General features: G+C 65.4%; 59 protein-coding genes and 3 pseudogenes (2 of these 62 only partly in view). 23 read left to right on the plus strand and 39 right to left on the minus strand.

Translation table 11 applies throughout. The features are described from left to right. The 3 genes in view from fabI to IQ35_RS10810 are tightly spaced (at most 15 nt apart) and all read right to left on the minus strand, a layout consistent with a single transcriptional unit that may run on beyond the window. A protein-coding gene (gene fabI, locus IQ35_RS10800) for an enoyl-ACP reductase FabI (RefSeq protein ID WP_021245060.1) crosses the window boundary here: on the minus strand, nt 1–553 show its 5' portion. The gene continues 254 nt to the left of window position 1, outside the view; only the first 553 of its 807 coding nucleotides appear in the window; it begins with the start codon at nt 551–553; the stop codon falls past the left edge of the window. A 2-nt stretch (nt 554–555) separates the two neighbouring features. Next, the gene (locus tag IQ35_RS10805; protein ID WP_145073459.1) at nt 556–1518 is read right to left on the minus strand and encodes a YihY/virulence factor BrkB family protein; all 963 of its coding nucleotides are present in this window, start codon (nt 1516–1518) and stop codon (nt 556–558) included. Between the two features lie 15 nt (nt 1519–1533). Then, a complete protein-coding gene (locus tag IQ35_RS10810) occupies nt 1534–2457 on the minus strand; it encodes a DnaJ C-terminal domain-containing protein (protein WP_145073462.1) in 924 nt (307 codons plus the stop codon). 132 nt (nt 2458–2589) lie between these two features. On the opposite strand from IQ35_RS10810, the gene pdxH reads away from it, so the two are divergent. Next, the gene (gene pdxH / locus IQ35_RS10815; RefSeq protein ID WP_145073465.1) at nt 2590–3165 is read left to right on the plus strand and encodes a pyridoxamine 5'-phosphate oxidase; all 576 of its coding nucleotides are present in this window, start codon (nt 2590–2592) and stop codon (nt 3163–3165) included. A gap of 6 nt (nt 3166–3171) precedes the next feature. On the opposite strand, the gene queF is transcribed toward pdxH, so the two are convergent. Continuing rightward, nucleotides 3172–3630 carry a preQ(1) synthase gene (queF, locus tag IQ35_RS10820; RefSeq protein WP_021245056.1) on the minus strand — a complete coding sequence of 153 codons (459 nt, stop codon included), beginning with the start codon at nt 3628–3630 and terminating at the stop codon, nt 3172–3174. Between the two features lie 105 nt (nt 3631–3735). Between queF and IQ35_RS10825 the strand changes: the two genes are divergently transcribed. From IQ35_RS10825 to IQ35_RS10845, 5 genes are all read left to right on the plus strand, one after another. Then, nucleotides 3736–4968 (plus strand): hypothetical protein, encoded by a 1233-nt coding sequence (locus IQ35_RS10825; protein WP_242003325.1) that lies wholly within the window; start codon nt 3736–3738, stop codon nt 4966–4968. Between the two features lie 67 nt (nt 4969–5035). Next, nucleotides 5036–5881, plus strand: coding sequence for a sulfurtransferase (locus tag IQ35_RS10830; protein ID WP_031291101.1), 846 nt, complete (start codon nt 5036–5038; stop codon nt 5879–5881). Continuing rightward, the gene (gene metC, locus IQ35_RS10835) at nt 5836–7089 is read left to right on the plus strand and encodes a cystathionine beta-lyase (protein WP_145073472.1); all 1254 of its coding nucleotides are present in this window, start codon (nt 5836–5838) and stop codon (nt 7087–7089) included. The genes IQ35_RS10830 and metC overlap by 46 nt, the downstream gene beginning before the upstream one ends. After that, on the plus strand, nt 7086–8345 hold the full coding sequence (locus IQ35_RS10840; RefSeq protein ID WP_145073475.1) for a mechanosensitive ion channel family protein: 1260 nt from the start codon (nt 7086–7088) through the stop codon (nt 8343–8345). Before metC ends, IQ35_RS10840 begins: the two co-directional genes overlap by 4 nt. 244 nt (nt 8346–8589) lie before the next feature. Further along, nucleotides 8590–9339 (plus strand): TorF family putative porin, encoded by a 750-nt coding sequence (locus IQ35_RS10845; protein ID WP_021245052.1) that lies wholly within the window; start codon nt 8590–8592, stop codon nt 9337–9339. A gap of 160 nt (nt 9340–9499) precedes the next feature. Here IQ35_RS10845 and IQ35_RS10850 read toward each other — a convergent pair whose 3' ends face one another. Both IQ35_RS10850 and dnaN read right to left on the minus strand, forming a co-directional pair. Next, nucleotides 9500–12103, minus strand: coding sequence for an EAL domain-containing protein (locus IQ35_RS10850; protein WP_242003327.1), 2604 nt, complete (start codon nt 12101–12103; stop codon nt 9500–9502). A 296-nt stretch (nt 12104–12399) separates the two neighbouring features. Next, the gene (gene dnaN, locus IQ35_RS10855; RefSeq protein ID WP_021245050.1) at nt 12400–13512 is read right to left on the minus strand and encodes a DNA polymerase III subunit beta; all 1113 of its coding nucleotides are present in this window, start codon (nt 13510–13512) and stop codon (nt 12400–12402) included. 171 nt (nt 13513–13683) lie between these two features. Between dnaN and IQ35_RS10860 the strand changes: the two genes are divergently transcribed. The 4 genes from IQ35_RS10860 to IQ35_RS10875 all read left to right on the plus strand — a co-directional run bounded on the left by IQ35_RS10860 (nt 13684) and on the right by IQ35_RS10875 (nt 17506). Next, a complete protein-coding gene (locus IQ35_RS10860) occupies nt 13684–14175 on the plus strand; it encodes a hypothetical protein (RefSeq protein WP_145073478.1) in 492 nt (163 codons plus the stop codon). A gap of 50 nt (nt 14176–14225) precedes the next feature. Then, nucleotides 14226–15497: a dual-specificity RNA methyltransferase RlmN gene (gene rlmN, locus IQ35_RS10865; RefSeq protein ID WP_145073481.1), complete on the plus strand. Its 1272-nt coding sequence runs from the start codon at nt 14226–14228 to the stop codon at nt 15495–15497. Between the two features lie 82 nt (nt 15498–15579). After that, complete coding sequence (gene lgt, locus IQ35_RS10870; protein WP_145073485.1) at nt 15580–16446, plus strand: prolipoprotein diacylglyceryl transferase; 867 nt, start codon at nt 15580–15582, stop codon at nt 16444–16446. Then, a complete protein-coding gene (locus tag IQ35_RS10875; protein ID WP_145073488.1) occupies nt 16436–17506 on the plus strand; it encodes a class I SAM-dependent methyltransferase in 1071 nt (356 codons plus the stop codon). Before lgt ends, IQ35_RS10875 begins: the two co-directional genes overlap by 11 nt. A gap of 224 nt (nt 17507–17730) precedes the next feature. Here the strand turns inward: IQ35_RS10875 and gmk are convergent, their stop codons facing one another. Then, nucleotides 17731–18396: a guanylate kinase gene (gene gmk / locus IQ35_RS10880; protein ID WP_021245045.1), complete on the minus strand. Its 666-nt coding sequence runs from the start codon at nt 18394–18396 to the stop codon at nt 17731–17733. 57 nt (nt 18397–18453) lie between these two features. Between gmk and IQ35_RS10885 the strand changes: the two genes are divergently transcribed. Next, nucleotides 18454–19026 (plus strand): DUF2585 domain-containing protein, encoded by a 573-nt coding sequence (locus IQ35_RS10885; protein WP_145073491.1) that lies wholly within the window; start codon nt 18454–18456, stop codon nt 19024–19026. Here IQ35_RS10885 and IQ35_RS10890 read toward each other — a convergent pair. From IQ35_RS10890 to ygfZ, 9 genes and pseudogenes are all read right to left on the minus strand, one after another. Then, nucleotides 19023–20069 (minus strand): acyltransferase family protein, encoded by a 1047-nt coding sequence (locus IQ35_RS10890; RefSeq protein WP_158636660.1) that lies wholly within the window; start codon nt 20067–20069, stop codon nt 19023–19025. The genes IQ35_RS10885 and IQ35_RS10890 overlap by 4 nt on opposite strands. A gap of 124 nt (nt 20070–20193) precedes the next feature. After that, nucleotides 20194–20550, minus strand: coding sequence for a hypothetical protein (locus tag IQ35_RS10895; protein WP_021245042.1), 357 nt, complete (start codon nt 20548–20550; stop codon nt 20194–20196). A 49-nt stretch (nt 20551–20599) separates the two neighbouring features. Next, nucleotides 20600–21985: a class II fumarate hydratase gene (gene fumC / locus IQ35_RS10900; RefSeq protein WP_145073494.1), complete on the minus strand. Its 1386-nt coding sequence runs from the start codon at nt 21983–21985 to the stop codon at nt 20600–20602. A 154-nt stretch (nt 21986–22139) separates the two neighbouring features. Then, nucleotides 22140–23009, minus strand: coding sequence for a class I SAM-dependent methyltransferase (locus IQ35_RS10905; protein ID WP_031291093.1), 870 nt, complete (start codon nt 23007–23009; stop codon nt 22140–22142). 7 nt (nt 23010–23016) lie between these two features. Continuing rightward, nucleotides 23017–24417 carry a threonine synthase gene (thrC, locus tag IQ35_RS10910; protein ID WP_021245039.1) on the minus strand — a complete coding sequence of 467 codons (1401 nt, stop codon included), beginning with the start codon at nt 24415–24417 and terminating at the stop codon, nt 23017–23019. Nucleotides 24418–24461: 44 nt separating this feature from the next. Beyond that, the gene (locus IQ35_RS10915) at nt 24462–25094 is read right to left on the minus strand and encodes an SURF1 family protein (RefSeq protein ID WP_021245038.1); all 633 of its coding nucleotides are present in this window, start codon (nt 25092–25094) and stop codon (nt 24462–24464) included. A 50-nt stretch (nt 25095–25144) separates the two neighbouring features. Further along, nucleotides 25145–25339, minus strand: a pseudogene (locus tag IQ35_RS10920) (DUF983 domain-containing protein); the annotation flags it as partial. Nucleotides 25340–25479: 140 nt separating this feature from the next. Further along, nucleotides 25480–26226 (minus strand): glutaminyl-peptide cyclotransferase, encoded by a 747-nt coding sequence (locus IQ35_RS10925; protein WP_145073500.1) that lies wholly within the window; start codon nt 26224–26226, stop codon nt 25480–25482. Continuing rightward, nucleotides 26223–26960, minus strand: coding sequence for a CAF17-like 4Fe-4S cluster assembly/insertion protein YgfZ (ygfZ, locus tag IQ35_RS10930; protein WP_145073504.1), 738 nt, complete (start codon nt 26958–26960; stop codon nt 26223–26225). Before ygfZ ends, IQ35_RS10925 begins: the two co-directional genes overlap by 4 nt. 48 nt (nt 26961–27008) lie before the next feature. Between ygfZ and IQ35_RS10935 the strand changes: the two genes are divergently transcribed. Further along, nucleotides 27009–28340, plus strand: a complete 1332-nt coding sequence (locus tag IQ35_RS10935) for a dihydroorotase (protein WP_145073507.1) — start codon at nt 27009–27011, stop codon at nt 28338–28340. Here IQ35_RS10935 and rarD read toward each other — a convergent pair. After that, nucleotides 28337–29218, minus strand: coding sequence for an EamA family transporter RarD (rarD, locus tag IQ35_RS10940; RefSeq protein ID WP_145073691.1), 882 nt, complete (start codon nt 29216–29218; stop codon nt 28337–28339). The two genes, IQ35_RS10935 and rarD, sit on opposite strands and share 4 nt — an antisense overlap. 26 nt (nt 29219–29244) lie before the next feature. Next, a complete protein-coding gene (locus tag IQ35_RS10945) occupies nt 29245–29466 on the minus strand; it encodes a hypothetical protein (protein ID WP_031291090.1) in 222 nt (73 codons plus the stop codon). Between the two features lie 160 nt (nt 29467–29626). Between IQ35_RS10945 and IQ35_RS10950 the strand changes: the two genes are divergently transcribed. The 7 genes from IQ35_RS10950 (at nt 29627) to IQ35_RS10980 (ending at nt 34694) form a co-directional block, all read left to right on the plus strand. Then, nucleotides 29627–30373: a hypothetical protein gene (locus IQ35_RS10950; RefSeq protein ID WP_145073510.1), complete on the plus strand. Its 747-nt coding sequence runs from the start codon at nt 29627–29629 to the stop codon at nt 30371–30373. A gap of 138 nt (nt 30374–30511) precedes the next feature. Beyond that, on the plus strand, nt 30512–30895 hold the full coding sequence (gene crcB / locus IQ35_RS10955; RefSeq protein ID WP_145073513.1) for a fluoride efflux transporter CrcB: 384 nt from the start codon (nt 30512–30514) through the stop codon (nt 30893–30895). Beyond that, on the plus strand, nt 30892–32238 hold the full coding sequence (locus IQ35_RS10960) for an RluA family pseudouridine synthase (RefSeq protein ID WP_145073516.1): 1347 nt from the start codon (nt 30892–30894) through the stop codon (nt 32236–32238). Before crcB ends, IQ35_RS10960 begins: the two co-directional genes overlap by 4 nt. Continuing rightward, on the plus strand, nt 32235–32897 hold the full coding sequence (locus IQ35_RS10965; protein ID WP_021245028.1) for an HAD-IA family hydrolase: 663 nt from the start codon (nt 32235–32237) through the stop codon (nt 32895–32897). The genes IQ35_RS10960 and IQ35_RS10965 overlap by 4 nt, the downstream gene beginning before the upstream one ends. After that, nucleotides 32890–33153: a hypothetical protein gene (locus tag IQ35_RS10970; protein ID WP_021245027.1), complete on the plus strand. Its 264-nt coding sequence runs from the start codon at nt 32890–32892 to the stop codon at nt 33151–33153. The genes IQ35_RS10965 and IQ35_RS10970 overlap by 8 nt, the downstream gene beginning before the upstream one ends. Next, on the plus strand, nt 33150–33845 hold the full coding sequence (locus IQ35_RS10975; RefSeq protein WP_145073519.1) for an ATP12 family chaperone protein: 696 nt from the start codon (nt 33150–33152) through the stop codon (nt 33843–33845). The genes IQ35_RS10970 and IQ35_RS10975 overlap by 4 nt, the downstream gene beginning before the upstream one ends. A 96-nt stretch (nt 33846–33941) precedes the next feature. Next, nucleotides 33942–34694 carry a hypothetical protein gene (locus tag IQ35_RS10980; protein WP_031291089.1) on the plus strand — a complete coding sequence of 251 codons (753 nt, stop codon included), beginning with the start codon at nt 33942–33944 and terminating at the stop codon, nt 34692–34694. A 48-nt stretch (nt 34695–34742) separates the two neighbouring features. Here the strand turns inward: IQ35_RS10980 and IQ35_RS10985 are convergent, their stop codons facing one another. The 7 genes and pseudogenes from IQ35_RS10985 to IQ35_RS11015 all read right to left on the minus strand — a co-directional run bounded on the left by IQ35_RS10985 (nt 34743) and on the right by IQ35_RS11015 (nt 41997). Then, nucleotides 34743–35426 (minus strand): murein L,D-transpeptidase catalytic domain family protein, encoded by a 684-nt coding sequence (locus IQ35_RS10985; protein WP_145073522.1) that lies wholly within the window; start codon nt 35424–35426, stop codon nt 34743–34745. Between the two features lie 52 nt (nt 35427–35478). Continuing rightward, nucleotides 35479–35790, minus strand: coding sequence for a hypothetical protein (locus IQ35_RS10990; RefSeq protein ID WP_021245023.1), 312 nt, complete (start codon nt 35788–35790; stop codon nt 35479–35481). 4 nt (nt 35791–35794) lie between these two features. Next, a complete protein-coding gene (locus IQ35_RS10995) occupies nt 35795–37276 on the minus strand; it encodes a L,D-transpeptidase family protein (RefSeq protein ID WP_031291086.1) in 1482 nt (493 codons plus the stop codon). 137 nt (nt 37277–37413) lie between these two features. Continuing rightward, on the minus strand, nt 37414–37986 hold the full coding sequence (locus IQ35_RS11000) for a hypothetical protein (RefSeq protein ID WP_031291085.1): 573 nt from the start codon (nt 37984–37986) through the stop codon (nt 37414–37416). A gap of 475 nt (nt 37987–38461) precedes the next feature. Continuing rightward, nucleotides 38462–38749, minus strand: coding sequence for a hypothetical protein (locus IQ35_RS11005; RefSeq protein ID WP_145073525.1), 288 nt, complete (start codon nt 38747–38749; stop codon nt 38462–38464). A gap of 113 nt (nt 38750–38862) precedes the next feature. Then, nucleotides 38863–40266: pseudogene (locus tag IQ35_RS11010) on the minus strand (acetyl-CoA carboxylase biotin carboxylase subunit); the annotation flags it as partial. A 108-nt stretch (nt 40267–40374) separates the two neighbouring features. Continuing rightward, the gene (locus IQ35_RS11015; RefSeq protein ID WP_145073531.1) at nt 40375–41997 is read right to left on the minus strand and encodes an acyl-CoA carboxylase subunit beta; all 1623 of its coding nucleotides are present in this window, start codon (nt 41995–41997) and stop codon (nt 40375–40377) included. Nucleotides 41998–42168: 171 nt separating this feature from the next. On the opposite strand from IQ35_RS11015, the gene IQ35_RS11020 reads away from it, so the two are divergent. After that, nucleotides 42169–42393, plus strand: coding sequence for an acyl-CoA carboxylase biotin carboxyl carrier protein subunit (locus tag IQ35_RS11020; RefSeq protein WP_145073534.1), 225 nt, complete (start codon nt 42169–42171; stop codon nt 42391–42393). A gap of 10 nt (nt 42394–42403) precedes the next feature. Here the strand turns inward: IQ35_RS11020 and IQ35_RS21990 are convergent, their stop codons facing one another. The 8 genes and pseudogenes from IQ35_RS21990 to hisB all read right to left on the minus strand — a co-directional run bounded on the left by IQ35_RS21990 (nt 42404) and on the right by hisB (nt 47340). Next, nucleotides 42404–42928 (minus strand): IclR family transcriptional regulator domain-containing protein, encoded by a 525-nt coding sequence (locus IQ35_RS21990; protein WP_059140364.1) that lies wholly within the window; start codon nt 42926–42928, stop codon nt 42404–42406. 59 nt (nt 42929–42987) lie between these two features. After that, nucleotides 42988–43206, minus strand: a pseudogene (locus IQ35_RS21995) (helix-turn-helix domain-containing protein); the annotation flags it as partial. A 553-nt stretch (nt 43207–43759) separates the two neighbouring features. After that, complete coding sequence (locus IQ35_RS11040; protein ID WP_145073537.1) at nt 43760–44083, minus strand: phosphoribosyl-ATP diphosphatase; 324 nt, start codon at nt 44081–44083, stop codon at nt 43760–43762. Nucleotides 44084–44141: 58 nt separating this feature from the next. Then, nucleotides 44142–44411 (minus strand): PEP-CTERM sorting domain-containing protein, encoded by a 270-nt coding sequence (locus IQ35_RS11045; protein ID WP_145073694.1) that lies wholly within the window; start codon nt 44409–44411, stop codon nt 44142–44144. 153 nt (nt 44412–44564) lie between these two features. Beyond that, complete coding sequence (hisF, locus tag IQ35_RS11050; protein WP_021245011.1) at nt 44565–45329, minus strand: imidazole glycerol phosphate synthase subunit HisF; 765 nt, start codon at nt 45327–45329, stop codon at nt 44565–44567. Nucleotides 45330–45378: 49 nt separating this feature from the next. Next, nucleotides 45379–46116: a 1-(5-phosphoribosyl)-5-[(5-phosphoribosylamino)methylideneamino]imidazole-4-carboxamide isomerase gene (gene hisA / locus IQ35_RS11055; protein ID WP_021245010.1), complete on the minus strand. Its 738-nt coding sequence runs from the start codon at nt 46114–46116 to the stop codon at nt 45379–45381. A gap of 22 nt (nt 46117–46138) precedes the next feature. Beyond that, nucleotides 46139–46756 carry an imidazole glycerol phosphate synthase subunit HisH gene (gene hisH, locus IQ35_RS11060; protein ID WP_021245009.1) on the minus strand — a complete coding sequence of 206 codons (618 nt, stop codon included), beginning with the start codon at nt 46754–46756 and terminating at the stop codon, nt 46139–46141. Next, a complete protein-coding gene (gene hisB / locus IQ35_RS11065) occupies nt 46753–47340 on the minus strand; it encodes an imidazoleglycerol-phosphate dehydratase HisB (protein ID WP_031291080.1) in 588 nt (195 codons plus the stop codon). The genes hisH and hisB overlap by 4 nt, the downstream gene beginning before the upstream one ends. A gap of 109 nt (nt 47341–47449) precedes the next feature. Here hisB and IQ35_RS11070 point away from each other — a divergent pair, with 109 nt between their 5' ends. Further along, nucleotides 47450–47926, plus strand: a complete 477-nt coding sequence (locus IQ35_RS11070) for an SspB family protein (RefSeq protein ID WP_145073539.1) — start codon at nt 47450–47452, stop codon at nt 47924–47926. A gap of 255 nt (nt 47927–48181) precedes the next feature. Here IQ35_RS11070 and IQ35_RS11075 read toward each other — a convergent pair whose 3' ends face one another. The 6 genes from IQ35_RS11075 to coxB form a co-directional block, all read right to left on the minus strand. Further along, nucleotides 48182–49012 carry a cytochrome c oxidase subunit 3 gene (locus IQ35_RS11075; RefSeq protein ID WP_021245006.1) on the minus strand — a complete coding sequence of 277 codons (831 nt, stop codon included), beginning with the start codon at nt 49010–49012 and terminating at the stop codon, nt 48182–48184. A 37-nt stretch (nt 49013–49049) separates the two neighbouring features. After that, nucleotides 49050–49625, minus strand: a complete 576-nt coding sequence (locus IQ35_RS11080; RefSeq protein ID WP_021245005.1) for a cytochrome c oxidase assembly protein — start codon at nt 49623–49625, stop codon at nt 49050–49052. Beyond that, the gene (locus IQ35_RS21745; protein ID WP_021245004.1) at nt 49625–49756 is read right to left on the minus strand and encodes a hypothetical protein; all 132 of its coding nucleotides are present in this window, start codon (nt 49754–49756) and stop codon (nt 49625–49627) included. Before IQ35_RS21745 ends, IQ35_RS11080 begins: the two co-directional genes overlap by 1 nt. Next, nucleotides 49753–50673, minus strand: a complete 921-nt coding sequence (locus tag IQ35_RS11085; RefSeq protein ID WP_021245003.1) for a heme o synthase — start codon at nt 50671–50673, stop codon at nt 49753–49755. Before IQ35_RS11085 ends, IQ35_RS21745 begins: the two co-directional genes overlap by 4 nt. A 116-nt stretch (nt 50674–50789) precedes the next feature. Next, nucleotides 50790–52469, minus strand: coding sequence for a cytochrome c oxidase subunit I (gene ctaD, locus IQ35_RS11090; protein WP_021245002.1), 1680 nt, complete (start codon nt 52467–52469; stop codon nt 50790–50792). Nucleotides 52470–52487: 18 nt separating this feature from the next. Further along, a complete protein-coding gene (gene coxB, locus IQ35_RS11095; RefSeq protein ID WP_021245001.1) occupies nt 52488–53489 on the minus strand; it encodes a cytochrome c oxidase subunit II in 1002 nt (333 codons plus the stop codon). 281 nt (nt 53490–53770) lie between these two features. Between coxB and pyrE the strand changes: the two genes are divergently transcribed. Next, on the plus strand, nt 53771–54352 hold the full coding sequence (gene pyrE / locus IQ35_RS11100; RefSeq protein WP_021245000.1) for an orotate phosphoribosyltransferase: 582 nt from the start codon (nt 53771–53773) through the stop codon (nt 54350–54352). A gap of 3 nt (nt 54353–54355) precedes the next feature. Beyond that, nucleotides 54356–54795, plus strand: partial view of a pyridoxine 5'-phosphate synthase gene (locus IQ35_RS11105; RefSeq protein WP_021244999.1) — the 5' portion only. 298 nt of this gene lie beyond the right edge of the window; the window shows 440 of its 738 coding nt (coding positions 1–440); its start codon is at nt 54356–54358; its stop codon lies off the right edge, out of view.

A 54795-nucleotide genomic window follows, 5' to 3' on the forward strand; every position in this document is an offset into this window, starting at 1 on the left:
TGACACGGATGTTCTCTGGGCCAAGGTCCATCGCCAGATATTTGACGCTGGTTTCCAGCGCCGCCTTCGCCACGCCCATCACATTATAATGAGGAATGACCTTTTCCGCGCCATAATAGCTCAGCGTCAACAGGCTGCCGCCCTGCGCCATCAGGGCGCGGGCGCGTTTCGCCACCGCGACGAAGCTGTAGGCGGAAATATTCATCGTCATCAGGAAGTTTTCGAGGCTGGTGTCGACATATTTGCCGCGCAACTCGTTCTTGTCCGAAAAGCCGATGGCGTGGACGACGAAGTCGAGCTTGCCCCAGCGCGCGCGAATCTCGTCAAAGGCGATGTCGAGCCTTTCCATGTCCGACACGTCGCATTCAATCAGGAAATCCGATCCCAATTCCTCAGCCAGCGGTTTCACCCGCTTGGCCAGCGCCTCGCCCTGGTAGGAGAAAGCCAGTTCCGCCCCTTGCGCCCGTAGCGCCTTGGAAATGCCCCAGGCCAGCGACTTGTCGTTCGCAAGGCCCATGATGAGGCCACGCTTTCCTGCCATCAAGCCGTTCATTATTATGTCCCGTTCCCTTTTATGTCCGGCGCCGGCTCCCCCTCTTCCTCCTCAGGAAATTCCGCGAGCGCCGCATTGAGTTCCGCGCCAATTACCACGCCAAGCCCGACGAGGAAGAAAAAAATGAGGGCAATCATCACACCGGCCAGACTGCCATAGGTGCGGTCATAACCGCCGAGCAGCGACAAGGTGGGCGGCAGCAGCAGCGTCACCCCATACCACCAGAGCGTCGTCGCGACCGCGCCGGGCCATTTGGGGAAGCGCGGGTCCTTGTAGAGGCTGGGCGTCAGCGACCAGTAGAGGGACCAGAGCGCGACGCCCAGGATCGCGGCGGGCACCAGCTTGGTGAGGGTCACGATGCGGATGGCGTCGTCGGCGAAGGGGAACAGCCGGTTCAGAAACTCTTCCACGCCGATGATGACGACCTGAAGCGAGAAGGCGAACATCACCGCGAACACGCTGACCATGGTGATGCCGATCGCGGTCAGGCGGTAATGCCAGAAGGACCGGGTGCTTTTCGTGCCATAGGCGCGGCGCAATATATCGCGGATCGTTTCGATGAGACTGCCGACGGTCCACAGGCCCACCAGCCCGCCGAACCAGAGCAGCGGCCCGGTGCGCGCGGTCAGCACGTCGTTGATCGGCTGGCGGATCACATCGGCGACGCCGCGCGGCAGATTGTCGAGGAAAGCGCCCACCGCCGCCAGCCCGTCCTGCGACCGGCCGAAGATGCTGGCGACCGCCGCCGCCACGATGAAGAAGGGGAACAGCGTCATCAGCGAGAGATAGGCAAGGTTCCCGGCATGGATGAAGCCGTCGCTATAGGTGCCGACGGCCACGCGCTTCATGACTTCGAAGGCGTGGCTGCCGGGACGGACCCGGTCGATCTGGCGGTTGAGGCGGCTGCGCGCCTGATGCGCGACGTGGCGGCGCGATTCAGGGGAAAGGGGCGAAGGCTGCGGCATTCGCCCTATAACCCCTCAAACGCCCAGATGGGACCGGATGGCGCGGCTGTCCTGCCAACCATCGATAAACACCTTGAGCGCCGCATCGTCGGCGGGCACGTCGATCTGGAGCGTGACGAGCTGGTCGCCGCGCTGGCCGCCCTTCGCGGTGAAACCCTTGCCGCGCAGGCGCAGCGTCTTGCCGGAGGTGGACCCGGCGGGGACGCCGAGCATCACCGGGCCGTCGACGGTCGGCACCTTGACCTTGCCGCCCTTTACCGCTTCGTCGAGGGTGACGGGGAGGTCGAGGAGGACATTGTCGCCGTCCCGCTTGAAGAAGGGATGCGGCTTGACGTCGATGGTGACGATGGCGTCACCCGCGCCGCCGGGGCCGGGCTGGCCCTTGCCGGAAAGACGCATCTGCGTGCCGCTCTCGACCCCGGCGGGAAGCTTGAGGTCGATGGTCTTGCCGTCCTGAAGCGTGATCCGCTGGGGTGCGAGCGTGGCGGCGTCGACGAAGGACACCGCCAGACGATAGGCGGCATTGGCGCCCTTTTGCGGAGGCGCATTGCGGCCGAAGCCGCCGCCACGCCGGCCCCCGCCACTGAATAGTCCTTCGAAAATATCCCCGAAATCCGCGCTGCCGCCGTTAAATTCGAAGCCGCCCGCCTGGCCCCCGCCCGGATGCCCGCGAAAGCCGCCGCCTCCACCGCCGCCAAAGCCGAAGGGCGCAGTCGGATTGCCGTCTGCGTCGATCTCCCCCCGGTCGAAGCGGGCGCGCTTGTCCTTGTCGGACAGCAGGTCATAGGCATTGGTGACGGAGGAGAATTTCTCCGCCGCCCTGGGATTGTCCTTGTTCCGGTCGGGATGCAGTTCCTTGGCGAGCTTGCGATAGGCGGACTTGATTTCCGCCTCGCTCGCGCCGCGTGCGACGCCCAATGTGGAATAGGGATCGGCCATCTACGCTGTGTTACCTTTATCTTTAACGGTGGAAAGCGAATTTGCCCATCTATGTGGAGAAAAGCGCCGCCGCGTTCAAGTTGCGGCTGGCCTGTATCGACAGCCGAAGCGCTTCTTCCTAAGGTCGGGGGCATGACAGACCCCTTTGCCCTGTTCGATGAGTGGTATGCGCAAGCGCGCCAGAGCGAGATCAACGACAGCAACGCCATGGCGCTGGCCACCGCCGACGAGCGTGGGCGGCCTTCGGCGCGGATGGTGCTGCTCAAAGGGCATGGGCCGGACGGATTCGTCTTCTACACAAATTTCGAGGGGCGCAAGGCGGGCGAGCTGCTGGACAATCCCCATGCCGCGCTGCTGTTCCATTGGAAGTCGCTGCGGCGGCAGGTCCGGATCGAGGGGCCGGTGGGGCGCGTGGACGAGGCCGCCGCTGACGCCTATTTCGCGACGCGCAGCCGCGACAGCCAGCTTGGCGCATGGGCGTCCGACCAGTCGCAGCCGCTGCCTTCGCGAGAGGTGTTCATGGCCCGCTATGAGGAAATGCGCGCCCGGTTCGAGGGCGGGCTGGTGCCGCGCCCGCCGCACTGGTCGGGCTTTCGCGTGAAGCCGCAGCGAATCGAGTTCTGGCAGGATCGCGAGCACCGGCTGCACGAACGCCGCCTGTTCACACGGCATGGTGATGAATGGCATGAGGGGATGCTGTATCCTTAGCGGGCTTCAACCCCGCCCGCGATAGCCCGGCACGTCCTGCGGCGGGAGCCACATTCCTGCGGGCGGCTCGCCCGATTGCCAGAACACGTCGATGGGGATGCCTCCGCGCGGATACCAGTAGCCGCCGATGCGGAGCCAGAGCGGCTTCATTTCGGTGAACAGCCGCTCGCCAATACCGACGGTGCAATCCTCATGGAAGGCGGCATGGTTGCGGAAGGCGCCGAGGAAGAGCTTCAATGACTTCGATTCGACGATGGTGGCGGCGGGCGCGTAATCGATCACCAGATGGGCGAAATCGGGTTGCCCCGTCACCGGGCAAAGCGAGGTAAATTCCGGCGCGGTGAAGCGCACCAGATAAGGTTTTCCGGGGCGCGGATTGGGGACATAGTCGAGGACGGCCTCTTCCGGGCGCTGGGGCAGCGCGCTGGTCCGGCCGAGGTGGATCGGGTGGGGCGTGTCGGTCATGGCGGCCCATCTACGCGATTGCACGCATAAAGTCATGGGGGACGATCCGTTCATCTACTGTTCAGGTGGTGCATTGCCTTGGCTGCGCCCATGGGGCCTTGTCGCTTGATCCTTTCCTTGGTGCCGCTGCTGCTGGCGACGAGCGCGCTTGCCCAGCAGGGCGAGGGCAGCGGACCGGTCATGAACCTGCCGCGCGGCAACACGCAAAGCGTGCCGCCCGATAACCGGCAGGGTCCGGAACTGGACGTGTTCCGCGATTCGGCGACGCCGGCGGTCATACCGCCCCCTGCCGTGGTCCTGCCGCCGGTGGTGACGCCGACCGCGCCGCCGCCTGTCGTCCCTCAGCCGACGACGCAGACGCCCGCGCCGCGCGCGCCCGAGGCCCGGACAGAGCGGAACGCGCCACGCCGCGAACCGCGTGAAGCCGACAGGTCCGCGCCTGACCAGACTGAACGCACAACCAGCGAGGTCCCCTCGACCGCCACGCCGGAATCGCAGGCCGTGCCTGCTTCCGCGCCGGATGAAGCCGCCAACGCCGCGCCTGTGCCTGCCGAACCGGCTCCGGCGGCGGAGGCTTCGAGCGAAGGCCTGCCCTGGCTCTGGATCGCTGGCGGGATCGTGCTGCTCGCTGCGGCCTTCTTTCTTGGGCGCAGACGGAACGAATCCAACGAGGACGAGGCTGTGCCGGAGCCTGTGGAGCCGGTCGCGGCCGAGTCTGTTGCCGAGGAAACGGCCCCTCCCCCTTCGCCCGCGCCCGTCGCGCCTCCACCGCCTCCGCTCACGCCCGCCCCCCAAGCGGTTGCCGACACGATAACGGACCGCGCCCGGATCGACCTTTCGCTGGAGGTGACGGGGGCGCGCAATTCGCTGATGGGGCTGACGGTCGGTTATGCGCTGACGCTCACCAATCGGGGCGAGCGGACCGCGCAGGATGTGCTGGTGCGCGGGTTGATCGGCAATGCGGGCGGGGATCAGCAGACGCTGCTCCAGCCGTTCGTGAGCGGCCAGACCGGCCTGCCGCTCCATTCCGCCGTGGCGATCGCGCCGGGGGCCAGCCAGCGCCTGACCGGCGAACTGCGGCTGACGGCGGACCAGATCGTGCCGGTGCCGATGGGCGAGCGGCTGCTGCTGATCCCGCTCGCGGCCTTTGACGCGCAATATCGCTGGGGCGAGGACAGCGCCGATCCGGCGGGCACGGGCCGCGCCGGGGGCGCCTTCATCATCGGGCAGGAGCAGGAGCCGCGCGCCGAGCGGCTGTCGCCCTTCCGCCTCGACCTTGGCCCGCGCCAGTACCGGCGGCCAGGCGCGCGCGTCGCGCGGCAGTTCGGGCGAAACTGACGGCCCCCTTTGCAGCGCCGTCCGCCCACCCTATCAAGGGTGGCGACAGCAGCGCATGGGATGGATGATGGACATATTGATGTCGACCGAATGGCTGGCCGGGGAACTGGGCAAGGATGATCTGCGGATCGTCGACGCCAGCCTGTTCCTGCCCGGTGCGCCGCGCGATCCCCGCGCCGAGTTCGAGCAGGCGCATATTCCGGGTGCCGCCTTTCTGGACCTGCCGACGTTGGCCGATCCCAATGATCCGCGACCCGGCATGTTGCCGACCGACGCCTTCATGACGGAGCGGTGCCGGGCGCTGGGGATAAGCACCGACAGCCGCATCATCGTCTATGACAACAGCCCCACGCACAGCGCAGCGCGGGGATGGTGGATGATGCGGCTTTATGGCGTGGGCAAGGGGGCCGCTATCCTCGACGGCGGCCTGCCTAAATGGGTGGCGGAGGGGCGTCCGACGGAAAGCGGCGCGGTGTCGCCTCCGACGGGCGATGCGGTGGCGCGGCGGGCTGCCGGGCAGGTGCGGACGATGGACGATCTGATCGCCAATGTGGAAAGCCGCGCCGAAGCGGTGATCGACGCGCGCGGGGCTGCGCGCTTTACCGGCGAAGAGAAGGAACCGCGCCCCGGCATGGCGTCGGGACATATTCCGGGGTCGCGCAACCTGCCTTCCTCCGCCCTGTTCAACGCCGACAACAGCATGAAGTCGGGCGAGGAATTGCGGCAATTGTTCGCGCAGGCGGGCCTCGATTTTGGACGTCCGGTCATCACCACATGCGGCAGCGGCGTGACGGCGGCGATCCTGCTGGCGGGGCTGGAACTGATCGGGAAAACGGACGTGACGCTGTATGATGGGAGTTGGTCCGAATGGGGATTCGACCCCGCCACGCCCAAGGCGACGGGCGCGGCATGAGCGGGAAGGATGAACGCAAGCCGCTGACGAAGCTGGCGCAGGCGGGACGTAAGGCCGAATGGACCGGAATGCCCGGGCAGCCGGGCGGCATCGTCAGCCCGCCGGTGTGGCGCGCGTCTACGATCCTGTATGACGATGTGGCGCATCTGCGCCGCGCCGCTGGGTCCAGCACGCATGAGCGGCTGTTCTACGGGCGCAAGGGGACGCCGACCGCATGGAGCCTGGCCGATGCGTTGACGGAGATGGAGCCGGGCGCGGCGGGGACGATGCTCTTTCCCTCCGGCGTGGCAGCCATCGCCTGCGCGCTGATGGCGGTGCTGCGGCCGGGCGACCAGTTGTTGATGACCGACAGCGCCTATGATCCGACGCGCGCTTTCTGCGAACAGGTGCTGAGGCCCTTTGGCGTCGAGACGGTCTATTATGACCCGACTATCGGCGCGGGGATCGCTGGCCTGCTGACGGAACGGACGCGCGCCATCTTCCTCGAAAGTCCCGGCAGCCTGACCTTCGAAGTGCAGGACGTGCCCGCCATCGTGGCGGTCGCGAAGGAGAAGGGCATCGTCACGCTCATCGACAATACATGGGCGACGCCGCTGTTCTTCCCGGCGCTGGGGCATGGGGTGGATGTCTCCATCCTCGCCTGCACCAAATATATCGTCGGGCATAGCGACGTGATGATCGGCTCCGTCACCGCCCATGAGGCGTGGTTTCCCAAGGTCCGGCAGACGGCCTATCTGTTCGGGCAGATGACCAGTCCCGACGACGCATGGCTGACTTCGCGCGGCCTCAGGACGCTGGGCGTGCGGCTGAAGCAGCATCAGGAGAGCGCGCTGGCCATCGCGCTTTGGCTGAAGGAGCAGCCCGATGTGGCACGGGTGCTGCATCCCGCCCTACCCGATTGTCCGGGGCATGATCTGTGGGCGCGGGATTTTTCCGGCTGCTCCGGCCTGTTCAGCTTCATCCTGAAAGGCGGCGATGAGAAGGCGCGCGCCGCGCTGATCGACGGGCTTGCGCATTTCGGCATCGGCTATAGCTGGGGCGGGTTCGAAAGCCTTGCCCTGCCGGTCGATCCGGCCCGTTACCGCAGCGCGACGACATGGGAGGCCGAAGGGCCAGCCGTGCGCCTGCATATCGGATTGGAAGATCCCGCCGACCTGATCGCGGACCTCGATGCGGGCCTTGCCCGGTTCCGCGCGGCGCGGGGATGACGCCGGATTTTTCTTCCCTGTTGGCGCTAGTGCCGGGCGATGCGGAGATCGTCCAGCCGCTGATCGCGTTGGGCATCGCGTTGCTGCTGCATCTGGCGGCGACGGCGGCGGCGCGCGTCGTCGCGCCGCGCCTGCGGGAAAAGGCGGCGATATTGAGCGAGGCGCTGGCCGGGCGGCTGCGCGCCATGCTGCGCTATGCCCTGTCGGCCCTGTTCATCGGTTTCGCGACCGCGCTCTGGCCAGTGGACACCGCGCCGCATCTGGTGCTGGGGATCGCGCTCGGCCTGTCGGTCGCGCTGCTGGCGGCCCATTGCCTGCGCGCGCTGGCGATACCGGTCTGGGCGGTCGCGCCGTTGGCGCTGCTGCTGTTCCTGACCACGGTGTCGGGCACCAATGGCGGGTTGACGCCGGTGGGCACGATGCTGGACGCGATCGGCATCGGCCTTGGCAAGCGGCGGGTCACGCTGCTCGGCCTTATCACCATGGCGGCGATCTGCGTCGCATTGTTCGCCATGGTGCGGCTGGCCAACCGGCTGATCGGGGGCAGCATCGCCCGGGCGGACGGCTTCGATCCCACGCAAAAGCTGCTGGCGCAGAAGCTCGCCGCCATCGCCGTGGTGATCGCGGCCTTCTTCATCGGCGTCGACCTGCTGGGGATCGACCTGACCGCCTTTGCCGTCTTTTCCGGCGCGCTGGGCCTGGCGGTCGGCTTCGGCCTGCAAAAGACCTTCGGCAATCTGATCGCGGGCATCATCCTGCTGATGGACCGCTCCATCAAACCGGGCGACGTGATCGTGGTGGGCGACAGCTTCGGATGGGTGAACAAGATCGGCGTGCGCGCCGTCAGCGTCATCACTCGCGACGGCAAGGAGCATCTGATCCCCAACGAGAACCTGATGACGCAGGAGGTGGAGAACTGGTCCTATTCCGACCGCAATGTCCGCGTCCGCATTACCCTGGGCGTGGGCTTCGACAGCGACCTGCCGCTGGCGCAACAGTTGATGCTACGCGCCGCGCAGGAAAGCCACCGCGTGCTCGACATGCCCAGCCCCACCGTGCGCCTGACCGGCTTTGGTGAGAATCGCGTGGAGCATGAGATATTGGTGTGGATCAGCGACCCGGAGGAAGGCGTGGGCAATGTGCGGTCGGACGTGCTCAATCGCCTGTGGCTGCTGTTCCGGGACCATGGCATCACCATTCCCTATCCGCAGCGCGTCATCCACGCGATCCGTGAAGACGCATCGCTCGCGCAATAAAATAACGAGGTTCTGACTAAAATCGGGTCGGAAGAGGTGCTTCCGAAAGGCCGCCCATGCGCTTGTTGCAGAACAGCAACATTTCGTCGGCAAATGACATGATCCAGCAATAAATCCTTGTGCAGCGCAGCAAGGAAGCGCATCCATTGGAGGTCAAGGCACCCGGCCCGCCCCGTTGCGGGAGAAAGAGGCAGGGACCTTCGCGCAGGTGGGACGATCGCATAACCATCAAAGGGGTTTTATCATGCGTAAGTCCATTCTTGGCCTGTCGGCCATTGCTCTTGCCGCGCTTTCTGCGCCCGCTTTCGCTCAGGACGAGCCGACGCCGGAACTGACCGTCAACGGCAGCGCGGCGGTGGTGACCGATTACCGCTTCCGCGGCGTATCCCAGACCGACAAGCGTTTCGCCATTCAGGGCGGCATCACCGTCACCCATGAATCGGGCTTCTATGTGTCGACCTGGGGTTCCTCCATCGACGATTATGTCGCCAATGGCAGCGACCAGGAAATCGACCTGATCGCGGGCTATTCCAAGACGGTGGGCGCGGCGACCTTCGATCTGGGCGTGCTCTATTATTACTATCCCGGTTCGGGCGGCATCAACAGCGACTTCGTCGAGCCCTATGCGTCGGTGAAGGGCACGTTCGGCCCCGCCACCGCGAAGCTGACCGTCAACTATGCGCCCAAGACCAAGGCGTTGACGCTGGACGGCGTGCACAAGGAAGACAATCTCTATGTCGCGGGCGACCTGTCGGCCAGCATCCCCAACAGCCCGGTGGGCGTTTCGGCGCATCTAGGCCATAGCTGGGGACCGAGCTACCTGATCATCGGCAGCGGCAAGGAATACACCGACTGGAGCGTGGGCGCGACCTACACCTGGGACCACCTGACCTTCGGCGTCAGCTATGTCGACACGGACAAGTCGGCTTATTCGCCGGGCGGCCGCAACATCAGCAAGGCGGGCGTCGTGGGATCGGTCACCGCATCCTTTTGATCTGCATCCAAAAGGGGGAAGAGGCCGCGACCCATGGGTTGCGGCCTCCTTTCATGGCGAACGGCTTGTAAATATGGATGGCGGTTTTTGGGTGGATTCCCGCCACTCATCCGGGGATTTCCGTCCTGGCCGAAAGTCCTCGAAGCGGTATCTCGCGCGATCAGGAGGCCAGCAATCTGGGCGCGGCGGTCTTGAGGCGGCTGAGGTCGAGCGCCTCGCTGAATTCCACGCCCATGCGGTCTTCCTTCGACCAGCGCGCGACGGCATCGATGAAGTAATTGTCGGCCAACTCGATGATGAAGGCCGTTCCTTCCGGCACGTTCCACAATCCTTCGACAAGGGCGCCGGTGGCGGAAATGTTGCGGATGCGCGCGGAATATATGTCGCCGTCATTGTGCACGGCGACCGTCCGCAGCATGGACTTGCGCTCAGGGCGGCTCGATTTGAAGCCTTCGACCGTGGCGAGGGTGCCCGCGTTCAACTGGCGTTCGAGCACCTCGGCCGCGCCGATGGGCCGTCCATAGACATAGCCCTGCACATGGCTGCACCCCAGTTGGCGGATCAGCTCCAGCTCGTCATGGGTTTCCGCGCCCTCCGCCGTGGTGTCCATGCCCAGCGCCTCTGCCAGGCTGACGATAGCCTTGATGATCGCGCTGTTGCGGTTGCCCTTGATCGCCGCGCCCCGCACGAAGCTCTGGTCGATCTTGATCTTGTCGAACGGCGCTTTCTTCAGATAGCCGAGCGAGGAATAGCCCGTCCCGAAATCATCCAGCGCCAAACGCACGCCCAGCGCCTTCAGCCGCGCGAACATCGCATCGGTGTCGGCATTGTCGCTCAGGAACACGCTTTCGGTTATCTCCAGTTCCAGCCGTCCGGGCGCCAGTTGCGACGTCGCCAGCGCGTTCATGACGGTGGAGGGGAAACCCGGATTGGCGAACTGGATCGGCGAGACATTGACCGCCACGCGCGTCGTTTCCACCCATTGCGCCGCATCCCGGCAGGCGGTGCGGATCACCCAGTCCCCGATCTGCGCGATCAGGCCCGTATCCTCGGCAATGGGGATGAAGATGTCGGGCGCGATCATGCCCCGCCGGGGGTGCTGCCAGCGGAGCAGCGCCTCATAGCCTGTGATCTGTTCGGTGACGGACGAGACCACGGGCTGATAAACCAGGTGCAGCGCGTCGGACGCCAGCGCGTCGCGCAGGTCTTCCTCCAGCTGGCGGCGGTCCTCCGCGTCGGCGTGCATGTCGGAAGAATAGAAACGGTAGACGCCCCTGCCGTCGCCCTTCGCCGCGTAAAGCGCCAGATCGGCGTTGCGGATCAGGGCGTCGGTGGTCACGCCGTCCTGCGGACAACTGGAAATGCCGATCGAAACGCCGATCACGACCGACGTATCCTCGATCCTGTAGGGCTGGGAGACCGTGCTGATGATGGCCTGCGCCAGATTGCCCAGCGCCGCCCTGTTCTGACGCCCGACCAGAAGGATCTTGAACTCGTCGCCGCCCTGCCGGCCGACCAGGCCCTGATTGCCGACCACCCGCTGCAAGCGGTCGCTGACCTGCCGCAAGAGCGTGTCGCCGGCCGGATGGCCCAACGTATCGTTGACGCTCTTGAAGCGGTCCAGATCCAGCATCATCAGCGTGCATTCGCCGGTCTGGCCCAGGGCGCTCTTGATGGCGTGCTCCAGCGCGTGCATCATCTGAACCCGGTTGGCGAGGCCGGTCAGCGAATCGAACTGGGCCAGACGCGCCACTTCCGCCTGGCTGCGCTTCATTTCCGTGAGATCGGTGCCGCTGCCGCGAAAGCCTTGGAACTGCCCATATTCGTTGAAGACGGGCTGGCCGGAAATCGACCACCAGCGTTCCTCCCCGATCATCGCGGCCTGAACGGCGATATCGGCAAAACCCGAACGCGCCGACAGGTGAAAGCCCAGAGTGCGCTCGCCGTCGCCATGGGACCGATTGCCGGGACTGACAAGATCGGTGAATGGCCGTCCCATGAGCTTTTCGACCGGCTTGCCCAATGTCGCCGCCAATGTCGCGGAAAGATAGACCAGCAGGCCCTGCCGATCGGTTTCCCAGAACCAGCCGCGGCCCGATCGCTCATATTCATGCAGCAGCCGGTCCGAGCGCTGCGCTCTCAATTCCTGCCTGTATCGCACCATGGCCTGATCGCGGTCCACCCGCGCCTGCCGCACCGTGGCGATCAGCATGATCGATACGCAGGTCACCGCCAGTCCGGCCTGCGCCCATTCCCCCTGCCGCGCCGCCGAAACCATCAGCAGGCCCAGAAGATAGGACAGGCCAAGCAGCCTGCGATCGCCGAAGATGCAAACCGCCAGCAGCGCCACGGCGAATTGGGGAATGATGAAATGCGACGCGAAGGCGATGGCATTGCACCAGAGGCTGAACGTCAGTCCGGACAGGAAGGCCATGGACAGCATCAGCCACATCTGCGCATGGGGCATCAGCGCGCGGAACGCGGCCCGACGCGGTGCGATCATGATGGCGCCGTCCGCCAGCAGCATCGCCGCCAGCAGAACCGCCTGCCAGACGCCGTCCACATGGTGGAAAGCCGCGCCGAACAGGGCCAGGATACAGATTTTCGCCAGCAGGACGAGCGGCCACAAGGCAGCGATAAGTGTGAACGCCCGCGACACCCAGGTCGCCGAAACATCACCCCCGCTTTCGGCCAGCCCCAGGGACGCCATCAACCCCGGAAGGGGCGCGGCGGTCTCCGGAAAAGCTGGGCGCACGGGATTCATGCCCCGTGCCTATCCCAAAATCCTTGAGAGAAACTTACCTAAGAGGATGATGCCGCTTGCCAATCCACACCGGATGGCGGGTTTGCGTGGTTGGCGGACGTAGCGCAGACCCTCTTTCTTCTGTCATCCCGGCGAAAGCCGGATATCCCTTAGGCTTGGTTGCGCCCTCGGAAAGAGAAATCCAGCTTTCGCTGGGGTGACGGATTTGGGGAAATGTCCGCTCCTCGCCGCAAAACTTCGCATGACGGCGGTTTGCAAACCCTCGAAAGGTCTGCAAGCGAACGAGGCGAACTCCGTCAGACCCGCATCGGCATCAGCACGTAGAGCGCCGGGCTGCGGTCATTCTCCCGGATCAGGGTGGGCGCGGCCGCGTCGGCCAGATGCAGTTCCACAAGCTCGCTGTCGATCTGTCCCAATATGTCGAGCAGATAGCGGGCGTTGAAGCCGATGTCGAAGCCTTCGCCCTGGAACGCGCCGGGCACTTCTTCGGCCGCCGTGCCGTTTTCCGGGCTGGTCACCGACAGGGTGATCTTGTCGCGGTCCAGCGACATCTTGACCGCGCGCGTCTTTTCCGTGGCGATGGTCGCGACGCGGTCCACACCCTCCTCGAAGCTGCGCGGGTCGATCTTGAGCAGCTTGTCGTTCCCGGTGGGGATGACGCGGCTGTAATCGGGGAAGGTGCCGTCGATCAGCTTGCTGGTCAGGATCGCGCTGCCAAGACCGAAGCGGATCTTGCCGGCGGACAGCGAGACTTCGACCGAACCCTCGACCTCGTCCAGCAGTTTACGCAGTTCCGCGATGCATTTGCGCGGCACGATAATGCCGGGCATCCCGTCCGCCCCGTCGGGCCGGGGCACCGTGACGCGGGCGAGGCGATGGCCGTCGGTCGCCGCTGCCTTGAGCACCGGCTGGCCCTCGTCCGACACATGGAAATAGATGCCGTTCAGATAATAGCGCGTCTCTTCCGTCGAGATCGCGAAGCGCGTCTTGTCGATGATCTGCTTCAATGTTTCGGCGGGCAGTTCGAAGCTGGTCGGCAGGTCGCCTTCCGCGATCACCGGGAAGTCGTCGCGCGGCAGGGTCGACAGGTTGAACCGCGCCCGTCCCGCCTGAATCAACATCTTGCCCTCCGCCGCATGGAGCAGCACCTGGCTGCCTTCGGGCAGCTTGCGGGCGATGTCGAACAGGGTATGCGCCGAAATGGTGGTGGCGCCCGCTTGCTCGACCTGCGCGGAAATGCTTTCCACGACCTGAAGGTCGAGGTCGGTCGCCATCAGTTTGATTGCGCCGTCCGCCGACGCTTCGATCAGCACGTTCGACAGGATCGGTATGGTATTGCGCCGCTCTACCACCGACTGGACGTGGCTCAGACTTTTCAGGAGCGTTGCGCGTTCGATGGTGGCCTTCATGTCCCTGTTCTGTCCGTTTCTTTTTGAGCCGATAGCCCGGATTCGGTCGAATCCGGGCGACAATGATGGATGATCCTTCATAACCGCTGTGACGGCGGCGGCAAGCACTCGCTCATGCTTTCCTGCAAAGCCGGGCTTGCAAAAGGAATCGGCTTGGGCTTTCCCGGTGGGATGAGACGTTTCCTCGTCCTGATCCCCGCCCTGATGCTGGCCGCCGCGTCGGCGCAGGCGCGCGATTCGCTGGGGATATTCGAGGGCTGGGGCGCTTTTCGCGATCCGGCGGCGCCGCGCTGCTATGCCATTGCGCAACCCGTCAACCTTCGTTCCGGCGCGGCGCCCGGCGGCTTCGCATCGGTGGGGAACTGGCCGCGCCAGAAGCTGCGGGGACAGGTGCATTTCCGCCTGAGCCGGATGCGCGGCGGCAAGGCGCCGGTAATCCTGAGCATCGGCGACCGGCGCTTTCCCCTTGTCGCGGGACAGGTCGACGCCTGGGCGGCCGATGCGCGCGGCGACGTCGCCATCGTCGCGGCGATGCGGTCGGCCACCAGCATGAGCGTGCAGTCCGCCGACAGGCGCGGGCGGGCTTTTGCCGACACCTATGCCCTGCGCGGTGCGGCGACGGCGATCGACGCGGCGGCTCTGGGATGCGCAAAACTGCGCTGATATAGGGCCCGCCCTTTCAAAATCCGCGCAAGTCGACTATGTGCGCGCTCATGCAGACAGCCGCCAACCCGCTCATGCCGATTCCCGGCGCTATCGACCCTGTGCCCGTGCCGCGCGCCGTGACCCCGCGCGAGGATGGCCGCGTCGACCTGCTCGGCCTTGCGCGCGATCAGATCCGCGCCGTGCTCGAAAGCGCCGGGCTGGAGCCGAAGCAGGCGAAGCTGCGCGCCAAGCAGCTTTTCCACTGGCTCTATCATCGCGGCGAGACCGATTTCGAGAAGATGACCGACCTCGCCAAGCCGTTGCGCGGCTGGATGGCGGAACGCTTCATCGTCGGCCGCCCGCAGGTGGTGGAGGCGCAGGTGTCGAGCGACGGCACGCGCAAATGGCTGCTCCGTTCCGACGACGGGCAGGATTATGAGATGGTGTTTATCCCGGACGCGGACCGGGGGACGCTCTGCGTGTCGAGTCAGGTCGGCTGCACGCTCAACTGCCGCTTCTGCCACACCGGCACGATGCGCCTCGTCCGCAATCTGACGCCCGGCGAGATCGTGGGGCAGGTGATGCTGGCCCGCGACGCGCTGGGCGAATGGCCCAAGGGGAATATGGGCGGCTCGATGGCCTCGACCATCGAGGACGAGGATGACGACGCGCCGCAATATACGGCCGACGGGCGGATGCTGACCAACATCGTGATGATGGGCATGGGGGAGCCGCTCTATAATTTCGACCATGTGCGCGATGCGTTGAAGGTCGTGATGGACGGCGACGGGCTGGCCCTGTCGAAGCGGCGGGTCACGCTCTCGACGTCCGGCGTGGTGCCGATGATGGCGCGGGCAGGCGAGGAGATCGGCGTCAATCTCGCCGTCTCGCTCCATGCCGTGACCAAGGATGTGCGCGACGAGCTGGTGCCGCTCAACCGGAAATATGGGATTGAGGAACTGTTGCAGGCCTGCGCCGATTATCCCGGCGCGAACAATGCGCGGCGCATCACCTTCGAATATGTGATGATCAAGAACAAGAATGACAGCGACGCGGATGCGCATGAGCTTGTCCGCCTGCTCCGCCAGTTCAGGCTGCCCGCGAAGGTGAACCTGATCCCCTTCAATCCATGGCCCGGCACCGACTATGAATGTTCAACGCCGGAGCGGATCAGGCGTTTTTCCGACATCGTGTTCGAGGGCGGGATTTCCGCGCCCGTGCGCACGCCGCGCGGGCGCGACATCATGGCGGCCTGCGGGCAGCTCAAATCCGCATCGGAGAAGAAGAGCCGTGCCGAACTGGACCGGCTGGCGGCGGAGAAACAGGCCGCGCTGGGGTGATGGCCCTGAGCGCGCGTGCCCCCTTGGTCTTGGGCGGCGCTTGCTCTATGGCAGCGGCATATTTCCCAAGGGGAACCGCATCTTGATCCTGGACCTTGCCGCTACCGCCGCCCACGCCATCCGTTTCGAAGATCTGGGCCTCAGCCCGGTGGCGCTGGACCTGGGCTTCTTCACGCTGAAATGGTACAGCCTCGCCTATCTGGCGGGCATATTGATCGGCTACTGGTATCTGCTGAAACTGGTGGCGCAGCCCGGATCGCCCATGGCACGCCGCCATGCCGACGACATGATCTTCTATGCGACGCTGGGCATCATCATCGGCGGGCGGCTGGCCTATGTGGTCTTCTACCAGCCCGAAATCCTGCGGCACCCGCTCGACATCCTCAAGCTGTGGAACGGCGGCATGTCCTTCCATGGCGGGGTGATCGGCGTGTCGCTCGGCATCCTCTACCTCGCGCGCAAGGAGGGGCTGAGCTGGCTGCGGGTGCATGATTATGTCGCCTGCTGCGTGCCTTTCGGCCTGTTCTTCGGGCGGCTCGCCAATTTCGTGAACGGGGAGCTTTGGGGCAAGGAAACCGATGTGCCCTGGGCCATGATCTTCCCGACCGGAGGCCCCTTCCCCCGGCATCCGAGCCAGCTTTACGAGGCGATACTGGAAGGCGTCGTTCTGTTCTGCATCCTTGCCTTCGCCTTCTGGCGGACCAAGGCGCGCTACAAGCCCGGGATGCTGGTGGGCCTGTTCCTCTTCTTCTACGGCCTGTTCCGTTTCGGCGTGGAGTTCTTCCGCGAAGCCGACGCGCAGTTGATGGACTTCGCCGCGCGCACCGGCCTGCACATGGGCCAGTGGCTGTGCGTGCCGATGATCCTGGGCGGCCTCTACCTGATCGTCACCGCCAAGGGACGGCGCGTGCGCGTCGAACCGATCGCGGGCAGCGCGAGTGTCAATTGACGGCCTGCCGCTGCGCGAAAGGCTCGCCCGGCAGATCGAGGCGGGCGGGCCGATTTCCGTCGCGCATTTCATGGGCGAGGCGAACCAGCATTATTACGCCACCCGCGATCCGCTGGGCATGGACGGCGATTTCACCACCGCCCCGGAAATCAGCCAGATGTTCGGCGAACTCATCGGCCTGTGCCTTGCGGATGTGTGGATGCGGTCGGGGCGGCGGCCCGGCGCACTTTATGCGGAACTGGGGCCGGGGCGCGGGACGCTGGCGGCCGACGCCCTGCGCGCGATGGAGAGCGCCGCCTTCGCCCCGCGCGTGCATTTCGTGGAAACCAGCCCGGTGCTGCGCGAGCGGCAAAGGGCGCTGCTGCCCCATATCGTCCATCATGACGGCATAGAGCAACTGCCGGAAACGGGACCGTTGCTGGTCGTCGCCAATGAGTTTTTCGACGCCCTGCCCGTCCGCCAGTGCATCCGCGTGCAGGACGAATGGCGCGAGCGCGTGGTGCTGGCGAACCGTAGCGAGGAAGGCATCCGCTTCATTCCCGCCGTCGGCTATCGCCGCATCGAATCGGGTCTGCCCGCCATCGCCGCCATGGCGGACGACGGGCATATCATCGAAACGCCGCTGGCCGGAGCGGAGGCCGCCTATGCCCTCGCCCACCGTATCGCGAAGCAGGGAGGCGCGGCGATCGTCGTCGACTATGGCTATGAAGGACCGGCCATCGGCGACACGTTGCAGGCGGTCCGCGATCACCAGTTCGCCGATCCCTTCGCCGATCCGGGCGAGGTGGACCTGACCGCCCATGTGGATTTCACCATGATCGGCAATATGGCGCGGCAGGCAGGGCTGCGCGTGCTGGGACCGGTGGGTCAGGGCGCGTTTCTGGGCGAGCTGGGCATCGACGCTCGCGCTGCGCAACTGGCGCAGGCCAGCCCGGAGCGAGCCGAGGAAGTGGAAGCCGCCCGACTGCGGCTGACATCGCCCGATGCCATGGGCACGCTGTTCAAGGCGATGGCATGGGTCCATCCCGCGTGGGCCGACCCTGCGGGGTTCGGGGTTTAGGACCGATCGACATTCAGCAGAAGCGGCAGGCGATCCGTTTTCACGCGGAGGCTCGAGACGCAGAACTCAACGATGCGCAGCCCGCCCCCGCGCGCGGAGGATCGGCCAGCAAGGCAAGAAACGCCTTTCAGCGCACCCTTGTCCTCCGCGTCTCCGCATGAATCGGTCAGATCAGTCGGCCGCGCAGGATGATCCCTTGAATGTCGATCCGTCCTAGAGCGCGCTCAGTCGTCCTGATGATAGCGGCTCAAACGGCGGATGAAGCCGATCAGGCCCGTCTGTCGGCTGCGCTTCATGCGCTCGGCGTGGAGGATGGTCTGGACTCGCTGGAAACATTCCTCCGCATCGACATTGCAGAGCACATAGTCATAGCCGTCCCAATGCGCGATCTCTCCCGCCGCGCGGGCCATGCGGGCGTCGATCACTTCATCGCTGTCGGTAGCGCGGCCGCGCAGGCGGCGCTCCAACTCCTCCATCGAGGGGGGCAGGATGAAGATGCGCACCACGTCGCCGCCCGCGATCTGGTGCAATTGCTGCGCGCCCTGCCAGTCGATGTCGAACAACACGTCGCGCCCGTTCTTGAGCATCGCTTCGACGGGCGCGCGGGGCGTGCCGTAACGCTGGCCGAAAACATGCGCCCATTCGAGGAATTCATGATCCGCCGTCATGCGGCGGAATTCCTCCAGATCGACGAAATGATAATCCTTGCCATCCACTTCGCCCGGCCGCATCGGGCGGGTCGTGGCGGACACCGACATGGCAAGGTCCGGCTCTGCTGCCAACAATTTGCGCGCAATGGTGGACTTGCCCGCGCCCGAGGGCGAGGAGAGCACGAAAAGAACGCCGCGGCGCTTGAAATCGGGCGTTTCGGTCGGAATGCTGTCGGCCATGGCCGCTAGTGCCGCCAGAAGCGGCGATTTGCAAGAGGGCAAGAAGGGGACGACGCAGTGTCGAAGCGCAAACGGAACCGGAATCGCCGGGGCTATATCCTTGCCGGGCTGATCGCGCTGGCGGCCTGCGCGATGCTGTTCCTGATGGGACGGCCGCCGATCTGCACCTGCGGCACGGTGGAATATTGGCATGGCGCGATCGACAGCGGCAACAGCCAGCACCTCTCCGACTGGTATAGCCTCAGCCATATCATCCACGGATTTCTGTTCTATCTGGCGGCATGGGCGGTGATGCGGCGGCAGCCCAGAGGGATGCGCCTCGCGGCGGCGGTGGCGGTCGAATCGCTGTGGGAGATACTGGAAAATTCGCCCATCATCATCGACCGATACCGCACGGCGACCATTGCGCTCGGCTATTCGGGCGACAGCATCGTCAATTCGATGAGCGACATCGGCATGATGGCGCTGGGCTTTGCCTTTGCCGCGCGGGCGCCGCTGTGGCTGACGGTGCTGGGGGGCATCGGGCTGGAGTTGCTGGCGCTGTGGGCGATCCGCGATAACCTCACGCTCAACATATTGATGCTGACATGGCCGGTCGAGGCGGTGAAGGCCTGGCAATCGACATTCTAGACGAAAGCCAGCCGCTTCTCGACAGCCTGCAACGCGCCGATCACGCGCCGGGGCGGCTGCGGCCCCACGAACAGCAGATCGACAATCCGGCTCGCGCGCGCGGCGAGAACAAGCAGCAGACCGGCCAGCAACGCCGCCGGGAAGGCGACCATGGTCGCGACCTCCGCCGCTTCGATGCCCAGAGCGCGGCAAAAGCCCATAATGAGATATATAACCGGAAAGTGGGAGACGTAGAAGATCAGCGAATGCTGCCCCATGAAGATCAGCGGGGCGCACCAGCGGGCGGCCTGTATCCAGAAGGCGGTCGCGCTGACCGCGACGATGAAGCAGAGCGCGGGCGCGGCATAAAGCGGGCCGTAGTGAAGCTCATAGATCACGGCAGCCGCCGACGCGCCGACGATGACGATCCACCCCAGCAGTGCCGCGCGCGACCGCACCACGCGCATCCACAGCGCCCAATGGCCGCCCGCCCATGATCCAAGGAAGAAGAAGGCCATCAGGTAGAAGAGCCGCTCGCCATTCTTGCTGCCGTCGGGCGCGAGGATCGCGATGCCAAAGGCGGCCGCCGCGACCAGCAGCGGCGACAGGCGGCGCAGCGGAACGGCGGCGAGATAGTAAAAGAGGATGAAGGTCAGGAACCAGAGATAGGACTGGCCGGAGAGATATTTGAGCAACTGCATCGGCCCGTCCACCGGCGGCCCGACGATCAGCGAATAGAGGAGCGACCAGACCAGCAGCGGCCAGAAGATCCGCCGCCCCTTGCCCAGCAGATAGAGCACGATCCCCTTGCCGAACGAACCTGCCAGCAGCAGGCCGGACAGGAACACCAAAGTCGGCATCCGGTAGAGCACGAACAACTGGTTGAAATCGCGCATCCATGGCGGGACCGCATAGCTGTGCCGTTCCAGGATGGTGACGGAATGGAAGGCGATCACCAGCAGGATCGCCAACCCCCGCAGCAGGTCCATCCATAATTGCCGTTCCCGCCGGGGCTGACCGGCGGGAAGGACCGGGCTTTGCGCCGGGGCGTGAGGATCGGTCATCAGGCTCTCCGCTGGCAGACGCATCATGCTGCGCCGCGCAAAACCCTATGGCCTGTGCAGAAAGGAGAACAGCCGCCATCCGTCACGCCGCACCGAAAGCGGCACGGGTCGCCGCAGCGCGGGATCAGATCTTGGCTTTCCGGTATCGGGCTTCGTCGATGAGAATAGGTTCGGCGCTGTCGTCGGGCAGCGCCTTGACCGCGCGTTTGCGGTCCGCCTCCCGCTTGGCTTCATAGAGGCGGCCGGCCAGATAGGCGCCGGTCACGAACATCGCGCCCGCGGGATAGCGCAGGATCAGCCGCTTGGCGCCCATCCCCGCGAGCAGTCCGAACACACCCTTCTTGCCGGTTTCGGCGGCGACGCGGGTTCCCACCACCACGGCTCCGACACGCGCCGCCTTTCGCAGCAGGCCGAGCTTGCGGGGGGGCTTGGCCGATGCGGGGGGCACGGCCGGTTTGGCGGGGGCGGCTTTCCTCTTCATACCGCATCAATGTATCGGATCGCCGTCCGTTCCACCATGTCGTTCTGAATCAGACCATATTTTCAGGGCGCACGAGCCGGTCGAAGGTCGCTTCATCCACCAGCCCCAGCGCAAGGCCCGCTTCCTTGAGGGTCAGTCCTTGCGCATGGGCGTGCTTGGCGATCTTCGCGGCGTTGTCATAGCCGATCTCCGGCGCGAGCGCCGTCACCAGCATCAGCGAGCGGTCGACCAGTTCGGCGATGCGCTTCTCATTCGCCTCCAGCCCCTCGACGCAGCGCTCGGCAAAGCTGTCCATGCCGATAGCGAGCAGATGGATCGACCGCAGCACCGCCGCGCCGATCAGCGGCTTGAAGACGTTGAGTTCCAGATGCCCTTGCAGGCCGCCGATCGTCACCGCCTGATGATTGCCGATCACCTGCGCGGCCACCATGGTCAGCATCTCGCACTGGGTCGGGTTGACCTTGCCCGGCATGATCGAGCTGCCCGGCTCGTTGGCGGGCAGGTCCAGTTCGCCAAGGCCCGAACGCGGGCCGCTGCCCAGCAGGCGGATGTCATTGGCGATCTTCGTCACCGCGACGGCGATGCTGTTGAGACGGCCGGAAAAGTCGACCAGCGTATCGTGGCTCGCCAGCGCCTCGAACTTGTTGGGCGCGGTTTCGAAGGGAAGGCCGGTGAGCGCCGCGATCTGTGCCGCCACATCCTCCGCGAATCCGGGGGGCGTGTTGAGGCCGGTGCCGACCGCCGTGCCGCCCTGCGCCAGCTTGGCGAGGCCATGTTCGACCAGCGGCATGGTGCGGGTGCGGGCAAGGCGGAGCTGGGCAACATAGCCGGAAAATTCCTGCCCCAGCGTCAGCGGCGTCGCATCCTGCAAATGGGTGCGGCCGATCTTGACGATGCCGCTCCACGCCTCCGCCCTGGCCAGCAGCGCGCCCTCCAGCCGTTCGAGCGCGGGGAGGAGCGCGCGGGTCGCGGCCAGCGCGGCGGCGATGTGCATCGCGGTGGGGAAGCTGTCGTTGGACGACTGGCTCATGTTTACATGGTCGTTGGGGTGGACCGGCGACTTGCCGCCGCGCGCGCCGGTCAGGATTTCGTTGGCGCGGCCCGCGATCACTTCGTTGACGTTCATGTTGGATTGGGTGCCGCTGCCCGTCTGCCAGATGACGAGCGGAAACTGGTCGTCGTGCCGGCCCGCGACGACTTCGGCGGCGGCGGTTTCTATGGCGTCGGCGAGTTTGGCGTCGAGGCCATGCCTGCGGTTCACGCGCGCGGCCGCCTGCTTCACGATGGCGAGCGCATGGATGAGGCCGATGGGCATCCGCTCGGTATCGCCGAAGGGGAAATTCTCGATGCTCCGCTGGGTCTGCGCCCCCCAATAGGCGGCGGCGGGCACGTCGATGGCGCCGATCGAGTCGGTTTCGGTACGGGTATCAGCCATGCTTCGCCTTCCAAATGAGAACAAATCGCAATAATGCAAGGGATGTAGGGCGGGAGCGGGAAAAGCCAAGAGCGATTTTTGACTGACCCGGCGGGATCGGGTGGATTCCCGCCCTTCCCTCTCCGCTCTCCCATAAAGCGGGGCGCGTCGGACGTCAGCGTTTCCAGCGCGCCCATATGGCGGTGGGCAGCAGCAGGCCGCGCGCTTCCTCGCGCACGGCCAGTTCGCCCGCCTCGACCGTGCCGGGCAGGTCGGCGAAAGCCTGATTCAGCAGTTCCCCGATCGCCAGCGCCGACATCCGCACCGCATAGACGGTCAGGAACAGGAAGCGGCTGTCCGCGTCCAGCAACTGCCGGCAATGGGCGATCAGGCCCGGCAGGTCTTCCTCCAGCCGCCACACCTCGCCATCCGGTCCGCGCCCATATTTGGGAGGATCGAGCAATATGCCGTCATAGCGCCGGTCGCGCCGCACCTCGCGCGCCACGAACTTGGCGGCGTCGTCCACGATCCAGCGGACCGGCTTGTCCTCCAGCCCCGACAGCGCCGCATTGGCCCGCGCCTGCGCCACGGATTTCCTGGAGGCGTCGACATGCACCATCTTCGCGCCCGCCGCCGCCATCGCCAGCGTGCCCACGCCGGTATAGCCGAACAGGTTCATGACATCGGCTTGCCGCTTGTCCGCCGTCCGCTCGCGCATCCAGTCCCACACCGGCGCCATGTCGGGAAAGAAACCCAGATGGCGGAAGGGCGTGCAACTGGACTGGAACGTCACCTCGTTCCAGGTGAGCGGCCATCCTTCGGCAGGCACGGGCTGCTCATAATACCAGCGCCCGCCGCCCTCCTCATCGGAACCGGGGACGAACTCTCCATCGGCGCGCCAGTCCCCGGTCGCGGGCGCCCACATCGCCTGCGGCTCCGGCCGGATGAAGCGGAAACGGCCATAGCGCTCCAGCTTGCGGCCATGACCCGAATCGATGAGGCCATAATCGGCCCAGGGTTCGCCGACGAGAGTGTGGAGCTTCATGCCCGCATTATGCCCGCGGCGTCGCGCGCTCCGCGACATAGGCGGTGACGGCCTCGAACGTGCCGGGCAGCTTGGCATAGCTTTCCTCCCGCGCGAACAGGTCGCCCACGCGCGGCGGCAGCGGCGGGCGGGTGCCGGTCGCGCGCTCCACCGCGTCGCGGAACTTGGCGGCGTGCGCCGTCGCCAGCGTCACCACCGGAACCGACGGATCGACGTCCATCGCCCGCGCCGCCGCAAGGCCGATGGCGCTGTGCGGATCGATGATCTGGCCCGCCGCGTCATAGGCCCAGCGCATCGCCATGGTCATGCCGTCCGCATCGACGCGGGTGGAAGCGAACAGCTTCGACGCGCCGTCGCGCTGGGCGTTGGTGAGGCGCATGGCCTTGCTCGCTTCGAAGCCGTGCATCTGCTGCGCCAACGCCTTGCCGTCGCGCCCGCCTGCGTCGAACAGCAGCCGTTCGAAGTTCGAGCTGACCTGGATGTCCATGCTGGGCGTCGCGGTCGGCACCACCTGCCCCTGGCTGTAGTCGCCTTCGGACAGGGCGCGGTGCAGGATGTCGTTGACGTTGGTCGCGACCATCAGCCTGGCGACCGGCAGACCCATCTGCGCGGCGACATAGCCCGCGAACACATCGCCGAAATTGCCGGTGGGGACAGAGAAGGCGACCGGCCGTTCCGGCGCGCCCAGACGGACGGCGGCGTAGAAATAATAGACGACCTGCGCCATCAGCCGCGCCCAGTTGATGCTGTTGACGGCGGACAGGTTGAACCGGCGCGAGAAGTCCGCGTCGTTGAACATCGCCTTCACCAGCGCCTGCGCGTCGTCGAAGCTGCCGTCGATGGCGATGTTGTAGACATTGGGCGCGCGCACCGTCGTCATCTGCCGCCGCTGCACGTCGGACACGCGGCCTTCGGGATGCAGCATGAAGATGTCGACCTTCGCCCGGCCCGCCACCGCGTCGATCGCGGCCGATCCGGTGTCGCCGGACGTCGCGCCGACAATGGTGAGGTGATCCTCACGGCGCGACAGGAAGCGTTCGAACAGTTCCCCCAGCAATTGCAGCGCCACGTCCTTAAACGCCAGCGTCGGGCCGTGGAACAGTTCCAGCAGCCAGTGGCGATGGTCGAGCTGGACCAGAGGCGTCACCGCATCGTGGCTGAATCGGCCATAAGCGGCTTCGCACAGTTCGCGCAGTTCCTCTTCACCCAGCGATCCGGTCACGAAGGGGGCCATGACGCGCACGGCGGTTTCCACATAGGACAGGCCGGCGAGGGCGCGAATGTCGTCGGGCGAGAAGCTGGGCCAGCTTTCCGGGACATAAAGCCCCCCGTCGGACGCCAGCCCAGCCAGCGTCACATCTTCAAAACCCAGCGCAGGCGCGCTCCCTCTGGTGCTCACATATTGCATGATGGGAAAGCGCGGTAACGGCGCGCGGCCTTCCGGGCAAGCTTTTAGCGCGATCCGGCCTTCCGGCGGAGCGCGAGGATATAGATCAGCACCGCCACGGCGGCGAAGAGGAACCATTGCACGGCATAGGCCAGATGGTTGTTGGGCACGTCCTCCACGCTGGGCGGCGCGAGGGGCTTGAGGCCCGCGGGAGCCTGCCGCGCGATCAGCATGGGGCGAAGCGGCATCGCCCGCCCGCCCAGCCGCGACAGGAACGAGCGATGGTCCGGCTCTTGCGAAACCCATCCGGCCACCTGCCCGCCGGCCCATTGCGGCCGGGCGTCGGGCCGTTGCCCCACGCCCAGTGCGACCAGCACGCCCGGCCCTTCGGCCCCGGTGGCGCAGTGGGCGATATGGCGGTAGCCCATGGACCCGTCCGCCGCCCGGCCCGCCTCGACCTGCCACTGCACGACCCGCAGGCAATGAACGGAGGATGGGCGGAAGAGGATTTCAGGATCGACCGGAGGCATGACGGGAAAGGTCACGGCGGCCCGGCCCGGATTGGCCGCCGCCAGCGCCAGCATCGCTTCCTTCTCGCCGCGCCGCTGCAACTGCCAGATGCCAAGGGCGATCATCGCCAGCACGGCTCCGGCGACGATGACGGTGGCGATCAGCGGCAAGGGGCGGCGGGCGGTCATGAGCCGGTTTTATCCGCGATGCGGCCTTCGCGCGCCCTGTTGCGATATTCGAGGGTCAGGAAAGCCGCCGGTCCGTCGCCGACGTTGAACTGTTCATAATCAAGCCCGCATGGGCGGCAGGACGGCGCGAAACGCACCGGCCCCGCGAAGAGCGCGGGCGCGGAGCAGCGCGGGCACATGCCCTTCACCGCCGCGCGGAGGAGGGGGACCGCCGCGGAAGAGGCCGGATCATCCTGCGTCGCCATCGCTTCCTCCCATACTGCCCAAGCCCCGAAAGAAGGCGACTATGTAGCCTGCAAATGCCGATCATGCGACGGTTGTTTTCGGGCAGGAGGGGACATCCTGGGAAGAGAGATGGCGAAGCAAGTCATGCGCTTCGCTTCGCCTATCTCTCCACGCGGATCTCGAACAGCTTGGGCCAGTTCTTCCCCGTGACGAACAGCCGGTCGCCCGCCGCGTCATAGGCGATGCCGTTCGCCACGGCTTCGCTGTCGCGCACGCCCGCGTCTTTCAGCAGCGGCGCGATGTCGATCCAGTCGATGACGCCGCCGGTGCGCGGGTCGATGCGGGCGATTCGGGTGTCGTACCAGATGTTCGCCCAGACCTCTCCCCTCACCCATTCCAGTTCGTTGAGCCGGTCGACCGGGCGGCCGTTCCAGGTGACGGTGATGCGGCGCTCTTCCGTCAGCGTGTCGGGATCGAGGAAGCGAAGCTGCGCGCTGCCGTCGCTCATGATAAGGCTGCGTCCGTCCTGCGTCAGGCCCCAGCCCTCGCCCTTGTAGCGGAAGGTCGAGACGGGAGAGAAATCCCCCAGCTTCCACACGAAGCCGCGCTCATGCTGCCATGTCAGGCTGACGATCCGGTCCTTCCAGTGGGCGATGCCCTCCCCGAAATAGGGGCGGGCAAGGGTGCGGCGCTGGAGAACCCTGCCGTCCTTCAGGCGGACCTTGCGGATTTCCGACCGGCCCGCGAGTCCCGTGCTTTCGTAGAGCGCGCCGTCATGGAAGAACAGGCCCTCGGTGAAGGCGGCGGGGTCATGGGGATAGCTTTTGACAAGCTCCCATGGCGTGTCGGCCCGCGCTGGCGCGATCAGGAACAGCGCGCCGATGAGCGCGAGCGGGAGGCGCTTCATCCGGCGGCCCGCTCTCCGATGGCGGCGGCGAGCCAGCCGGGCAGCGCGGCGGGGTCCAGACCCTCCACCCGGCGCAACTCGATGGAAAGGCCCAGGTCCGGCAGGGCGGCGCGCTGGCGCTTTTCGTCGGCCTCCCCCAGCGGCACGGCGATGAGGCGGCGGCTCACCTTGTTGCGGTAATGCATCCGCGCGGTGTTTTCCTGCCCGACATAGCAGCCCTTGTCATAGTCGACGCCGTGCAGTTCCTCCGCATTGGTTTCGAGCCAGAGCGTCTGGTCCTGCCCCAGTTCCGCCGCGCCCTCGAACACGCCCAATGACAGCCGATGGGCGCGGAAGGCGGGGGAGGCGTCGCCTTCCTCCGGCGCGGCCAGCCAGCGATGGCCGAGCGCGGGCAGGCGCGGATCGAGCGGCCTGTCGGCGGCATCGAGCGACCAATGCACGGCAAGGCCCTCCTCCCGCGCGATCGTCACCTTGCGGCGCAGGCGGTAGAGGGTGAGGCGTTTCGCCAGCGCGTCGGCCTGGCTTCCTTCGCAGTCGATCAGCACATCATCGCCGTCCGCCCACAGGATGAAGTCGAACAGCGCCTTTCCCTGCGGCGTCAGCAGGCCGGTCCAGCGCGGCTCGCCCTCTTTCAAGCCCGGCACGTCGCGCGTCAGCAGGCCCTGGAGGAAGGAGCGGGCGTCCTCGCCCGAAATTCTCAAGATCGCGCGGTCGCGAAGGGTGGTGCCGGTCATCGGCTTTAGGTAGGACAGGCGCGTCCCATATCCAAGCGGTGAACCATCATGGCCCAGACTTTCGACCTGATCCTCAAGAACGGCACCGTGCACACGCCGGGCGGCGCGGAAAGCGTGGATGTGGGCGTGCGGGGCGGGCGGATCGCCGCCATCGGCACAGGGCTGGGCGACGCGGGCGAGGTGATCGACTGCGCGGGCCTGGACGTGCTGCCCGGCTGCATCGACAGCCAGGTGCATTTCCGCGAGCCGGGCCTCGAATATAAGGAAGACCTCGAATCGGGCAGCCGCGCGGCGGTGCTGGGCGGCGTCACGGCCGTGTTCGAAATGCCCAACACCAATCCCAATACCGACAGCGCCGAACGCGTCCATGACAAGCTGTCCCGCGCGCACCATCGCATGTGGTGCGATCATGCCTTCTATGTCGGCGCGACGGCGGACAATGCCGAGCAACTCGGGGAACTGGAGCGTATCCCCGGCACGGCGGGGGTGAAGATCTTCATGGGCGCATCGACCGGCAGCCTGCTGGTGGACGACGACGATGCGCTTTCCCGCGTGCTGGCGAGCGGCTGGCGGCGCGTCGCCATCCATGCCGAGGACGAGGCGCGGATGAATGCGCGTAAGGATCTGCGCGTGGAGGGCGATCCGTCCTCCCACCCCGTCTGGCGCGACGATGAAAGCGCGATGATCGCCACGAAGCGCATCATCGCCCTTGCCCGCAAGGCGCGGCGGCGCATCCACATATTGCATGTGACGACGCCCGCCGAACTGGAATATATCGGCCAGAACAAGGACATCGCGACCTGCGAGGTGACGCCGCAGCATCTGACATTGGCGGCGGAGGATGCCTATCCGCGCCTTGGCACCCATGCCCAGATGAACCCGCCGATCCGGTCCGGCGCGCACCGCGAGGGTCTCTGGCGCTGGCTCAATCAGGGCGTGCCCGATGTGCTGGGCAGCGACCATGCGCCCCATACCATTGAGGAAAAAGCGAAGGTCTATCCCGCCTCGCCCAGCGGGATGCCGGGGGTGCAGACGCTCGTGCCGCTGCTGCTCAACCATGTGGCGGAGGGGCGGCTCACGCTGCGTCGCTTCATCGAACTCACTTCTTCCGGACCGCAGCGCGTGTTCGGGCTGGTGGGCAAGGGCCGGATCGCGCTCGGCTATGACGCCGACTTCACCGTGGTCGACCTCAAGAAACGGTGGACGGTCGGGAGCGACTGGCTCGCCTCACGCTGCGGCTGGTCGCCTTTCGAGGGCATGGACCTCACCGGCAAGGCGGTCGGGACGATCATTCGCGGCCATCGCGTGATGTGGGAAGACGCCCTCGCCAACGAAGCCGTGGGCGAGCCGGTGCGTTTCGAAGCGACGGAATTTTCCTAAGCCGTCGCCGGCCGATTGCGGCGGGCGGCGGCCATGCTGTCGCTGGCGAACAGGATGAGGCCCAGCCAGATCAGCGCGAAGCTCACCATCTGGCCATGGCTCAGCGTCTCGCCGAACAGCAGCACGCCGCACAGGAACTGCAATAAAGGCGCGACGAATTGCAGCAGGCCCAGCGTCGCCATCGGCAGGCGATGCGCGGCCACGGCGAACAGCACCAGCGGCACCGTCGTCATCGCGCCGCTCACCACCAGCATGACGGTGGTAAAGCTGTCCTGACCGAACGCCAGCCCACCATGCCCCGCCAGCCAGCCGAGATAGGCGAGCGCAACGGGCGTCAGGATCAGCGTTTCCGCGCCAAGGCCCGCCATCGGCGCAACCGGCGTGAGCTTGCGGACCAGCCCATAAAAGGCGAAGGAAAGCGCCAGCATGACACTGATCCACAGGGTCGTCAGCGCCGCCGCCGCCATGATCGCGACGCCGATGGCGGCCACGCCGATCGCCAGCGTCTGCCCGCGTCGCAGCCTTTCCTTGAGCACCAGCACGCCCAGCGCGACATTGACCAGCGGGTTGAGGAAATAGCCCAGGCTCGCGGCGACCACATGATCGTCGTTGACCGCCCAGATATAGGTCGTCCAGTTGATCGCGATGAAGAGCGAACTGGCCGTGAGCGGCAGCAGCAGGCGCGGCGTCGAAAGCGCCGCCCACAGCGGACCGAGCGCCCGGCGTGCCGCCAGCAATATCAGAATCAGGACCAGCGACCAGATGACCCGCTGCGCCACCAGTTCGAACGGGCCGACATGGTGGAGCAGCTTGAAGAAGATGGGGAGCAGGCCCCACAGGCCGTAGGCCGCCAGCGCGGCCAGAAAGCCGCTGCGCATCTCATCCGCCGGCTGCCGGCTGGCGCTCAAAGCAGCCCGCCGCCCACGAACAGCCTGAGCGCGCCGAAGGCCGCGACGATCAGGCAGAAATTGCGTCCGCCATTTTTGGACGAGACCATGCCGACGAACGCGCCGACCAGCGCCATCGGCACCAATATCCAGTTGAGCGCGCCCAGCAGGGGCAGCACGGCGGGGATCATCAGGATCAGGGTGACAAGGCCGATCAGGGCAGACAGAATGTTGAGCATGGCGGTCAAATGGCCCTTCCGCCGCATCAGGGCAAGCATCCCGGGGATGCCATTGCGCACGAACTGGCCTGACAGGCTCAAAAATTTCCACGATTCACCAAAAGTCCTAACGGAAAATTAACTTCCGTTCTTCATGCCTTGTTTACGAAGGAGTGAAGCTATGGCGTTTTCCCGGTCTTTCTGCGCGGCGGCTGTTCTGATGACCTTGCCGCTGGCTGCCTGCGGCAAGGATGACAAGGACGCCAATCTCGCCGCGCTCGATGCGCAGCTCACGAATAATATGGTCGATCCGGCGCTCAAAAGCGCGCTGGCCGACCAGATCGTCGTCGATCCCAAGCTCACCGGCCAGTCCAACCGCAACGCCGTGCGCCCCGCCGACAGGCCCGCCAACGCCGCGCTGCCGGTGTTGACGGGCGACGCGGCCAAGGCGCTGGCGGAAGCGGTCAAGCGCGCCGGCGGCAGATTGCTTGCCGCGCCCGCTCCGGCGCAGGGCGGGCAGATGGAATCGGCCGTGACGCTGGGCGCGCTCGCCCGCGAACAGGCGCAGCGGACCGGCGGCAGGAATTGCAGCAAGCAGCTCGTCTACGGCAACCAATGGTCGCAGCGCCTGCCCGATCCCTTCACCCTCTATCCCGGCGCGCAACTGCTGGAAGCGGCGGGGGCGGAGAAGGACGGCTGCACCCTGCGCGCCGCCAGCTTCACCACGCCGGTGCCGAAAAAGAGCGTGATCGACTATTATTTCACGCAGGCCCGCCGCGCCGGTTTCGATGCCGAACATCGCATCATCGACGGCGACAATGTGCTGGGCGGCACGCGCAAGGATGACGGCGCGGCCTATTTCCTGCTGTTCACCGACGCGCCGGGCGGCAGGACCAATGTCGACATCATCGCCGATAACGGCCGCTGAATCGAACCGATTTCGCGCATAGCCGCCGCCTCTTTTAGGAAAATCGTGCTCCCGCGCAGGCAGGAGCATGACGCCTTCCAGCCAAACGTCCGCATAGCGCCATTTCCTTTGCCGCGTTTTGGCTTTAGGGCGGGCGGCATGAACAATCTGCTTCTCGTCATGGGCGGCGGCGCGGTCGGGTCCGCGCTGCGTTACCTGCTGGGGCGGCTGGCCGGGCACATGCTGCCGGGCGCGGCCTGGCCCTGGGGGACATTCGCCGCGAACCTGTTGGGCGGCCTTGCCATGGGCCTGCTGGCGGGATGGCTGGCGCGGTTCAGCACCGTGTCGGGCGAGCCGGTCCGGCTGCTGCTGGGCGTGGGCCTGCTGGGCGGTTTCACGACCTTTTCCTCCTTCAGCCTCGAAACCATGCTGATGATCGAGCGCGGGCAGATGGCGATGGCGCTGGGCTATGCGCTGTTTTCGGTGGTCTGCGCCGTGGGCGCGCTGGCCGGCGGCCTCATGTTCATGCGGAGCGTCGCATGAAGGGGCGCCCTCCCGGCAAGCCGTCCGGCCCTTCGCGTGGGCGCAATCCCGGCGGCACGGGTAAATCGGGCGCAACGGGCCGTGCGCGCGGCGGGGCCAAGGCGGCGCAGGCGCGCAAGTCCGATGGCGTAAAGCCGGCATCCCGGTCTCAGGCCAAGCCGCAATCGAAAACCGCGCCCGCTATAGCCAAGGCCCCCGCAAAGGCCGTGCCGGGCAAGGGCGTGACGCTCGACGTGCGGCAATATCGGGTGAGCGCGGACGATGACGGCATCCGCCTCGACCGCTGGTTCCAGCGGCATCTGCCCGATGTCGGCTTCAACATCGTGTCGCGCTGGTCGCGCACCGGCCAGCTTCGCGTCGACGGCGCGCGCGCCGCGCCGGGCGACCGCATCGCCGAAGGGCAAATGATCCGCGTGCCGCCCGCCGAACCGAAAGCAGCGCCGGCGGACAAGCCGAAACGCGCCCGCGTCATCGACCTGACGCCCGACGAGATCGCCTTCGCGCAGGACATGGTCATCCATCGCGACGGGCAGGCCATCGTCATCAACAAGCCGCCGGGCCTCGCCACGCAGGGCGGGACCAGGACGGACGATCATGTCGACAAGCTGCTCGACGGGCTGACGTTCGAACTGGAGACACGGCCCAAGCTGGTGCACCGGCTGGACAAGGACACGTCCGGCGCTTTGCTGATCGCCCGCACGTCGCGCTCCGCCGCCTATTTTGCCAAGGCGTTTTCCAGCCGCACCGCGCGCAAGGTCTATTGGGCCATCGTCATGGGCGTTCCCTCCATCGAGGACGGCATGGTCGAACTGCCGCTCGCCAAGCAGCCGGGCACGGGCGGCGAGAAGATGCATGTGGACGAGGCGGAGGGGCTGCCCTCCCGCTCGCGCTACCGCGTGATCGAGCGCGCGGGCAACCGCGCCGCCTGGATCGAGCTGCAACCCTATACCGGCCGCACGCACCAGCTTCGCGTGCATATGGCGGCCATCGGCCATCCGATCGTCGGCGACGGCAAATATGGCGGCAAGGACGCGTTCCTGTCCGGCTCGATCAGCCGCAAGATGCACCTCCATGCCCGCCGCATCCGGGTGGATCATCCCGATGGCGGACGGATCGACGTGAAGGCGGACCTGCCGGACCACTTCGCCGCCAGCCTCGTTTCGCTGGGTTTCGACCTGTCGGCGGGCGACCTGCCGCTGGACGATGAGATCGAACGCACGGTGACGCGCGAGGATGAGAAGAAGTTCGCCCGCCAGCACGCCAAGCAGGTGCGCAAGGAGCGTCGCGGCGAGCGGCGCTCGCGCGGCGGCGCGGATGCGAAAGCGCCCGGGCGGCGCAAATGAGCAACCGGCTGGCGGTCTTCGATTGCGACGGCACGCTGGTCGACAGCCAGCACAGCATCTGCGCGGCGATGACCCGCGCCTTCGAGGAGCAGAAGCTGCCCGCGCCCGACCGGCTGGCGATCCTGTCGGTGGTGGGGCTTTCCCTGCCCCATGCCATGGCGCGGCTGCTGCCCGACGCGGAGCCGGATTTCCACGACCATCTGTCCGAACGCTACAAGCTGGCCTTCCAGCAGATGCGCCGGGACAAGGCGGTGTCGGAGCCGCTCTATCCCGGCATCGCCGACCTCATCGGGCGGCTGGACGGCGACGGCTGGCTGCTGGGCGTGGCGACGGGGAAGTCGGATCGCGGCCTGGCCCTGTGCCTCGCGAACCACGGCATCGCCGCGCATTTCGTGACGCTTCAGACCGCCGACCGCCACCCGTCAAAGCCCCATCCCTCCATGCTGCTGACCGCCATGGCCGAAGCGGGCGCGGTCCCTGAAAACACCGTGATGATCGGCGACACGGTGTTCGACATCGACATGGGGCTTGCGGCGGGCGTCCGGTCCATCGGCGTCGGCTGGGGCTATCATGCGCCCGCCGAACTGGTCGCGGCGGGCGCTGTGGCCGTGGCGATGGACAGCGGCGAATTGCACGGCCATATCGGCGCGCATGGATGAAGTAACGCCCCCGCCTCCGCCCCCGGTCGATCCCGAGAAGGTCGCGCGCCAGCGATTTTTCGCCATCGGCCTTTTCCGCCTGTCCGGCGCGTTCATCGTGATGTTCGGCCTGCTGATCCTGATGCAGCGCTTTTCCTGGGTGCAGGGCGGCAAGGCCAAGGCGATGGGGTCGATCCTCGTCCTCGTCGGCCTCGTCCAATATATGATCGTCCCGCGCCTGCTGCTCAGCCTCTTTCGTCAGAAGCCGCCGGAATGAAGCGTTTCTACAAGGACGCCGCGGTGGCGGCCGGCGATGGGGGCTATGGCATCCAGCTGGACGGCAAGCCCGTTCGGACTCCCGCGCGCGCCTTGCTGGCCCTGCCGAACGTCGCGCTGGCGCAAGCCGTGGCGGCGGAATGGCGCGCGCAGGGCGACAGCCTCGATCCGCGTTCCATGCCCTTCACCGGCCTTGCCAACGCGGCCATCGACCGGATCGCGCCCGATCGCGAAGCCTTCGCGGCGGGGATCGCGCGCTATGCCGAAACGGACCTGCTCTGCTATCGTGCCGATGGTCCGGAGGCGCTGGCCGCGCGGCAGGCGGCGGCGTGGGACCGGCTGCTGGACTGGGCGCGGGCGCGCTATGACGTGACCTTCCGCGTGACGCAGGGCGTCCTCCACGTCGCCCAGCCGTCCGAGACCCTGGAGCGGCTGGGGGCGGCTGTCGCGGCCTTCGATCCCTTCACGCTCGCCGGGCTTTCCACTTTGGTGACGCTCAGCGGATCGCTGGTCTGCGGTCTGGCGGTGGTGGAAGGCGGCCATGTGCCGGACGCGGTATGGGCCGCCGCGGAGATCGACGAAAGCTGGCAGACCGAGCAGTGGGGCGAGGACGCCGAAGCCGCTGCCCGCGCCGCCCGCCGCCGCGAGGAGTTTGCCACGAACTGCGCCTTTTGCGCGTTGACACGATCCTGACGGGCTGGGAACCGGCCGCCCATTTCGTTCATTATCCCTGTTGAAGGCGTTTGTTGCGCCGACCCGGAACAATTGAACGAAAATGGAGAGTTGGTTTTGTCCCGTGCTGTTTATGTCGCCCTGACGACCCTTGCCGCGCCGTTGGCGCTGGCCGCGCCCGCACAGGCGCAGGATGCTCCCGCTCCGGCTCAGCAAGCCGCCCCTGCGGAAACCGCCCCCGCTGCGGGCCAGATGACGCCGGAGCAGATCGCCGCCTTCAACCAGGCCGTCACCGACTTCACGGCGGGCCAGCAGGCGCAGCAGGCGGGCGACAATGCGGCCGCGGCCGCGAAATATGAAGCCGCCCTGCCCGCGATCCGCACGGCCGTCCAGGCGCAGCCCGACAAGATCGACAATGTGAATTTCCTCGCCAACGCGCTCTATGCCGATGCCGCCGCGCAGGGCGCGCAAGGCCGGATGGACAAGGTGATCGCCCTTTACGGCGAATCGCTGCCCCATTGGCGCAAGCTCGTCGAAGCCAAGCCCGCCGACGCGGCCAGCCGCAATATCCTGGCGGGCATCCTGATCCAGCTCGGCAATCAGAAGCTGGCGGCCAAGGACATGACGGGCGCCGATCCCTATTACAAGGAAGCGCTCACCCTGGCCCGCAAGTCCGTGGCGGAAAATGCGGCGGACAAGACCAACAAGAACATCCTGCTGTCCGCCCTGATCGGCGCGAGCCAGACCGCCAATGACGAGGCTCTCCGCAAGGAAGCGCTGGACATGGGCAAGGCGATGATGGCGGACGGCACGATCGACGCCATCAACAAGCCGTCGATCGAGGCGATGACCGGCCAGAAAGCGGGCTGATCCGTTTTCCGTCCGGGCGTTGAGGCGTCCGGACGGACGGAGCTTTCCTCAAGCCCCCGCCACCGTGATCTTGTCGGCATAGACCATGCGGCCCGGCCCCAGCAGGCCGATCAACTGCGGCAGCATGTGCCGCGCGACCGCCAGGCAGCCCTCGCTCCGCCCGCATTTGCCCCAGGCGGCGATATGGTCCTCGCTCACATAATCCGCGCCATGGACGACGATGGCGCGATTTTCGGCGTTGTTGTTGGTCGGGTCGAGGCCGATGAGGCGCATCGCCTGTCCATGCTGGCCGAAATAGATATCTCCCGTCCGATAGGCGCCCGACGAACTGGCCAGCGAATTGGGTTCGTTGGAAAAGCTGTGGAGCCACCCCGAATGGCCGGGGTCCGAACCGCGGCCATGCGCGACCAGATAGGAACTGGACTGCCCGCCGATCAGGTCGACCACATGCAGGCGCAAATCGCGCGAGGGCGCGTTGAAATCGGCAATGGCGATTCGGTCGCGCAGGGTGAAGGCATGGGCGTGGCTGTCCAGCGCGGCCTTCGCCTTTTCCAGCAGGCGCGCATAGGGCTTGCCCGCGAAGGAAACGACGCGCGGCGCGGCGGGAACCGGCGCTGGCGGCGGGTTTTTGGGAAGAAGCCCTTCCGGCGCGGCGGCTTTGCCGATGCTGTCGGAAAGAAACGATAAGGCCAGTCCGCTCAAAGCGAACTTTGTAAAACTGCGGCGATCCATGGAATTGATATAGCAGAGCGGCGGCCCCGGTCCAAGACCGCCGTGATGCAGCCTATCCGCCCGCGTTGCTCGCTTCGTCCGCATGACGGTCCGCGTCGGCCTGGGATGGCAGGCGGGACGTCATGCCGGTGGCGGCGGCATCGTCCAGCATCTGCTGGTCTTCGGACACCGCGGGCGGCGGCGCGGCCGGGGCTGTATTGGTGACGTTCTGGCTCGGCTCGGGCACGGTATCCGGTTCGTCGATGATGACATTCTCGACCGGCGGCTCGACCAGATTGTTGGCCGCGGGCGCCTCCTCCTGCTTCTTGCCGCAGGCGGAGAGGGCGAGCGCGCCGGCGAGGGCGATGAGGGCGATCTTGCGCATGGGGTCAATCCTTGGATGCGATGGCGGTCGAATGGTCGGCGGTGGGATCGACGCGGCGGCTGGACGCCTCGATCTTCTGGGCGAGCAGCTTGTCCCAGCCATAGGGGTCGGACCGGAAGTTCATCACCCCGTCGCTCCCCGCAAAAGCGGTCCAGTAGAGCAGGTAGACGGCCACTTCCTGCGGCAGGGACACGCGCTGCGTCTTGCCTTCGTCGATCAGCGTCTGGATCTGCCCCGCCAGCTTCGGATCGCCCGTCACCATCATCTCGGCAAGCGGCACCGGCTTTTCCAGGCGGATGCAGCCATGGCTGGCGAGCCGGTCATAGCTCTGGAACTTCGCCCGCGCGGGCGTGTCGTGCAGATAGACCGCGAAGGGATTGTTGAAATCGAACTTCAACCGGCCCAGCGCGCTGTTGGGTCCTGCGGGCTGGACGATGCGCTGCCCCCCCTCCGGCGTGCCGATGATCTTGTATCCCTGCCGCAGCAGCGTGGCGCGGCCCTTGGGAAACAGCTCCTTCCTGGCGATGGAGGCGGGGACGTTCCACGGCGGGTTGACGACGATGGAATGGATGCTGGACGACAGCATCGGCGTCTGGTTGTCCGGACTGCCGGTGACGGCGCGCATGGATTTCACCGGCTGGTCGCCTTCGAACATGGTGAGCACGGCGGCGGCGATGTTCACCTGAACCCGGTTGACCGGCAGGCTGCGCGGCATCCAGCGCCAGCGTTCCATATTCGCCATGATCGCGGCGATCCGGTCCTCCACGGGCACATTGAGTTCAGCGAGCGTCCGCGCGCCGAGCTGGCCCGTGGGATTGAGGCCATAGCGGCGCTGGGCGCGCTGGAGCGCGTCCACCAGCTTTTCGTCCGGCGTCACGGCCTTGTCCTCGATGGCGAGGCGCTTGCGGATCGCGTCGGGGGAGGCATCGGCGGAGAGCTTCGGCCAGCCGCCGCTGTCGCGAATGCGCTCATAATTGGCGAGTCCCTTGCGAAGGCCGTCATAGCCCGAATAGGGCGGCGTCAGACCGGCGGCCCATTGCGGCAGCCGGTCCTCCGCAATCGCCTTCGCCAGAGAGGGGCGCGGGTCGAAAGGGGCGGGCCGCAGCGCCCAGATGTTGAGGAAGTCGGCGGTGCTTACCCGCCCGGTGCTGAGCGCCCGCGCGCGGTCCAGCGTGGCGGACAGCAGCGCATCGCCGGTCAGCGCGGCGGCGGCCTTGCTCTTCGCCATCAGTCCTTCGGCCGCACCCCTGCGGAGCCAGTCGTTGAGCCAGCTTTCCTGCGCGGACGACAGCGGCGGCAGCGGCACGGGCGGCGGGGTCACGATGACGGGCGGCGCGACCGGCGCGACCGGCGCGGGAATAGCGGGCTGCGGCGCCACGACCGGCGGCAGAATGGATGTCGGCGCGGGCGGCTTCGCGGCAACGGGCACGACGGCGAAGGCCAGCAGCGCGCCGCCGGAAAGAAGGATCAGATCGGGACGGTTCATGCTGGACCAGATAGCGCAAAGCCCGGAGCGGTCAAACTTATGATCGCGGAAAAAGATGATGCGCCACGTCGTTCGCCATCCGACTATGTCTTTCCCGCAACGCTGGAGGGGATTGGAAGCGCGGCCTCCCCGGCCTGTCAATGAACGGTGTCGCCCACGGGCAAGGCTGCGGTCTTGCCCTCCATCAGCTTCGCGGCGATCAGCCCTGCCGCGGCCAGCCCCACGAAATCGCTCAAAGCAAGATAGAGGATATAGCCCCATGGCGCATGGTTGAAAACCGCCTGCCCGACATGCGGCCACAGCACCGCCGCCAGCGCGAACAGCACCGCCACCCGTGCCCGGCTGCCGAAATCCGCCGCCGTGAAGCGCAGCGCCAACGCGATGATCACGCCCACGACCAGCGCCAGCACGAACCCGCCGATCAGCGCCGACCCGTCCGTCACCGGATAGCCGCCGCTATTGTAGAAGATCGTGGCGATCGGCCCCTTGCCGAACAGCACCGTACCCTGCGCCGTCGCGGGATCGGGCACGACATAGACGCCGGTGCCGGTGGCGTTCAGCGCCTGCGCCATGGCGGCCTGAAGATTGGCGCTGGCCTCGGCCGGCGCGCGATGGAACGCCAGCGCGCCCAGCGGCGTGCCCCAGAAGATGAAGCCTATGATATAAAGCGCAAAACCGCCCAGCAGTCCGCCCAGGATCGTCCGCACCATGATGCCCTCCATACGCCTGTTGCAAGGAAGCTGGAACAGAAACGCGCCTGAGGCAATATCTATCCGAAGGAAGCTCGCAGCCGTTCCCGAATGGTATTTCGACTGCTCTTTCACGGCTGAAACACGGGTTCGATTGCGTAGGGGGTCATCAATCAGGCGGCGGCTTCCTGTTGAGAAATTCTATGATTGCATGAGTCCGAGCATTGTTCATTTTTTCCTCCCCAAACAAACGGTCGTGTTTTTTGCTGAGCAGTTCAAAATGCCGAAAAGCACCGTTCCCAATCCGGTTATCCGTGTCCGGATGCCGAATTATGCAAAGCATCTTCCCTGTGGGTGCAAAGGTGCCACGCTATCGGGCGGCGCCAAAATGGAGAGGCGCAGTTTCCATCAGGAATTCGATCGATATGATGGAGGCGCCAGGGCGCCGGCTGGCCGATGCCCTGCCGAATAGAGCGAGACCCAAAAGGCCGGCCGTTCAGCCTTTCAGTTCGCGGGCGAAGTCACGCCACAGCCTTGGCCCCCAGCAGTCCTGGTCTTCGCCCCAGACGGTCTGGCCATCGAAGGACCATTTCACAAGATTGCACCAGCACAACATGCTGGCGTAGCTCATGCTCATGAACCGGCTTTCGACGGTTCCCTGAGCGGAAAATTCGCGGCCCAGTTCATCGGTCGCGGTCACCTCCAAACGGCTGGCGCGTCCCTGCGCATCGCGCGTCACCGTCCGCTTGCCTGAGGCAAGTCTGGACCAGACGCCATCGCGCATCAAAAATCCGCTGATGACCTTGTCGATTCCGCTGTGGCCGGTTCCCGAGACGGAGAGGAACGCATGATGTCGTTTGATCCGGCGGATCGCGATCCCCCTCCGCCCTGAAAGAAGGCTGCCGCGGCAGCGATCATTGTGCCCGGCGTCCCGAGTTTGAGGTCGATGGCATGGCGGTCGAGGAAGGCCGTATCGATGTCACCGTGCACGAAATCGCGGTGCCGCAAAACCCGCGCGAGAAACGGGGTGTTCGATTGCACCCCGGCCACCTCGATGGCATCAAGGGCCGTCGCCAGCCGTTCGAGCGCGGCGGCTCGGTCGGGGCCGTGCGCGATGACCTTGGCGATCATCGGATCATAATAGGGCGTGACGCTATCGCCCTCGGCCACGCCCGTATCGATGCGCAGGCCCTCCCCGTCGTCGGGAAACGAAAGACGCAGCAACTGTCCGGCCGAGGGCATGAAGTTGCGAGCGGGGTCCTCGGCATAGAGTCTCGCCTCCACGGCATGGCCGGACAGCGCGATCCGTTCCTGCGGAAGCGGTAAGGGCTCACCGGCCGCGATCCGCAATTGCCATTCCACCAGATCCTGCCCGGTAACCGCCTCCGTTACCGGATGCTCCACTTGCAGGCGGGTATTCATCTCCATGAAATAGAAGCGGTCGGGCCGCAAGCCTTCGGTCACGTCCGCAATGAACTCGATAGTGCCCGCGCCCACATAGCCGATCGCCCGGGCGGCGGCGGCCGCCGCCTCGCCCATCGCGCGCCGCATATGCTCCGCCATTCCAGGCGCCGGCGCTTCTTCGATCACTTTCTGATGGCGCCGCTGGATCGAACAGTCGCGTTCAAAAAGATGCACGACCTCCCCCGAGGCATCGGCGAAAATCTGTACTTCGATATGGCGTGGCCGGACGAGATATTTCTCGATCAGAACCCGGTCGTCGCCAAAGGCGGCCGCCGCCTCTCTTCGTGCGCCGTCGACGGCGGCAGCGAAGGCGGCAGCGTCATCGACCCGCCTCATGCCCTTGCCGCCTCCGCCCGCGACCGCCTTGATCAATATCGGCCAGCCGATCGCTTCCGCTTGACCGAGCAGATGGGCCTCATCCTGATTGTCGCCATGATAGCCGGGCACCACGGGAACAGCCGCCCCGATCATCAACGCCTTGGCCGCGCTCTTGAGCCCCATCGCCCGAATCGCGGCGGGCGGCGGCCCGATAAAGATCAGGCCCGCCGCCGCGCACGCCTCCGCGAATTCGGCGCGTTCGGACAGAAAACCATAGCCTGGATGGACGGCATCAGCGCCACTCTTCCCGGCCGCCGCAATGATCCGTTCGATCACCAGATAGCTGTCGCGGGCCGGCGCCGGACCGATGCCAATGGCTTCATCTGCCATGCGGACATGCAACGCGCCGGCGTCGGCATCCGAATAGACCGCGACGGTTGCAACGCCCAGCCGGCGGCAGGTTCGCATGATGCGGCACGCAATCTCGCCGCGGTTGGCGATCAGGACCTTCCGGATCATCGCGGTCGATCCCTTGCGCCCGATCATCTTTATTCGGTGCCCCGCATGTCGGTCATGCGCCGGCGCAGCTCGAACTTCTTGATCTTGCCGAGAGGAGTTCGCGGGAAATCATCGACACATTCCAGCGATTCGGGCCATTTCTGCTTTGCCAGGCCAATGGTTTTCAGATGATCCTTGATCCCGGCGAGCGTCGGCGGACTTGCGCCGTCCGCGACCCGGATGACGGCATGCGCCCGCTCGCTCGTGCGGGGCGATGACATCGTGGATATAATGGTGTCCCGCCGCCTCCCAGGGACTGTTCGCTGCGCGCATTTCCCTAATCAGGGTCTCGCGGAGTTCAGGATCGGCATCCGGTTCGCGCAGCTTGCGGGCATGCGCGATATTCACGGCCACTTCGGGCGCGACAAAGCCGATGTCGGCGGTCGGCCAGGCAAAGTGCCAGTCCATGCCCATGCGGGGTCCGCCCATGCTGAAATAGCCCGCGCCATAAGCCTTGCGCAATACTACCGATACTTTGGGCACGGTGGCCGCGCTGAGCGCGACCCATTGGGTGGAGATGCGTCCGGCCATTCGCCGCTCCTCCGCCTTGCGGCTGACAAAGAAGCCGGGCGTGTCGCACAGGAAGACAAGCGGAATGTTGAAGGAGTCGCACAGGATGATGAAGCTGGTGATCTTGTCCGCGCCATCGAAACCCATCGCGCCGCCATTGCCGAGCGGATTATTGGCAACGACGCCGACCGTGTGACCGTCAAGCCGCGCCAGCGCCGTGATGACGCTGCGATCGAACAGCGGTTTCAGTTCCAGGAACCGGCCGTGGTCGAAGAGGATGCGTAGCGCCGCCCGCATGTCGTAACCGCGACGGGGCTGCGTCGGGATGATCGATGCGAGCTTGCCCTGACGATCGGCGGCGGGATCATCCCGGTCTGCGGACCGCGGCGGAAGCGCGTCATTGTGCGATGGCATGTAAGAGAGGAAATCGCGCACCAGAGCAATCGCGTCGGCGTCGGTATCCGCAACCTGATCGGCGAGTCCGGTCACCTTGGCATGGACCTCCCATCCGCCCAGTTCCTCGGCAGTGACCTTCTCCGTCGTGGCGATTTCGAGCGCCCGGGGACTCGATACCGCCATGCAAGTGCCTTTGACTTGCACCACGAGATCGGATTGCGCGGCAGAGAAGGCGGACTCGCCAAATGCATTGCCCATGATCGCGGTGACCAGCGGCACGCGCCGCTGGCGCTTGCCGAACGCGCCGGGCGGGGATGGATAGGAGATGATACCGACCGGGGTCAGGATATCGGGAATTCGTCCTCCACCGGACTCCGCAAACAATATAAGCGGATAGCCTTTTTCAAAGGCCGTCGAAGAGACCTGATCCATTTTTCGCGCGCCGGAGCGTCCGCCCGCGCCCGCCAGGGTGGTGGCATCATTACCGATCACTGCCACCGGCCGACCATCGACCGTGCCGAATCCGGCAACCTTGCCATCGGCCGGTGTTTCCCCGCATATGCCGGGCATGTCCGAATGGTTCAGGAGTCCCACCTCGAAGAAGCTGCCCATGTCGAGCAGCGCATCCACCCGATCCCGGACTGTCAGCCGACCACCCTGCTCCTGTTCTCCTGCCTTGTGGCGTGCGACGCGTTCGGCGCCGCCCATCGACCGGCCATGGTTTCGACGAGCCTCCAGATCGGTCGCTATTGTATGGATTGGATCGGTATCTTCGGTGGCTGGCATCGTGACTGGCTATCCTGATCGTGACAGCCGCATTCTACCGAAGGCCACGTTACAGGCTCAACTGCGGCAGGGTCATATCCATCACAGGACCGATTGAAATCCCGGCGTCGTTGGGGCCGTGCCTGCCACGCTTTGCAATAGAGTGAGGAGAAACTCAGAAAGGCGGATCCTATGGCGATAGTGCGTATCTTCAGCGAGACAGCAGGTGCCGTCTGGAAGGTATCCGTGCGGATCGGCGATCCCGTAGCGGAAGGCGAACCAGTCATCATTCTGGAATCGATGAAGATGGAATTTCCCGTGACCTGTCCGAAAGACGGGATTGTTGAAAGCCTGACGGTCGAGGAGGGGCAAATGGTGGTTGAAGGACAGTTGCTCGGGACGATCGCAACGCTTTAGGGCGGCAATGCTAGGCGTCGAGCCTCCGATAGGTTTCCGCGGCCTTGACGACTATCTTCTGAATGCTGTCTCGGTGTTGGCGCATCGATGCGATGGGCGCGGCGACGCCCACCGACAAATCCATCTCCCGGTTGCTTACGCAAAGCGGTGCGGCCAGCGCGGCCGTGCCGAATTGTGCCGCCTCGATATAGGAGAATCCGTTTCTCCGGGCTTCACAGGCCAGCGCCGCGACGCGCGGATAAGCGACACTGTTGCCGATCCGGCCCTCCGGGGGATAGAGCGGCGCGACGATCTTCCAAAGTTCATCGGCCGAATGTTGGCTTAGCATGGCGAACCCCGTGCTGCACGCCGTCACTGGGACATGGGCGCCGACAGACATGGTAAGCGGTATCGAAAGCCCGCTCGGTTCGACATAGATATAGTGGGAATAGGCTCCGCGACGCGTCGCGAGCACAGCCGTTTCACCTGTCGCTGTCCTGATGTCCTTGAGCAACTTCCAGAGGGCGCCATCACGAAATATATCGGCCGTACCCAAAGACCCATGAAGCTCACCTTGCTACTCAATGTATATGTTCGATCGACGGGATCGAAATGCAAATACCCCAGCACCAACAATGTCTGAACCAAGCCCGACACACTTGATTGAGGATAATCCAGATAGCGCGCCAGTTCGACGACCGACACCGGGCGCCGGATCGTATCCATGAACTCAATAACCTGCATAGCTCTGGCGGCAGATTTCACCACATCTTCGCCAAGTTTTATCCGGGGAAGAGATACTTTTTTCGTGACTTGTTTACGTGGACGGCCCATGACTATGGCAATTCCCGTATACAAAAAGCAGCGTTACGGGCCGATTGGCACTCGCCTTCGAAATCTATTCTTGCAGCCATCGTCAAGCCGACGGCTGCGTATCGATCCGCAACGCCATTTCACGGATTCCTCTCACGACCAACATTGTGGCCTTATAAAACCTGTTACGCAACCTGGAAGAAGTTCGTCAAGGAGGGCCGGCTCGGCAAGAGCCTCTCACTTTGAGTCATCGTGGCAAGTGACGTGAACTGGATCGTGTCCACGACATGGAGTAGTTCGCGAGTCGATCAGCGATATCCATTGCGCCGAGCAGATCACGCGTCATCGCGGCGTGCATATCTCGATCAACCGACTCGAAAGCGACATCCGCGCGTTCACCGAGGGGCACAATGAAAACCAAAGCCTATCGATGGACCAAGTCCGCCGACGACATCCTCACCTCCGTCAAGCGCTTCTGCCGAACGGTAGACCGGACGTTATGCAGCGAACTTAGTTTGTCGTAGCGGGTTGCGATGGGGCGCCAGCCAAAATGTCACCGCAGCCCAGCGCACGATCACATTTGCTCGCGACGCGAGGCCTTCTCCGTCAGCCCCGACAACCCTTCGCGCCGATCCAGCTCATCCAGCACGCTATCGAGCGATATGCCGCAATCGGCCAGCAGGACGAGGAGGTGGAACAGCAGGTCCGCGCTTTCGCCGACGGTTTCGGCGCGATCGCCGGCAAGGGCCGCGATGACGGTTTCGACCGCCTCTTCGCCGACCTTCTGCGCGATCTTGCCGCGCCCCCTGGAGGTCAGCTTCGCCACATAGGATTGCGACGGATCGGCGCGCCGCCGCTGGGCGATGGTCTGTTCCAACTGATGAAGGGTCGCGCGCATGGCCGCCATCAAGCGCCCGGCACGCGGCCCGTCAACAGGAAATCGGTTCGCCCGGCGCTTATTTGCGCTTGCGGCGGGCGCGGACGGCGCGGAAGCCCAGCGCCGCGACGCCCATGGCGAAGAGGCCGAGCTGTTCCGGCTCGGGAACCGGCGTCGCGCCGCCCGACGAGCTGGAACCGCCCGAACTGGAACCGCCCGAGCTGGAGGACGAGGAAGACGAACCGCCGCACTGCTTCCACAAGCCGCAGCCGAAAGTCGCCTGAGCGGGCGCTGCCGCGCCCATCAGGCCGACGACACCAGCGGCGAGAAGCATCTTGTTCACTTTCATCATCTTACTCCCTGTTTCCCGTAAACGTGATGCAGAGAATTAAGCAGAAGCTGTGCCAAAGCCGGGAAATGACGGATTCCCGTGGCGGAAATGCGTTAACGCGCGTCCGGGCGTTCTGGTTAATGTAAAATAAGCCGACGCTTTGCGGCTTTTTCAGGCCGACCGCACCGGCACGCCCGCCGCCGCCAGCGCCCGATGCGCCTGCGCTATGGTGTATTGACCGAAGTGGAAGATGGATGCGGCGAGCACCGCGCTCGCATGACCTTCGATCACGCCGGCCACCAGATGATCGAGCGTGCCGACGCCGCCGCTGGCGATCACGGGCACCGATACGGCGTCGGCGATGGCGCGGGTGAGGGCGATGTCATAGCCCTGTTTCGTGCCGTCGCCGTCCATCGACGTGACCAGCAGCTCGCCCGCCCCCAGTTCGGCAAGGCGCATCGCGTGCTCCAGCGCGTCGATGCCGGTGGGCCTGCGCCCGCCATGGGTGAAGATTTCCCAGCGGCCTTCCCCGACCCGCCGCGCATCGACCGAGCCGACGACGCACTGGCTGCCGAAACGGTCGGCGATATCGGCGACCAGTTCGGGCCGCGCCACGGCGGCGCTGTTCACCGCCACCTTGTCCGCCCCCGCGAGGAGCAGCGCGCGCGCGTCCTCCGGGCTGCGGACGCCGCCGCCCACGGTCACGGGCATGAAGCACACCTCCGCCGTGCGGCGCACCACGTCGAGGATGGTCCCGCGCGCCTCCTGCGTGGCGGTGATGTCGAGGAAGCAGAGTTCATCCGCGCCCGCCGCGTCATAGACCCTGGCCTGTTCCACCGGATCGCCCGCATCGCGCAGGTCGACGAAATTGACCCCCTTGACCACCCGGCCGTTGGCGACGTCGAGACAGGGAATGACGCGGGTGCGGACGGTCATGCTATGCTCCCACCGCCGTTCGCTCGATACGAACGGATGTTATCCACGCTCACGCCGCCGCCTGCGCCACCGCCAGCGCGGTTTTCAGGTCCAGCCGCCCGTCATAAAGCGCGCGCCCGGTGATGACGCCCTCGATCCCCTCATCGGCGTGGAGGCTGAGGATACGGATATCCGCGATGCCCGCGACGCCGCCGCTGGCGATCACCGGAATGCCGGTAGCGCGGGCAAGGTCCACGGTCGCGTCGATATTGCAGCCCTTGAGCAGCCCGTCGCGGCCCACATCGGTGAAAAGCAGGCTGGCGACCCCAGCATCCTCGAACCGGCGGGCGAGGTCGGCCACCGGCATGTCGGACGTTTCCGCCCAGCCGTCCGTCGCCACGAAGCCGTCCCGCGCATCGACCGCCACCACGATCCCGCCGGGGAAGTCGCGCGCCGCCGCCTTGACGAAGGCCGGGTCTTTGAGCGCCGCCGTGCCGATGACGATGCGCGCCACGCCCAGATCGAACCAGCGCTCCACCGCTTCCCGGTTACGGATGCCGCCGCCCAGTTGCACATGGCCCGGAAAGGCTTCGACGATCTTCTCCACCGCTTCGGCATTGACCGCATGGCCCGCGAAGCTGCCGTCCAGATCGACCACATGCAGATGCCGCGCCCCGGCCTGCGCAAACAGCAGCGCCTGCGCGGCGGGATCGTCGCCATAGACGGTGGCGCGGTTCATGTCGCCTTCGGCCAGGCGGACGACCTGGCCGCCCTTGAGGTCGATGGCGGGAAAGACGATCAGGCTCATATCATCATCCATTGGAGCACGCTCAAGGACGCCACTCCAGAAAGCGGGAGAGTAAGGAAAGGCCGTAGCTCTGGCTCTTTTCCGGATGAAACTGACAGCCGACGATGCTGTCGCGCGCCACGGCGGCGACCAGCGGCCCGCCATGGTCGGTGACGGCGGCCACATGAGCCGGATCGTTCGCCTCGAAATGATAGCTGTGCAGGAAATAGGCTTCCCCCGCCTCCAGCAGCGGCGGCGCGCCGCGCAGGATGACGTCGTTCCAGCCCATATGCGGCACCTTGATCGCGGGATCGGCCGTTTCGATCCGCTTCACCGTGCCCGCAATCCAGCCCAGCCCTTCATGCCGCCCGAACTCCTCGCCCGCATCCGCGAGCAACTGCATTCCCACGCACACGCCCAGAAAGGGGACGCCGCGCCCGTTCACCGCCGCGTCCATCGCGTCCACCATGCCGGGAATCGCCACCAGCGCGTCGCGGCACGCGCGGAAGGCGCCGACGCCGGGCAGCACGATCCGGTCCGCCTTTGCCACCACGTCGGCATCGGCGGTAATAGTCACGTTCCGGGCGCCGGCCTTGCGCAACGCATTGTGGACCGAATGAAGATTGCCCGCCCCGTAATCGATGAGGGCAAGGGTCGTCACAGCATCCCCTTGGTCGACGGGATCGCGTCGGCCTTGCGCTGGTCGATCTCAACCGCCTGCCGCAGCGCCCGCGCCAGGCCCTTGAAGCAGCTTTCCACGACATGGTGATTGTTGCCGCCGTAGAGATTTTCGACATGCAGCGTGATGCCGGCCGCCTGCGCGAAGCTCTGGAACCAGTGCTCGATCAGCTCGGTGTCCCATTCGCCCAGCCGCTGCACGGTGAAGGGCGCCTTGAACACCAGCCACGGCCGTCCCGAAATATCGAGCGCCACGCGCGTCAGCGTCTCGTCCATCGGCGCATAGGCCGTGCCGTAGCGGGAAATGCCGCGCTTGTCGCCCAGCGCCCGGGCGACCGCTTCGCCGATGGCGATGGCGGTATCCTCGGTCGTGTGATGCTGGTCGACATGCAGGTCGCCGACTGTCTTCACATCGATGTCGATCAGCGAGTGGCGCGACAACTGCTCGATCATATGGTCGAGGAAACCAATGCCCGTCGAAACGGAATAGAGGCCCGTGCCGTCCAGGTTGACGGTGACGTCGATCTGCGTTTCCGCAGTGTTGCGATGAATCTCGGCTCTACGCATGGCCGCCCTATAGCGCTTTGCGCGCGCCATGCAATCCGCGCGCGCAAGGATGACGCGCAGATGACAGGCGGGCTTGACGCTTCGTATCGCCTCGTTAGGACAGTGCGCCATGAGCGAAGACCTGCCCGACAGCCTGATTCCCTATGACGAAATCGTGCAGGAAGCGCTGCGCGCCGTCGTCGGCCGCGTGCTGGGGGAGGTGGAGCAGACCGGCGGCCTGCCGGGCAGCCATCATTTCTACATCACGTTCAAGACGCAGGCGCCGGGTGTCGACATCCCGGTCCGGCTGATCGAACGTTTCCCCGATGAAATGACCATCGTGCTCCAGAACAAATTCTGGGACCTCAAGGTCAGCGAGGACATGTTCCAGGTGAGCCTGACCTTCAATCAGGTCGCGGCGCATCTCACGATTCCCTTCGCGGCGATCACGGCTTTCGTGGACCCGGCGGTCAATTTCGCGCTCCAGTTCCAGGTGCAGGGCGACATCGCGCCCGAACCGCACGACGAGGCGGAAAATGACGCGCCGCAAGTGAAGAACGAAGACGGCTCCAATGTCGTAACGGTGGATTTCGGCAAGAAGAAGTAAGAGCCGCCGAGAACGGGGCCGGTTTCGGCCTCTACGCCGTTCAGTGTCCGTCATCCCGGCGGAAGCTGGAATCTCTCTTTCTTAGGGCGCAACCAAGCGTAAGCGAGATCCCAGCTTCCGCCGGGATGACGGATGAGTGGCGGGAATCCACCATAGCCGCAATCCGGCGCGGGTTTGCAGGCTACCCAATCCCCACAAGAAAACGGCCGGGAAATAATCCCCGGCCGTTTATTTCCCTGGAAAGGATCGGACCCCTCAGCCGCCGTGGATCGGCGCGCCCCAGCCGCCCCACACATAGATGGCGACAAAGAGGAACAGCCACACCACGTCGACGAAGTGCCAATACCAGGCGGCGGCTTCGAAGCCGAAATGCTGGCGGGGCGTGAAGTCGCCCTTATAGGCGCGGATGAGGTTGACGATCAGGAAGATCGTGCCGATCAGAACGTGAAAGCCGTGGAAGCCGGTCGCCATGTAGAAGGCCGAGCTATAGGGGCTGCCGCCGAAGGGAAACGGCGCATGGGCATATTCATAAGCCTGGATCGACGAGAACAGGATGCCCAGCAGGACGGTGCACCACAGGCCCTTCTTGAGGCCATCCCGATCGCCGTGGATCAGCGCATGATGCGCCCAGGTGACGGTGGTGCCGGAGCAGAGCAGGATCAGCGTGTTGAGCAGGGGCAGCTCGAACGCGTTCATGACCTCGATGCCCTTGGACGGGAACAGGCCGTCGATCGGGGCAAGCTCGCTGGGGAAGAGGGAGAAGTCGAAAAAGGCCCAGAACCAGCCGACGAAGAACATCACTTCCGACGCGATGAACAGGATCATGCCGTAGCGCAGGTGCAATTGCACGACAGGCGTATGGTCGCCCGCATGCGCTTCGCGAATCACGTCGCTCCACCAGCTGAACATGGTGAAGAGGACGCCCGCGACACCGATGAGGAACACCCAGCCGCCGCCGGTGGGCAGCGCGTCGGGGTGCATCCACATGATCGCGCCGAACGCCATGACCAGCGCCGACAGCGAGCCGAACATCGGCCAGATGCTGGGCGGGAGGATATGATAATCGTGATTCTTGGCGCCTGCCATGACCTGCTCTTCCCTGTTCGCGTTATTGCCTGTTGCCTTAGCTTGGCTTCTTGTCCTGCTCAACAGGATAGAAGGTGTAGCTCAGCGTTATTTCCTGCGTGTCCTTGTTGTCGGGATCCTGAAGTATCTTCGGATCGACATAATAGAGCACCGGCATCCGCACTTCCTCGCCGGGCTTCAGCGTCTGCTGCGTGAAGCAGAAGCACTGGATCTTGGTGAAGAACGCGCCAGCCTGGGTCGGCGTGACATTGAAGCTGGCCGTGCCGGTCACGGGCTTGTCCGACATGTTCTTCGCGATGAAGATCGCCATGTCGCGTGCGCCGACCGTCACCGTGTCGGTGGGATGTTCGGGGTGGAATGTCCACGGCATGCCGGGCTGAACGTTGGAATCGAAGCGGATGGACATCGTGTGACCCACCGCTTCCTTCACCTGGACATCGGCCGCCGCGCGCTGGGTCGTCCCGCCGAACCCCGTCTGTTGGCAGAAGATGCGGTAGAGCGGCACCGACGCGAAGCCCAGGCCCAGCATGGCCAGGCCGACGCCCGCCATCGTCACCAGCGTCCGCCGATTGCGGCGGTCCCGATCAAAGGGGGATGGAGGAAGGCTCGCCATCAATGGCCTCCGCCGATCTTCACGATGGTGATGGCGTAGAACAGGATCACCAGCGCCGCGAGCAATATGCCCGTCACGATGGCGCGGGATTTCTGCCGCGCCCGCACCTGCCGGTCCTCTTCCGGCGTCATGCCAGCAACCAGCGGTCGACCACGACCGCCCCGAACAGCAGGAAGAGGTAGAGGATGGAATATTTGAACAGCCGCCGCTCCGGCCCCATGCGCGCCGGATCGCTTTCCCGGCGGCGGAACACCTGGAAAGCGAAGACGGCGAAGAGCCCCGTGCCCAGCAGCGCCGCGATGCCGTAAACCAGTCCTGTCAGACGCAGCAGAACCGGCGCCATGGCCGCGACCGCCATGATCGCCGTATAGAGCCAGATCTGCCGCCGCGTCGCGACCTCGCCCGATACCACGGGCAGCATCGGGATGCCCGCCGCAGCGTAATCCGTTTTCACGAACAGCGCCAAGGCCCAGAAATGCGGCGGCGTCCAAAAGAAGATCAGCATGAACAGCGCCACCGGCAGAGCCGATATGTCGCCCGTGACCGCCGCCCAGCCGATGACGGGCGGGAATGCCCCCGCCGCGCCGCCGATGACGATATTCTGCGCCGTGCGCGGCTTGAGCCAGATGGTGTAGACGAAGACGTAGAAGAGGATCGAAACCGCCAGAACCGCCGCCGCAAGCCAGTTGGTCGCAATGCCCATCAGCAGCACCGAGAAGACGGACAGGCCCACGCCGAAATGCAGCGCCGATTGCGGGTCCATGCGGCCGGCGGGCAACGGACGATTGGCGGTCCGCTTCATCAGACCGTCAATATCCTTCTCATACCATTGGTTGAGCGTCGCGGCGGCCCCCGCGCCCAGCGCGATGCAGAGGATCGTGGTGAACGCCAGCACGGGGTGAATCCGCCCCGGCGCGGCGAGTAGTCCGCACAGGCCCGTGAAGACCACAAGGGTCATGACCCTGGGCTTGGTCAAGGCCACGAAATCCCGCCAGTGCGCCGGAAGCGCGGGGGACATCGCCTTGGACATGATCGGCGAACTTGCCATAATCTCCTCACGGGCCAGCCCGGCGCCGTGTTTGCGCCGGGTCTGAAAAGCAGGCTGCGGCCTCGGCCGTGCCCATGGCGTCCCGGCTCACCGGGACGCCTGGTTGATGCCGCGTCTCAGTCGACGACCGGCAGGGTTTCGAACTGGTGATAGGGCGGCGGGCTGGTCAGCGTCCATTCCAGCGTCGTCGCGCCTTCACCCCAGGGATTGTCTTCCGCCTTCTTGCCCGCGACCATCGACCAGATCAGGTTCACGAAGAAGATCACCATACCGGCAGCCATGATTTCATAACCGTGGCTGGCAATCTGGTTCCAGTAGGCAAAGGCTTCCGGATAGTCGGGATAGCGGCGCGGCATGCCCGACAGACCCAGGAAGTGCATCGGGAAGAACAGCATGTTCACGCCGATGAAGAACACCCAGAAGTGCAGATGGCCGAGAAATTCGTTGTACATCCGGCCGGACATCTTCGGGAACCAGTAGTAGAAGCCCGCGAACAGGCCGAAGACCGCGCCCAGCGACAGCACATAGTGGAAGTGCGCGACCACATAATAGGTGTCGTGCAGCACGTCGTCCACGCCGCCATTGGCCAGCACGACGCCGGTGACGCCGCCCACGGTGAACAGGAAGATGAAACCCAGCGCCCAGACCATCGGGGTCTTGAAGCTGATCGACCCACCCCAGATCGTGGCGATCCACGAGAAGATCTTGATGCCGGTGGGCACCGCGATCACCATCGTGGCGGCGGTGAAGTACATCTTCACATTGACCGACATGCCGGTGGTGAACATGTGGTGCGCCCAGACGACGAAGCCGACGACGCCGATCGCAACCATGGCATAGGCCATGCCGAGATAGCCGAAGACCGGCTTGCGGCTGAAGGTCGAGACGATCTGGCTGATCATGCCGAAGCCCGGCAGGATCATGATGTACACTTCGGGATGGCCGAAGAACCAGAAGAGATGCTGGTAGAGTTCCGGATCGCCGCCGCCAGCGGCATCGTAGAAGGTCGTGCCGAAATTACGGTCGGTCAGCAGCATGGTGATCGCCGCGGCCAGAACCGGCAGCGCGAGCAGCAGCAGGAAGGCGGTGACCAGCACCGACCAGACGAACAGCGGCATCTTGTGCAGGGTCATGCCCGGCGCGCGCATGTTCAAAATGGTGGTGATAAAGTTGATAGCGCCCAGGATCGAGCTGGCGCCCGCGAGGTGGAGCGAGAGGATCGCCATGTCCACCGCCGGACCGGCCGAACCGCTGGTCGATAGCGGCGCATAGACCGTCCAGCCGGTGCCCGCGCCGTTGCCCGTGCCGCCGGGAACGAAGGTCGAGCCGAGCAGCAGCGCGAAGGCCGGGATCAGCAGCCAGAAGCTGATATTGTTCATGCGCGGGAAGGCCATGTCCGGCGCGCCGATCATGATCGGCACGAACCAGTTGCCAAAGCCCCCGATCATCGCGGGCATCACCATGAAGAAGACCATGATGAGGCCGTGGGCGGTGATGAGCACGTTCCACAGGTGATAGGCCTGATCGAGCGTGGCCGACGGACCGTCGCTGAACTGCGCCCATGCCTGGAGATACTGGATGCCCGGCTGCGCGAGTTCGGCGCGCATCAGGCCCGAAATCGCACCGCCGATGATCCCGGCGATGATCGCGAAAATCAGATAGAGGGTGCCGATATCCTTGTGGTTCGTCGACATGAACCAGCGCTGGAAAAAAGCCGGCTTGTGATCGGCGTCGTGATGCTCGTGAGCCCCATGCCCGGAAGCGTCGCCGTGGTGGTCTGCGGTAATCGTGGTCATGGCCTATCTGCCCTTACATCAAATCTTGGCGGGAGCGGCAGCGGGCGCGGGGGCCTCAGCCGTCGCGGCCGTCGCGGCTTCTGCGGCCTTGGGCTTGCCGCCCTGCGAGAGCACCCACTGGTCGAACTGCGCGGGAGGCAGCGCCTCGATCGCGATCGGCATGAAGCCATGACGCGCGCCGCAAAGCTCCGAGCACTGGCCGTAATAGACGCCGGGCTTGTCGATGGTGAAGCTCTTCTCGTTGAGACGGCCGGGCACGGCGTCCATCTTCACCCAGAGCGAGGGAACCGCGAAGCTGTGGATCACGTCCGCGCCGGTGATGATGAGCTTAACCGGACGGCCGACGGGCAGAACCAAGCGGTTGTCGGGCGCCAGTAAATAAGGCTCGCCATTTTCGGCCGCCTTTTCCTTGGTCAGCATGTTCGACACGAATTCGGGGATTTCGTTGTCGGGATATTCATAGCCCCAATACCACTGATAGCCGGTCACCTTGACGGTGATCGCATCCTTGGGCGCGGGCTTGTACTGGTCCGCGAGCAGGCCGATGGACGGCACCGCGATCACCAGCAGGATGACGACCGGCACCACGGTCCAGATCACCTCGATCACCGTATTGTGCGACGTCTTCGAGGGGGTCGGGTTGGCGCCGCGCCGGAAGCGGACCATCACATAGAGCATCAGGACGAGCACGAGGATCGAGATGATTGTGATGATCGGCAGCAGCATCATGTCATGCAGCCAGCGGGCGCTGTGCCCGGTGGAGGTAAACTGCTGCTGGAGGGTGATTTCGCCCGGACGGGGCATGCCGATACCTTCGGTCGGCTTCATACGGGGCGGCGCGGCAACCTTTGCGGCGGGCGCCGCATCGGCGGCATTGGCGGCCGATTCGACCGGCGCGGCGGCATTTTCAGCCGGCGCCGCGGCGGCGGCATTATCCTGCGCCAGCGCCGGACTGCCCATCGCCAAAGCCGGCGCAAAGGCCAGCATCCCGGCGAGAATGAGCGATTTCACCTTGTTCATAGCGTCTTCTTACCCCGTAACCCCTTCGCGCCCCTGCAGCGGAGACGCACGCGCATACGCTTCGTCCCCGCCCGGTCGGTCTGCCGCGGCTTATAGGCATGGTTTTTTCCTGCCTCAAGCGTTCAGGAGCAGATTTTCTTCTCTGTTGCAACGCTTCCCTTGCCCGCCTATTCCGCTCCCGCGCACAAGGGCGCTGTTTCACGGGGCGCGGACGCCCTTTAATAAGGAGCGCGACGAGACGGGGTTTCCCGATGTCGGCCGCGCGAATGGATCTGTAACGAATGACCGACGACGAAGTATTGGCGGAATTCCGGGCGGCGGGTGCGCTGCTGGAAGGACATTTCATCCTGTCATCGGGGCGCCGCAGCGGCAATTATCTGCAATGCGCGCGCGTGCTGATGAACGCGGAACGGGCCGGGCGGCTGGCGCGTGCGATGGTGCAGCAGCTGCCGCGTGAATTGCGGCAGGACATCGATCTGGTCGTGTCCCCCGCCATGGGCGGCGTCATCATCGGCCATGAGGCCGGGCGCGCGCTGGACAGGGACGCAATCTTCCTGGAGCGGCCGGAAGGGACGTTCGAACTGCGGCGCGGCTTCGCCGTCACCCCGGGGCAGAAGGTGCTGATGGTCGAGGATGTGGTGACGACGGGCCTTTCGTCCCGGCAGGCGATAGAAGCCGTGGAGGCGGCGGGCGGCATCGTCCTCGCCGAAGCGGCGCTGGTCGACCGTTCGGCGGGCGAAGTCGATCTGGGCGTGCCCTTCTATCCGCTCGTCAGCATCAATTTCCCGGTCTATGACGCGGATGACATACCGCCCGAACTGGCAGCGATTCCCGCTGAAAAACCGGGCAGCCGGAAGCAGTAGGCGATGGCGGCCTCTCCCGCGCATCTCCGGCTTGGCGTCAACATCGACCATGTGGCGACCATTCGCAATGCGCGGGGCGGCACGCATCCCGATCCGGTGAAGGCGGCGCTCATGGCCGTCAAGGCCGGCGCGGACGGCATCACGGCGCATCTGCGCGAAGACCGGCGCCATATCCGCGACGAGGATATCGCCACGCTGATCGCGGCGCTGGCGGTGCCGCTCAATCTGGAGATGGCGGCGACGCGGGAAATGCTGGACATTGCGCTCCGGCATAAGCCTCATGCTGTCTGCATCGTGCCGGAAAAGCGGGAGGAACGCACCACCGAAGGCGGGCTGGATGCGGCCGGGCAGATCGAGGCCCTGCGCCCCATCGTCGGCGCGCTGGGCGAAGCCGGGGTGCGCGTCAGCCTGTTCATCGAACCCGATCCGGCCCAGATCGAGGC

Source organism: Sphingobium wenxiniae, assembly GCF_007830065.1.
Taxonomy (GTDB): Bacteria; Pseudomonadota; Alphaproteobacteria; order Sphingomonadales; family Sphingomonadaceae; genus Sphingobium; species Sphingobium wenxiniae.

Bases quoted from the DNA above. Each gene is read 5' to 3' on its own strand.
- IQ35_RS10805 (WP_145073459.1), bottom strand. From the start codon at position 1,518: ATGCCGCAGCCTTCGCCCCTTTCCCCTGAATCGCGCCGCCACGTCGCG.
- IQ35_RS10810 (WP_145073462.1), bottom strand. From the start codon at position 2,457: ATGGCCGATCCCTATTCCACATTGGGCGTCGCACGCGGCGCGAGCGAG.
- pdxH (WP_145073465.1), top strand. From the start codon at position 2,590: ATGACAGACCCCTTTGCCCTGTTCGATGAGTGGTATGCGCAAGCGCGC.
- queF (WP_021245056.1), bottom strand. From the start codon at position 3,630: ATGACCGACACGCCCCACCCGATCCACCTCGGCCGGACCAGCGCGCTG.
- IQ35_RS10830 (WP_031291101.1), top strand. From the start codon at position 5,036: ATGGACATATTGATGTCGACCGAATGGCTGGCCGGGGAACTGGGCAAG.
- metC (WP_145073472.1), top strand. From the start codon at position 5,836: ATGGGGATTCGACCCCGCCACGCCCAAGGCGACGGGCGCGGCATGAGC.
- IQ35_RS10840 (WP_145073475.1), top strand. From the start codon at position 7,086: ATGACGCCGGATTTTTCTTCCCTGTTGGCGCTAGTGCCGGGCGATGCG.
- IQ35_RS10845 (WP_021245052.1), top strand. From the start codon at position 8,590: ATGCGTAAGTCCATTCTTGGCCTGTCGGCCATTGCTCTTGCCGCGCTT.
- IQ35_RS10850 (WP_242003327.1), bottom strand. From the start codon at position 12,103: ATGAATCCCGTGCGCCCAGCTTTTCCGGAGACCGCCGCGCCCCTTCCG.
- dnaN (WP_021245050.1), bottom strand. From the start codon at position 13,512: ATGAAGGCCACCATCGAACGCGCAACGCTCCTGAAAAGTCTGAGCCAC.
- IQ35_RS10860 (WP_145073478.1), top strand. From the start codon at position 13,684: ATGAGACGTTTCCTCGTCCTGATCCCCGCCCTGATGCTGGCCGCCGCG.
- rlmN (WP_145073481.1), top strand. From the start codon at position 14,226: ATGCAGACAGCCGCCAACCCGCTCATGCCGATTCCCGGCGCTATCGAC.
- gmk (WP_021245045.1), bottom strand. From the start codon at position 18,396: ATGGCCGACAGCATTCCGACCGAAACGCCCGATTTCAAGCGCCGCGGC.
- IQ35_RS10890 (WP_158636660.1), bottom strand. From the start codon at position 20,069: ATGACCGATCCTCACGCCCCGGCGCAAAGCCCGGTCCTTCCCGCCGGT.
- IQ35_RS10895 (WP_021245042.1), bottom strand. From the start codon at position 20,550: ATGAAGAGGAAAGCCGCCCCCGCCAAACCGGCCGTGCCCCCCGCATCG.
- fumC (WP_145073494.1), bottom strand. From the start codon at position 21,985: ATGGCTGATACCCGTACCGAAACCGACTCGATCGGCGCCATCGACGTG.
- IQ35_RS10905 (WP_031291093.1), bottom strand. From the start codon at position 23,009: ATGAAGCTCCACACTCTCGTCGGCGAACCCTGGGCCGATTATGGCCTC.
- thrC (WP_021245039.1), bottom strand. From the start codon at position 24,417: ATGCAATATGTGAGCACCAGAGGGAGCGCGCCTGCGCTGGGTTTTGAA.
- IQ35_RS10915 (WP_021245038.1), bottom strand. From the start codon at position 25,094: ATGACCGCCCGCCGCCCCTTGCCGCTGATCGCCACCGTCATCGTCGCC.
- IQ35_RS10925 (WP_145073500.1), bottom strand. From the start codon at position 26,226: ATGAAGCGCCTCCCGCTCGCGCTCATCGGCGCGCTGTTCCTGATCGCG.
- ygfZ (WP_145073504.1), bottom strand. From the start codon at position 26,960: ATGACCGGCACCACCCTTCGCGACCGCGCGATCTTGAGAATTTCGGGC.
- IQ35_RS10935 (WP_145073507.1), top strand. From the start codon at position 27,009: ATGGCCCAGACTTTCGACCTGATCCTCAAGAACGGCACCGTGCACACG.
- rarD (WP_145073691.1), bottom strand. From the start codon at position 29,218: ATGCGCAGCGGCTTTCTGGCCGCGCTGGCGGCCTACGGCCTGTGGGGC.
- IQ35_RS10945 (WP_031291090.1), bottom strand. From the start codon at position 29,466: ATGCTCAACATTCTGTCTGCCCTGATCGGCCTTGTCACCCTGATCCTG.
- IQ35_RS10950 (WP_145073510.1), top strand. From the start codon at position 29,627: ATGGCGTTTTCCCGGTCTTTCTGCGCGGCGGCTGTTCTGATGACCTTG.
- crcB (WP_145073513.1), top strand. From the start codon at position 30,512: ATGAACAATCTGCTTCTCGTCATGGGCGGCGGCGCGGTCGGGTCCGCG.
- IQ35_RS10960 (WP_145073516.1), top strand. From the start codon at position 30,892: ATGAAGGGGCGCCCTCCCGGCAAGCCGTCCGGCCCTTCGCGTGGGCGC.
- IQ35_RS10965 (WP_021245028.1), top strand. From the start codon at position 32,235: ATGAGCAACCGGCTGGCGGTCTTCGATTGCGACGGCACGCTGGTCGAC.
- IQ35_RS10970 (WP_021245027.1), top strand. From the start codon at position 32,890: ATGGATGAAGTAACGCCCCCGCCTCCGCCCCCGGTCGATCCCGAGAAG.
- IQ35_RS10975 (WP_145073519.1), top strand. From the start codon at position 33,150: ATGAAGCGTTTCTACAAGGACGCCGCGGTGGCGGCCGGCGATGGGGGC.
- IQ35_RS10985 (WP_145073522.1), bottom strand. From the start codon at position 35,426: ATGGATCGCCGCAGTTTTACAAAGTTCGCTTTGAGCGGACTGGCCTTA.
- IQ35_RS10990 (WP_021245023.1), bottom strand. From the start codon at position 35,790: ATGCGCAAGATCGCCCTCATCGCCCTCGCCGGCGCGCTCGCCCTCTCC.
- IQ35_RS10995 (WP_031291086.1), bottom strand. From the start codon at position 37,276: ATGAACCGTCCCGATCTGATCCTTCTTTCCGGCGGCGCGCTGCTGGCC.
- IQ35_RS11000 (WP_031291085.1), bottom strand. From the start codon at position 37,986: ATGGTGCGGACGATCCTGGGCGGACTGCTGGGCGGTTTTGCGCTTTAT.
- IQ35_RS11005 (WP_145073525.1), bottom strand. From the start codon at position 38,749: ATGCGCGATGGCGTCTGGTCCAGACTTGCCTCAGGCAAGCGGACGGTG.
- IQ35_RS11015 (WP_145073531.1), bottom strand. From the start codon at position 41,997: ATGCCAGCCACCGAAGATACCGATCCAATCCATACAATAGCGACCGAT.
- IQ35_RS11020 (WP_145073534.1), top strand. From the start codon at position 42,169: ATGGCGATAGTGCGTATCTTCAGCGAGACAGCAGGTGCCGTCTGGAAG.
- IQ35_RS11040 (WP_145073537.1), bottom strand. From the start codon at position 44,083: ATGCGCGCGACCCTTCATCAGTTGGAACAGACCATCGCCCAGCGGCGG.
- IQ35_RS11045 (WP_145073694.1), bottom strand. From the start codon at position 44,411: ATGAAAGTGAACAAGATGCTTCTCGCCGCTGGTGTCGTCGGCCTGATG.
- hisF (WP_021245011.1), bottom strand. From the start codon at position 45,329: ATGACCGTCCGCACCCGCGTCATTCCCTGTCTCGACGTCGCCAACGGC.
- hisA (WP_021245010.1), bottom strand. From the start codon at position 46,116: ATGAGCCTGATCGTCTTTCCCGCCATCGACCTCAAGGGCGGCCAGGTC.
- hisB (WP_031291080.1), bottom strand. From the start codon at position 47,340: ATGCGTAGAGCCGAGATTCATCGCAACACTGCGGAAACGCAGATCGAC.
- IQ35_RS11070 (WP_145073539.1), top strand. From the start codon at position 47,450: ATGAGCGAAGACCTGCCCGACAGCCTGATTCCCTATGACGAAATCGTG.
- IQ35_RS11075 (WP_021245006.1), bottom strand. From the start codon at position 49,012: ATGGCAGGCGCCAAGAATCACGATTATCATATCCTCCCGCCCAGCATC.
- IQ35_RS11080 (WP_021245005.1), bottom strand. From the start codon at position 49,625: ATGGCGAGCCTTCCTCCATCCCCCTTTGATCGGGACCGCCGCAATCGG.
- IQ35_RS21745 (WP_021245004.1), bottom strand. From the start codon at position 49,756: ATGACGCCGGAAGAGGACCGGCAGGTGCGGGCGCGGCAGAAATCCCGC.
- IQ35_RS11085 (WP_021245003.1), bottom strand. From the start codon at position 50,673: ATGGCAAGTTCGCCGATCATGTCCAAGGCGATGTCCCCCGCGCTTCCG.
- ctaD (WP_021245002.1), bottom strand. From the start codon at position 52,469: ATGACCACGATTACCGCAGACCACCACGGCGACGCTTCCGGGCATGGG.
- coxB (WP_021245001.1), bottom strand. From the start codon at position 53,489: ATGAACAAGGTGAAATCGCTCATTCTCGCCGGGATGCTGGCCTTTGCG.
- pyrE (WP_021245000.1), top strand. From the start codon at position 53,771: ATGACCGACGACGAAGTATTGGCGGAATTCCGGGCGGCGGGTGCGCTG.